The organism is Krasilnikovia sp. M28-CT-15, from assembly GCF_047159595.1.
GTDB lineage: Bacteria > Actinomycetota > Actinomycetes > Mycobacteriales > Micromonosporaceae > Actinoplanes.
On the sequence record NZ_BAAGAK010000001.1, the window covers coordinates 5,764,057 to 5,821,065 of the forward strand.

General features: G+C 70.9%; 47 protein-coding genes (2 of these 47 cut by a window edge). 20 read left to right on the top strand and 27 right to left on the bottom strand.

The features are described 5' to 3' along the window. A protein-coding gene (locus ACMCNO_RS26455) for an acyltransferase family protein (RefSeq protein WP_412752147.1) crosses the window boundary here: on the bottom strand, positions 1-921 show its 5' portion. The gene continues 285 nt to the left of window position 1, outside the view; only the first 921 of its 1,206 coding nucleotides appear in the window; it begins with the start codon at positions 919-921; the stop codon falls past the left edge of the window. A gap of 198 nt (positions 922-1,119) precedes the next feature. Here ACMCNO_RS26455 and ACMCNO_RS26460 point away from each other — a divergent pair, with 198 nt between their 5' ends. Beyond that, positions 1,120-1,680 carry a hypothetical protein gene (locus ACMCNO_RS26460; RefSeq protein WP_412752148.1) on the top strand — a complete coding sequence of 187 codons (561 nt, stop codon included), beginning with the start codon at positions 1,120-1,122 and terminating at the stop codon, positions 1,678-1,680. A gap of 28 nt (positions 1,681-1,708) precedes the next feature. Here ACMCNO_RS26460 and ACMCNO_RS26465 read toward each other — a convergent pair whose 3' ends face one another. Continuing rightward, on the bottom strand, positions 1,709-1,879 hold the full coding sequence (locus tag ACMCNO_RS26465; RefSeq protein WP_412752149.1) for a hypothetical protein: 171 nt from the start codon (positions 1,877-1,879) through the stop codon (positions 1,709-1,711). A gap of 259 nt (positions 1,880-2,138) precedes the next feature. Here ACMCNO_RS26465 and ACMCNO_RS26470 point away from each other — a divergent pair, with 259 nt between their 5' ends. Further along, positions 2,139-3,638, top strand: a complete 1,500-nt coding sequence (locus tag ACMCNO_RS26470) for a PP2C family protein-serine/threonine phosphatase (protein WP_412752150.1) — start codon at positions 2,139-2,141, stop codon at positions 3,636-3,638. Positions 3,639-3,644: 6 nt separating this feature from the next. On the opposite strand, the gene ACMCNO_RS26475 is transcribed toward ACMCNO_RS26470, so the two are convergent. After that, positions 3,645-4,031 carry an ATP-binding protein gene (locus ACMCNO_RS26475; RefSeq protein WP_412752151.1) on the bottom strand — a complete coding sequence of 129 codons (387 nt, stop codon included), beginning with the start codon at positions 4,029-4,031 and terminating at the stop codon, positions 3,645-3,647. Further along, positions 4,024-4,353, bottom strand: coding sequence for an STAS domain-containing protein (locus tag ACMCNO_RS26480; RefSeq protein WP_412752152.1), 330 nt, complete (start codon positions 4,351-4,353; stop codon positions 4,024-4,026). The genes ACMCNO_RS26475 and ACMCNO_RS26480 overlap by 8 nt, the downstream gene beginning before the upstream one ends. 354 nt (positions 4,354-4,707) lie before the next feature. Here ACMCNO_RS26480 and glnII point away from each other — a divergent pair, with 354 nt between their 5' ends. After that, complete coding sequence (gene glnII / locus ACMCNO_RS26485) at positions 4,708-5,739, top strand: glutamine synthetase (RefSeq protein WP_412752153.1); 1,032 nt, start codon at positions 4,708-4,710, stop codon at positions 5,737-5,739. Positions 5,740-5,787: 48 nt separating this feature from the next. Then, the gene (locus tag ACMCNO_RS26490) at positions 5,788-6,357 is read left to right on the top strand and encodes a pyridoxamine 5'-phosphate oxidase family protein (RefSeq protein ID WP_412752154.1); all 570 of its coding nucleotides are present in this window, start codon (positions 5,788-5,790) and stop codon (positions 6,355-6,357) included. A gap of 67 nt (positions 6,358-6,424) precedes the next feature. Here the strand turns inward: ACMCNO_RS26490 and ACMCNO_RS26495 are convergent, their stop codons facing one another. The 3 genes from ACMCNO_RS26495 to ACMCNO_RS26505 form a co-directional block, all read right to left on the bottom strand. Next, the gene (locus ACMCNO_RS26495) at positions 6,425-7,480 is read right to left on the bottom strand and encodes a hypothetical protein (RefSeq protein WP_412752155.1); all 1,056 of its coding nucleotides are present in this window, start codon (positions 7,478-7,480) and stop codon (positions 6,425-6,427) included. A gap of 89 nt (positions 7,481-7,569) precedes the next feature. After that, complete coding sequence (locus tag ACMCNO_RS26500) at positions 7,570-8,052, bottom strand: diadenosine tetraphosphate hydrolase (RefSeq protein WP_412752156.1); 483 nt, start codon at positions 8,050-8,052, stop codon at positions 7,570-7,572. Positions 8,053-8,131: 79 nt separating this feature from the next. Then, positions 8,132-9,718 carry a diguanylate cyclase gene (locus ACMCNO_RS26505; protein WP_412752157.1) on the bottom strand — a complete coding sequence of 529 codons (1,587 nt, stop codon included), beginning with the start codon at positions 9,716-9,718 and terminating at the stop codon, positions 8,132-8,134. Between the two features lie 197 nt (positions 9,719-9,915). Here ACMCNO_RS26505 and ACMCNO_RS26510 point away from each other — a divergent pair, with 197 nt between their 5' ends. Beyond that, positions 9,916-10,143 (top strand): helix-turn-helix transcriptional regulator, encoded by a 228-nt coding sequence (locus ACMCNO_RS26510; protein ID WP_412752158.1) that lies wholly within the window; start codon positions 9,916-9,918, stop codon positions 10,141-10,143. 199 nt (positions 10,144-10,342) lie between these two features. After that, complete coding sequence (locus ACMCNO_RS26515; protein WP_412752159.1) at positions 10,343-12,376, top strand: GGDEF domain-containing protein; 2,034 nt, start codon at positions 10,343-10,345, stop codon at positions 12,374-12,376. Between the two features lie 4 nt (positions 12,377-12,380). On the opposite strand, the gene ACMCNO_RS26520 is transcribed toward ACMCNO_RS26515, so the two are convergent. Together ACMCNO_RS26520 and ACMCNO_RS26525 are read right to left on the bottom strand one after the other, a co-directional pair. Beyond that, complete coding sequence (locus ACMCNO_RS26520) at positions 12,381-13,730, bottom strand: hypothetical protein (RefSeq protein ID WP_412752160.1); 1,350 nt, start codon at positions 13,728-13,730, stop codon at positions 12,381-12,383. 73 nt (positions 13,731-13,803) lie between these two features. After that, positions 13,804-14,529 carry an AfsR/SARP family transcriptional regulator gene (locus ACMCNO_RS26525; RefSeq protein WP_412752161.1) on the bottom strand — a complete coding sequence of 242 codons (726 nt, stop codon included), beginning with the start codon at positions 14,527-14,529 and terminating at the stop codon, positions 13,804-13,806. Between the two features lie 211 nt (positions 14,530-14,740). Here ACMCNO_RS26525 and ACMCNO_RS26530 point away from each other — a divergent pair, with 211 nt between their 5' ends. Together ACMCNO_RS26530 and ACMCNO_RS26535 are read left to right on the top strand one after the other, a co-directional pair. After that, positions 14,741-16,987, top strand: a complete 2,247-nt coding sequence (locus tag ACMCNO_RS26530; RefSeq protein WP_412752162.1) for an NB-ARC domain-containing protein — start codon at positions 14,741-14,743, stop codon at positions 16,985-16,987. 138 nt (positions 16,988-17,125) lie between these two features. Continuing rightward, a complete protein-coding gene (locus ACMCNO_RS26535) occupies positions 17,126-18,934 on the top strand; it encodes a hypothetical protein (protein WP_412752163.1) in 1,809 nt (602 codons plus the stop codon). Positions 18,935-18,995: 61 nt separating this feature from the next. Here the strand turns inward: ACMCNO_RS26535 and ACMCNO_RS26540 are convergent, their stop codons facing one another. Next, positions 18,996-20,597 (bottom strand): diguanylate cyclase, encoded by a 1,602-nt coding sequence (locus ACMCNO_RS26540; RefSeq protein ID WP_412752164.1) that lies wholly within the window; start codon positions 20,595-20,597, stop codon positions 18,996-18,998. A gap of 159 nt (positions 20,598-20,756) precedes the next feature. Here ACMCNO_RS26540 and ACMCNO_RS26545 point away from each other — a divergent pair, with 159 nt between their 5' ends. Next, entirely contained in the window at positions 20,757-22,211 is a 1,455-nt protein-coding gene (locus ACMCNO_RS26545; protein WP_412752165.1) for a pyridoxal phosphate-dependent decarboxylase family protein, read from the top strand. Positions 22,212-22,220: 9 nt separating this feature from the next. On the opposite strand, the gene ACMCNO_RS26550 is transcribed toward ACMCNO_RS26545, so the two are convergent. Beyond that, on the bottom strand, positions 22,221-22,592 hold the full coding sequence (locus ACMCNO_RS26550; protein WP_412752166.1) for an MmcQ/YjbR family DNA-binding protein: 372 nt from the start codon (positions 22,590-22,592) through the stop codon (positions 22,221-22,223). A gap of 66 nt (positions 22,593-22,658) precedes the next feature. Beyond that, positions 22,659-23,129, bottom strand: a complete 471-nt coding sequence (locus ACMCNO_RS26555) for a MarR family winged helix-turn-helix transcriptional regulator (RefSeq protein ID WP_412752167.1) — start codon at positions 23,127-23,129, stop codon at positions 22,659-22,661. A 57-nt stretch (positions 23,130-23,186) separates the two neighbouring features. Between ACMCNO_RS26555 and ACMCNO_RS26560 the strand changes: the two genes are divergently transcribed. After that, complete coding sequence (locus ACMCNO_RS26560) at positions 23,187-23,561, top strand: cupin domain-containing protein (protein WP_412752168.1); 375 nt, start codon at positions 23,187-23,189, stop codon at positions 23,559-23,561. Between the two features lie 138 nt (positions 23,562-23,699). On the opposite strand, the gene ACMCNO_RS26565 is transcribed toward ACMCNO_RS26560, so the two are convergent. The 5 genes from ACMCNO_RS26565 to ACMCNO_RS26585 form a co-directional block, all read right to left on the bottom strand. Then, positions 23,700-23,894: a hypothetical protein gene (locus tag ACMCNO_RS26565; RefSeq protein ID WP_412752169.1), complete on the bottom strand. Its 195-nt coding sequence runs from the start codon at positions 23,892-23,894 to the stop codon at positions 23,700-23,702. Between the two features lie 5 nt (positions 23,895-23,899). Further along, entirely contained in the window at positions 23,900-24,295 is a 396-nt protein-coding gene (locus ACMCNO_RS26570; protein WP_412752170.1) for a DUF1801 domain-containing protein, read from the bottom strand. A gap of 103 nt (positions 24,296-24,398) precedes the next feature. Next, positions 24,399-29,789, bottom strand: coding sequence for a peroxidase family protein (locus tag ACMCNO_RS26575; RefSeq protein WP_412752171.1), 5,391 nt, complete (start codon positions 29,787-29,789; stop codon positions 24,399-24,401). A gap of 157 nt (positions 29,790-29,946) precedes the next feature. Then, positions 29,947-30,723, bottom strand: a complete 777-nt coding sequence (locus ACMCNO_RS26580; RefSeq protein WP_412752172.1) for a hypothetical protein — start codon at positions 30,721-30,723, stop codon at positions 29,947-29,949. Then, entirely contained in the window at positions 30,723-32,393 is a 1,671-nt protein-coding gene (locus ACMCNO_RS26585) for a multicopper oxidase family protein (protein WP_412752173.1), read from the bottom strand. The genes ACMCNO_RS26580 and ACMCNO_RS26585 overlap by 1 nt, the downstream gene beginning before the upstream one ends. Before the next feature lie 228 nt (positions 32,394-32,621). On the opposite strand from ACMCNO_RS26585, the gene ACMCNO_RS26590 reads away from it, so the two are divergent. After that, the gene (locus ACMCNO_RS26590) at positions 32,622-34,493 is read left to right on the top strand and encodes a BTAD domain-containing putative transcriptional regulator (protein ID WP_412752174.1); all 1,872 of its coding nucleotides are present in this window, start codon (positions 32,622-32,624) and stop codon (positions 34,491-34,493) included. Between the two features lie 80 nt (positions 34,494-34,573). Here ACMCNO_RS26590 and ACMCNO_RS26595 read toward each other — a convergent pair whose 3' ends face one another. After that, positions 34,574-36,709, bottom strand: coding sequence for a PKD domain-containing protein (locus ACMCNO_RS26595; RefSeq protein ID WP_412752175.1), 2,136 nt, complete (start codon positions 36,707-36,709; stop codon positions 34,574-34,576). Between the two features lie 219 nt (positions 36,710-36,928). Between ACMCNO_RS26595 and ACMCNO_RS26600 the strand changes: the two genes are divergently transcribed. Beyond that, positions 36,929-38,935 (top strand): response regulator, encoded by a 2,007-nt coding sequence (locus ACMCNO_RS26600; RefSeq protein ID WP_412752176.1) that lies wholly within the window; start codon positions 36,929-36,931, stop codon positions 38,933-38,935. 31 nt (positions 38,936-38,966) lie between these two features. Here ACMCNO_RS26600 and ACMCNO_RS26605 read toward each other — a convergent pair whose 3' ends face one another. After that, entirely contained in the window at positions 38,967-39,644 is a 678-nt protein-coding gene (locus tag ACMCNO_RS26605; RefSeq protein WP_412752177.1) for a winged helix-turn-helix transcriptional regulator, read from the bottom strand. A gap of 119 nt (positions 39,645-39,763) precedes the next feature. Between ACMCNO_RS26605 and ACMCNO_RS26610 the strand changes: the two genes are divergently transcribed. Further along, entirely contained in the window at positions 39,764-40,600 is an 837-nt protein-coding gene (locus ACMCNO_RS26610; RefSeq protein WP_412752178.1) for a class I SAM-dependent methyltransferase, read from the top strand. 39 nt (positions 40,601-40,639) lie between these two features. Here ACMCNO_RS26610 and ACMCNO_RS26615 read toward each other — a convergent pair whose 3' ends face one another. The 4 genes from ACMCNO_RS26615 to ACMCNO_RS26630 form a co-directional block, all read right to left on the bottom strand. Then, positions 40,640-41,008, bottom strand: coding sequence for a YciI family protein (locus tag ACMCNO_RS26615; protein WP_412752179.1), 369 nt, complete (start codon positions 41,006-41,008; stop codon positions 40,640-40,642). Positions 41,009-41,132: 124 nt separating this feature from the next. Further along, positions 41,133-41,822: a peptidylprolyl isomerase gene (locus tag ACMCNO_RS26620; RefSeq protein ID WP_412753816.1), complete on the bottom strand. Its 690-nt coding sequence runs from the start codon at positions 41,820-41,822 to the stop codon at positions 41,133-41,135. Positions 41,823-41,953: 131 nt separating this feature from the next. After that, on the bottom strand, positions 41,954-42,898 hold the full coding sequence (locus tag ACMCNO_RS26625; protein WP_412752180.1) for a DUF5995 family protein: 945 nt from the start codon (positions 42,896-42,898) through the stop codon (positions 41,954-41,956). A 181-nt stretch (positions 42,899-43,079) separates the two neighbouring features. Beyond that, the gene (locus ACMCNO_RS26630; RefSeq protein ID WP_412752181.1) at positions 43,080-44,681 is read right to left on the bottom strand and encodes a CocE/NonD family hydrolase; all 1,602 of its coding nucleotides are present in this window, start codon (positions 44,679-44,681) and stop codon (positions 43,080-43,082) included. Positions 44,682-44,919: 238 nt separating this feature from the next. On the opposite strand from ACMCNO_RS26630, the gene ACMCNO_RS26635 reads away from it, so the two are divergent. Genes ACMCNO_RS26635 through ACMCNO_RS26645 form a run of 3 tightly spaced genes read left to right on the top strand, consistent with a single transcriptional unit; the run spans position 44,920 to position 47,810 of the window. After that, positions 44,920-45,252: a carboxymuconolactone decarboxylase family protein gene (locus ACMCNO_RS26635; RefSeq protein ID WP_412752182.1), complete on the top strand. Its 333-nt coding sequence runs from the start codon at positions 44,920-44,922 to the stop codon at positions 45,250-45,252. A 40-nt stretch (positions 45,253-45,292) separates the two neighbouring features. Further along, entirely contained in the window at positions 45,293-45,670 is a 378-nt protein-coding gene (locus ACMCNO_RS26640; protein WP_412752183.1) for an SCP2 sterol-binding domain-containing protein, read from the top strand. Between the two features lie 55 nt (positions 45,671-45,725). Next, the gene (locus ACMCNO_RS26645) at positions 45,726-47,810 is read left to right on the top strand and encodes a glycogen debranching N-terminal domain-containing protein (RefSeq protein ID WP_412752184.1); all 2,085 of its coding nucleotides are present in this window, start codon (positions 45,726-45,728) and stop codon (positions 47,808-47,810) included. A gap of 53 nt (positions 47,811-47,863) precedes the next feature. Here the strand turns inward: ACMCNO_RS26645 and ACMCNO_RS26650 are convergent, their stop codons facing one another. Continuing rightward, on the bottom strand, positions 47,864-49,732 hold the full coding sequence (locus tag ACMCNO_RS26650; RefSeq protein WP_412752185.1) for a glycoside hydrolase family 15 protein: 1,869 nt from the start codon (positions 49,730-49,732) through the stop codon (positions 47,864-47,866). A 161-nt stretch (positions 49,733-49,893) separates the two neighbouring features. Between ACMCNO_RS26650 and ACMCNO_RS26655 the strand changes: the two genes are divergently transcribed. Next, a complete protein-coding gene (locus ACMCNO_RS26655) occupies positions 49,894-51,420 on the top strand; it encodes an MFS transporter (RefSeq protein WP_412752186.1) in 1,527 nt (508 codons plus the stop codon). Between the two features lie 84 nt (positions 51,421-51,504). On the opposite strand, the gene ACMCNO_RS26660 is transcribed toward ACMCNO_RS26655, so the two are convergent. After that, entirely contained in the window at positions 51,505-52,671 is a 1,167-nt protein-coding gene (locus ACMCNO_RS26660; RefSeq protein ID WP_412752187.1) for a PQQ-binding-like beta-propeller repeat protein, read from the bottom strand. Between the two features lie 139 nt (positions 52,672-52,810). On the opposite strand from ACMCNO_RS26660, the gene ACMCNO_RS26665 reads away from it, so the two are divergent. Next, positions 52,811-53,200, top strand: a complete 390-nt coding sequence (locus tag ACMCNO_RS26665) for a VOC family protein (RefSeq protein WP_412752188.1) — start codon at positions 52,811-52,813, stop codon at positions 53,198-53,200. 4 nt (positions 53,201-53,204) lie between these two features. On the opposite strand, the gene ACMCNO_RS26670 is transcribed toward ACMCNO_RS26665, so the two are convergent. Further along, entirely contained in the window at positions 53,205-54,020 is an 816-nt protein-coding gene (locus tag ACMCNO_RS26670) for an aminotransferase class IV (RefSeq protein ID WP_412752189.1), read from the bottom strand. A gap of 83 nt (positions 54,021-54,103) precedes the next feature. Between ACMCNO_RS26670 and ACMCNO_RS26675 the strand changes: the two genes are divergently transcribed. Together ACMCNO_RS26675 and ACMCNO_RS26680 are read left to right on the top strand one after the other, a co-directional pair. Beyond that, complete coding sequence (locus ACMCNO_RS26675; protein WP_412752190.1) at positions 54,104-54,442, top strand: PadR family transcriptional regulator; 339 nt, start codon at positions 54,104-54,106, stop codon at positions 54,440-54,442. Between the two features lie 49 nt (positions 54,443-54,491). Beyond that, positions 54,492-56,516 carry a hypothetical protein gene (locus ACMCNO_RS26680; RefSeq protein ID WP_412752191.1) on the top strand — a complete coding sequence of 675 codons (2,025 nt, stop codon included), beginning with the start codon at positions 54,492-54,494 and terminating at the stop codon, positions 56,514-56,516. 175 nt (positions 56,517-56,691) lie between these two features. On the opposite strand, the gene ACMCNO_RS26685 is transcribed toward ACMCNO_RS26680, so the two are convergent. Then, positions 56,692-57,009, bottom strand: partial view of an AAA family ATPase gene (locus tag ACMCNO_RS26685; protein ID WP_412752192.1) — the end only. Its footprint extends 426 nt past the window's final position; 318 of the gene's 744 nt are visible here — the last part of the coding sequence; its start codon lies beyond the right edge, outside the window; it ends in the stop codon at positions 56,692-56,694.

Here is a 57,009-nt window from a genome sequence, read left to right on the forward strand (position 1 = left end):
ACGGATCACCAGGATGTGCACGAGGTAGAAGGCGAAGGACAACTCCCCTAGCCGCACCATCACCGCATGGCGCCACGGCGTCCAGTGAGTCTGCAGGTCCGACATGGCGGCCGCGACCAGGAGCAGCCCGAATCCCGGCATCGTGCAGGCGGCGACGTTGTACGGCACGGGGACGTGCGCCGACAGCAGGTAACCGCCGACGGTCAACCCAGCCGCCAGATACCAGAACCTGGTGAAATGCTGCGGTTGCGGGAATCGGGCCTGCCGGACCACACACGCGAGGGCGATGCCGCAGACGAACTCGGGCAGGCGGCCGACCGGCGTCCAGTGGAAGAACCACCCCACCGAGTCGGGCTCGAACAGCAACCGTCCCGCGGCGGGACCGATCAGGCAGACCGCCCATGCGCCGAACGCGGTCGCGACCGATCCGCCGATCCTCAGCCGGGAGAGGCCGGCCGCCAAGAGGGGAAAGATCAGATAGAAGAACGCCTCGCAGGACAGCGTCCAGCTGACCGTGTTGAGGCTCTGGTAGTAGGCGACATCGTGCACCCAGGCATGCACGAGGCCGACGTTGGCCGCCAGGGCCGGGCCGGACGGCAGGTCGTCTCGCGCACAGACGAGAAGGAAGACGAGGACGGCCAGCGCCGTCGCCACATGCAACGGATAGACGCGGGCGAACCTGCGCCACCAGAAGCGGCGATACGCGGTCCACGGAGAGGCCCACATCAGCACGAACCCGGAAAGAATGAAGAAGAACGAAACACCGACAGATCCGGAACGGAAGACTGCCGATACAAGGTCCGCTCCGAGACCGGGCGCGAAGTACTCGATAACGCGCAGGTGGTAACCGAATACCAGAAACGCGGCGACCCAGCGCAGGCCGGTAAGCGATGGCAGCGTCGTGCCGGACGTGTGCCGCACGGGGGATCCGGCTGCAGCTCGTGTCGGGGAGGTCATGAGCATTGCCGCACCCTAGGAGGCACCGTCAACACGACCGTTACGGGCTGGCGCGACGTCGAGGAATGCAGTCAGCAACAGGCGGTCAGCAAATGATTTCGGCCGGTCATGCCGGGCTCTTTCCGTAACCGGCGAGTTCCGTCGGACCTGTAGCGTGGTCCCGTGCTTGATCCGTCCACTCGTCCGGCGTTGTCTCTACTGCCGCTCGTGCATTTACTCGACGCGCACAACGTCGCATGGGTGATGACCGGTTCAACAGTGCTTGCACTCTACGGCGCTGATATCGTCCCCGCCGACCTCGACGTGACGCCATCACTGGATTCCGCCAATCTGGCGAGACTCGCCGAGGCGCTACGCGACGCTGACGCGATCCCTGCATTCACAGCGGGCTGGCGTGACGACTTCACCGTCGAGACGTGCCGCGCGTGGAGGCCCGAGCCACCGACCGAGGAACAGTTGGAGTGGCTCTATGTCACCCGACACGGGATGCTCGATGTGCCGATGCGGATGTGCGGCACCTACGACGACCTGTTGCCGACCGCGACTCAGGTCGCCATTGGCGGAGTGATGACGACGGTGTGCGACCCGCGACGGGTGCTGGAGCGCGTGATGCGGTTGACCAGTCCGAAGCATCGCGCCCGCGCCACTCTGTATCAGGCCCTCGGAAGCAGTCTCGGCCAAGCGCCAGCCGCAACGGAGCGTCTATTGAGGGCACCCCGCTGAGCGAGTTCGCCAGCGTTCTCGGCCGCCATCACTGACCCTGGTGGGAGAGCGGCGGCCACGTCACGATCAGGAACGTGGCGATCGGCCCCAGGAGCAGGGAGATGACCCACCAGTTCCACCCACTGCGTCCCTTGCCCTGAGCCAGACCGGCATTGATCAATGTCAGCGTGCCCCAGCCGACCGCGTTCCCAGCCCACATAGCCCCGGATGGTATCCGCCGGCCGAAGTGGGTGGGCGATTTATCCTGATCGTCACCCTGGCTTACGGGGGTCCCGGGGGCTTCGGAGAATCCACAGCGGCGCGGCGCCCCGAAGGTGATGCCGGATCGATTCCGGGTTGGGCGACGGCGGAAACCACCCTCGCGGGCAGCTGTCGGCGTCCAACGGCATTCCGAAGCTGCGACCCGCCCAGGTGAAGCGAGGTGACCGGCAGGGGGGATGGTCCCTTAGGCTGCGAAGGTGACCGACGAGGATGTGGTTCGGGAGCTGCTCGCTGCGATTCCCGCGGGATGCACCTGGCTTCTGCCGATCGCCGGTGACGACGGGACGGTCGCCGACTTCCGGGTCGCCGCGACCAGCGACCAGATCCATGACATCTACGGTCGCGGCACGCAACGCCTCGGCGGCCGGCTCCGCGAGCTGTACCCGTCCATGGTTGGTGGCCCGCTCTGGGTGCTGTACCTGGAGGTGATGCGGACCGGCACGCCCGCGACGATGGACGACTTCCAGTTCGCGCAGTCCCGTCCCGGCGTGGTCGCCGAGTCCCGCTTCCAGGTCAGTGTGCAGCGGGTACTGGGCGGCCTGCTGGTCTGGTGGCAGCGGGTCGACGAGCACCGTCGGCGGCTGGAGAACACCGAGCTGCTGGGCAGTCTCGGCTGGGCGGAGTACGACCTGGCCACGGGCCACTCCGAGTGGTCGCCCGGGATGTACCGGATCTTTGCGCGCGACCCCGCCGACGGCCCGCTGCCCCGCACCGGCCAGGCTGCCGCGATCCTGCCCGAGGACCGTGGCATCGCCGAGGCCGCCTGGCAGACGCTGGACGCCGGGGCCGCCTCCGACGTCACCGTCCGGTTCCGGATCGGCGATACCGTCAAGCACCTGCGGATTCTTTCCGACCTCGCCCGAGACGCCGACGGTCGGCAAGTGAAGATCTACGCCGTGGTGCAGGACGTGACCGCCCGGGTCACCTCCCGCACCGAGATCGAACGGCTCAGCGATCAGGTCCGGGTCCGCGAACTGACCGCGATCGCCGAGCACCGGCTCGCCCGGCAGCTGCAGCAGATGATCCAACCGGTGCCCGCCGGCCCGTTTGAACTCGACGGCCTGGAGGCGATGGTCAGTTACCTGCCGGCGGAGAGTGCCGTGGCGGTGGGTGGCGACTGGTACCACGCGCAGACCCTGCCGGACGGCCGGGTCGTCCTCGCGGTCGGCGACGTGGCCGGGCACGGCCTGGAGGCCGCCAACGGCATGGCCCACCTGCGATTCGCCCTGGTGGCGTGGCTGTCAGTGGGCATCCGGGATCCGGGCCTGCTGCTGCATCACCTGAACCTGCTCTGCGTGCAGCTGGGCATCACCGGCACCGCGGTGATCGGCGTCTACGACCCGGAAACCCGCCTGCTGCCGTGGGCCCGGGCCGGCCACATGGCCCCGATGCTCGGCCGCGACGGGCACAGCGCCGACCTCGAGCAGCCGCCTGGGCTGCTGCTGGGCGCCGAGACCGAGGTCGACTTCCCGGTCGCCTCGATCCGGCTGCAACCCGGCGACCTGATCCTCCTCTACACCGACGGGCTGGTGGAACGCCGCGGAGACATCGCCCGGCGCGCGGCCGAGGTGGGTACTCACCTGGGCGCGGTCTCCACCGAGCCGGGGGTGGATCCGCTGCCCCGGATCCACCGGCTGCTGCACGCGCCGAGCCCGGACGACGACACCTGCACCCTGGCCGTACTCGTCAAGACCTGACGAGGGTCAGAGCGTGAGGCAGAGCCGGACCAGGGTGCCGCCCGGCACCACCTTGGTCTGGACCGAATCGCAGATCCGCTCCACGAGGGCCAGGCCACGCCCGCGGACTGCCTCCGCCGGAGGCATCGCCCGGCCGAACGGCCTCGGGCCACCGCCGTCGACCACGTCACAGAACAAGTGGCCGTTGTCGCTCCAGACGCGAACGTGCCCACCGCCGCCCGAGTGCTGCAGGGTGTTCGTGGTCAGTTCGCTGACGGCGACGGTGAGCAGGTCGATCCGGTCCGCCGGCAGACCCAGCGCCCGGGCCTGCTCCGCGACGAAGATGCGCACCGAGCGCAGGTCGTCGGGTTCGGAGTACGTCATGCCGGCGGAGTCAACGGGCTGATCAGGCATGGCGCTGCTCCTCGGCCGGCGCCCGCAGCAGCATGTCCAACCCGGTCAACTCGAGAACCGCGGCGACCACGCCCCCTGCGTTGACCACAAAAAGCTGACCTTTCCCCCCGCGCGCCGCATGATGGGCCGTGACCAGGGCATGCACGCCGGTGGAGTCGAAGAAACTGACTCCCGCCACGTCAACGAAGACCGGCTTCCCGTGGCCGACCGCGTCCAGCAGTACCGCGGTCAGCTGATCCCGGGCGGTGAGGTCACAATCGCCGCGCAGGGCCACGGTGACCCGGCCCTCCCCAGCGACCGTACTCGCCTCGAAGCTCGCCATGGGCCCGCCGCACCTCATCTCTGCCGGGGAACGCCCCGCCCGCCCATCATGACACCCAGGGGCGCAAACCTACGGGCTGAGCCCCGCTGCCGTGGACGTCCGGGCCTGCGCGATATCGCATGCACCACGAAGGCGTGACGCCCGTACGTGCCTGCCCGTGGATGAAGCCTTCGGACGAGCTGACCGGTCTCACTCAGGCCGACGTGGATTCGCCTCCCGCGGTGATGCCAGACACACCCAGGTAACACCGGGTTAATACATGAGCAACGGCCGGGAAACCGCCCGCCGACAGGCTCCCTGTTGTCACCGCGGCGTCCCCGTGCCGCTGTCTGGAACACCCGAAGGATGTGGATCGTGAGCTTCAAGGCAGAGTACATCTGGATCGACGGCACCGAGCCGACGGCGAAGCTCCGCTCCAAGACGAAGATCCTGGAGGATCACGCCAAGGGCGCCGAACTGCCGATCTGGGGCTTCGACGGATCCTCCACGAACCAGGCCGTCGGGCACTCCTCCGACCGCGTACTCAAGCCGGTCTTCACCTGCCCCGACCCGATCCGCGGCGGCGGCGACGACATCCTCGTACTGTGCGAGGTCCTCAACATCGACATGACGCCGCACGAGTCCAACACCCGCTCAGCCCTGGCCGAGATCGCGGAAAGGTTCGCCGAGCAGGAACCGATCTTCGGTATCGAGCAGGAGTACACCTTCTTCGACGGTGTGCGTCCGCTCGGCTTCCCGGCGGGCGGTTTCCCGGCCCCGCAGGGCGGTTACTACTGCGGCGTCGGCGCCGACGAGATCTTCGGTCGCGACATCGTTGAGGCTCACCTGGACAACTGCCTCAAGGCGGGCCTGGGCATCTCCGGCATCAACGCCGAGGTCATGCCCGGCCAGTGGGAGTTCCAGGTCGGCCCGCTCGCCCCGCTGGAGGTCGCCGACCAGCTCTGGGTGGCCCGCTGGCTGCTCTACCGCACCGCGGAGGACTTCAACATCTCCGCCACCCTCAACCCCAAGCCGGTCAAGGGCGACTGGAACGGCGCCGGTGCCCACACGAACTTCTCCACCAAGGCGATGCGCGAGGGGTACGACGCGATCATCACCGCGTGCGAGGCGCTCGGTGAGGGCTCCAAGCCGCTGGACCACGTCAAGAACTACGGCGCCGGCATCGACGACCGCCTGACGGGCCTGCACGAGACCGCCCCGTGGAACGAGTACAGCTACGGCGTCTCGGACCGCGGCGCGTCGGTCCGCATCCCGTGGCAGGTGGAGAAGGACCGCAAGGGCTACATCGAGGACCGTCGCCCCAATGCCAACGTCGATCCGTACGTCGTGACGCGCCTGCTCGTCGACACCTGCTGCACCGCGCTGGAGAAGGCCGGCCAGGTCTGACCTCCGGCCCGGCTCGAGCGCCTTGCGGACATTGGGCAGGATCGGCCTATGAAGTTGCATGAACGAATCGACGGGCGGTTGCGCGCGTTCATCGAGGCGCAGCCGATGTTCTTCGTTGCCACCGCGCCGAGCGGACCGGGCGGACACGTCAACGTCTCGCCCAAGGGCATGGCCGGCACGTTCGCGGTGCTGGGTGAACACCGGGTCGCGTATCTGGATTACCACGGCAGCGGCGCCGAGACGATCGCCCACCTGAGCGAGAACGGACGGGTCACCCTGATGTTCTGCGCCTTCCAGGGGCCGCCGAACATCGTCCGGCTCCACGGTCGGGGCCGCGCGGTACCGGTGACTGCGCCGGATTACGCCGAGCTGCTGCACCTGTTCCCCTCGCCGCCCGACACGCACGGCGTACGGTCGGTGATCGACGTCGCCGTCGAGCGGATCAGCGACTCCTGCGGCTACGCGGTGCCGCTCATGTCCTACGAGGGTGACCGCGACATTCTGATCCGCGCGCACGAACGGCGCACCGACGCGGACCTCGCGGAATATCGCCGGTTGAAGAACGGCGTCAGCATCGATGGCAGGCCGATCTTCGCCGAGGTCGCGAACGAGGGCTGACACCTCCACGGGCCGGCCAGGCGACTCGATACCGCCGAGAATGGCGGGCGCACCACGCCCGGTTTCCTCAGAGACCCCGACGGGTCCGCATCAGCGCGTGCAGGACGGAGCGCATGGGCGTTCGCTGCGAGGAGGACAGGTTTTCCCGGGCCGCGATGGCGGCCTCCTTCGCGGCGAGCGCCTCGGCGTGCTCACCCTGGGCGGCGTGCAACTCGGCCTTCTCCTGATACACCCGGACCAGAACCTGCTTCAGGCCACGCTCGGTGCACTGCAGGTGCGCGGCGTCCAGGCTCGCCATGGCCCGGCCGGTCGCGCCCAGCCCACGCTGAGCCCGGGCCAGAGTCAACAGGAACTCGGCCATCTCCTCGGCGTCGTTGGCCCCTGCCCCCTTGTAACGCGCGATGCAGACCTGCATGGTCTGCTCAGCCTCGGCGTACTCGCCGTTGGTGATCTGGATCGCCCCGATCGTTTCCAGCTCATCCGCGTCCAGAGAGAAGCCGCGCGCTGCGGCGTGGCTCTGCATCCGCCGCGCGACCTCCCCGGCCCGCGGATAGTCACCGGTCTCGTACTCGGCGTAGGCCCAGTTGTTCAGCACGACGGTGAGCCGTTCCCACTCGCGGCGCTCGCGGGCCAGTTCCTCGGCCTGGTGGTAATGCGGCCGCGCCGCCTCGATCTCGCCGTTCTCGGCCAGCGCATCGGCGAGCCTGACACGATGCCAGATCTGCATATGCGCGGTGGCCGTCTCATCGAGCAGATCGACCGCGCTCTGCGCATGACCGAGGAACTTGCCGCTGTTGCCGGACAGCCTCTCAATATTCGCCCGCACCAGGTGGGCACGCGCTTGCAGGCGGCGGTCACCGCGCTTACGGGCCCAAGCCTGGAGGCCCCTGATCTGCCGGGCCGCCCCCGGGAGGTCACCGGTGCGCCTGAGCATGTCGATCAAGCACAGCTGGGCACGCATGAGCAGGACCTCGTCGCCCAGAGCTTCCGCCCGCCGTTCGAGCTGCACCGCGGCGGCGTGCCCCGCGGTTGCGTCCACGATGACCCGGTCCTCCAGCGCGAGCAGGGCAGCCGACAGCTGCTCGGCGTCAGCCGCGCCGCCGTTCGCCCCGAGACCGTTCACCGCAGCATCATCGGCCGTGAACCCGGCATGATGAGAATCCGCGCGACGAGCGGCACGCCGGAACCGCGATCTTGGCCTAGCGCCCGCCCTCAGGTGCCCTGGGTACGGAGGGCAGCGAGTTCGGCGGCCAGGTCTGACCGTAGGTCGTCGTGCTGTGGTCCGAGCGCTGTTGCATCCTGCTGCCACTGCTGCGGCGGGTAGAGCCAGACGGGATGCTGCCGGACATGATCGGGCTCCCACTCGTAGCGTGGCCATATGTGGGCATGCAGGAAGGCGTCGTGATTGCCGAGGATCTCGTAGTTGATCCTGCGGAAGGCGGGGTCGCGCCGGGAACAGACGCGTTCGACGGCGTGGCCGAGGAGGTCCATGTCGTCGAGGAAGGCGAGCCGTTTCGCCCGAGGCAGATCCGTGAGGCGGTCTGCTGCGGGCTCATCCGTGAGCAGGACGCAGTAGCCGGGGAGAAACTGAACGTCGCCGATCACGGCGAAGCCTGCGGTGAGACGGCGAAGGACCGTCGGGTTGTCGCCCCGCACGGCCGCGCCTACCCGATCGTCACGCCAGTCGTTGCCCATCGCGGCATCGTACGAGTGGCGATCCACCGGAGCCGCGTGCTCTGCCCCCGTGCCGGCGCGAATCCTGCCCTGCCGCGGCTCAGGGCATGTCGCGGTCGCGATAGGCGCGGGGCCGCCGTTCCGGTGGCAATCCCGCGACGACCCGGTTGCGCCCTTCGTGTTTCGCGGCATAGAGATTGCGGTCGGCCGTGGACAGGGCACCGGACGCACTGGGCGGCGAGGTCTCCGCGGCTGCGGCGACGCCCACGCTGACGGTGACGGTCCGGCCGCCGGTAACGCCCTGCCAGTCGTGCTCGCTGACCGCCTGCCGGATGCCGTCGAGCCACGCGGCCGCGACAGCGACCGGAGTGGCGGGCAGCACGAGCAGGAACTCCTCACCACCGAGGCGGGCGACGAACCCGTCCGGGGCGACCATCGCCAGACCGTTCTCCAGCAGCTTCGCCACCTGGACGAGCACCTGGTCGCCGGTGTCGTGGGAAAGCTCGTCGTTGATCCTCTTGAAGTGGTCGATGTCGGTGATCGCCACGGCCGTTCCCGGGTCGGTGGCGATCAGCGCAGGCAGCACCTCGTCGACGTAGCGGCGGTTGTGCAGGCCGGTCAGGGGGTCGCGCCGGGCCTCCTCGCGGAACCGCTCGGCCGCCGTACGGGCCTCGGCGGTCTCGAACTCGCCGTGCCGTGCCAGCACCTGAGCCTCCCGTGACGGCGAGCGCAGTCCGTCGCTGGCGGTCCTGAACGCCTGCTGCGCCGCGTACGCCGCGGCGAAATCACCGCGCGCGGCATGGAGTTCGGCCTGCTCCTCGTGCACCCGCACCAGAAGTCCCTGCTGATCACTCTGGGCACACAGCGCCCGGCAGGCGTCCAGGCTGGCCTGGGCCCGGTCAGGGGCACCGAGACCGCGCTGGACCCGGGCCAGGCTGAGCAGGTAGTAGGCCAGGTCGCTGGCCTCGTCGACATCCCCGGCCCGGTGCCGGGCGATGCAGGTCTGCAGGGTTCGCTCGGCCTCGGCGTACTCGCCGTTGGCCGCCTGGATGTCGCCGATCGTGTGCAGGAGCGGGGGTGCGAGTTCGATGCCGTGCGTTGCGGCGTGGTCCACCATCCGGTGGGCGACCTGCCCCGCTCGCGCGAAGTCGCCGATCTTGTATTCCGCGTAGGCCCAGTTGTTCAGCAGAAGCACCAGCCGAGTCCATTCGTACGCCCCCCGGGCGAGATTCTCTGCCTGTTGGTAACGCAGCCGGGCCGCATCCATGTCGCCGGTGAAGGCCAGCGCGTCGGCCAGCGTGACGCGGTGGCTGATCTGCAGGACCGCCGGGGCGGTGTCGTCCAGCAGCTCGACCCCGCTCAGGGAGTGCTCCAGGAACTCGGCCGCGTCACCGGAGATCCACCGGAGGGTGGCGAAGACGATGTGGGTACGGGCCTGTAGCAGGCGGTCGCCGCGCCCGGCGGCCCACTCCATGATTTCGCTGAGCTGCCGGTCGACCCCCGCGACATCGCCGAACCGCACGCGCATCGCGGCCTGCCAGAAGCGGGCACGCATGAGCAGATGCTCATCGCCCAAGGCCGCGGCCCGTTCTTCGTACTCGACCGCGGCGGCGTGCGCGGCCTCGGCTTCCAGGCTCCGGTCCACCTCGAGCGCGTGCAGGGCGGCCGACAGTTCCTCAGCGCTCATCGCGGTTTCGTCCACCGGTCCACCCCCCGCCGTCCGTTCCCATCGTGCCCGGACGCCCTCGGCGTTGGGTCGCAATCCGGCCGGATTCGTGAGGCAAGGGCCCGGGCCTCGAGTGCACGGTCCGGCAGGCCGCCGTCCATCATGGAACGTTGGTCGTCCCCTTCACCCATGCCTAGTCGACCGCTATAGTCACACGCATGGTTTACACGGGACCACCCCTCATGGGTGCGCACGAGATCCGCGTCCGGCTCGGTGGAATCAGCCGGCAGCGGACGTACCAGATCACGAGCCGCCGAGACTTTCCCTCCCCCGCGGTCAAGCTGGCCATGGGCAAGGTGTGGCTCGCCGAGGACGTCGAGCAGTGGATCAGAACATGCCGACCAGCGCAGTCCGGCCACGACACGATCCGCCCCGCATACCGGTAAGAACGGACCATCGCCGGATAAACCTCGCGTACAGGGTGCAAGCGGCCTCCCGGTCAGGTCCGCCTTACCTCAGATCCACCCCCGCACGGCCGATGTTTCCGGCACCTCGACTGGAAAGGTCTGCTCTATGTCGCCCTCGGTGTGGAGGGGTACTGCCTCCCCTCGCCAGGGCAGGATCAGGGCGAGCGCCCTGCGTACCATGCTGTCGCCCGCGGCGGCGATGGTCTACGTCCTGGGCACGCCGGGCGGGCCGCATCGCCGCGCCATGCTGGCGGTCGCCGTCGGGATGGCCGTGATGGGCCTGCTGGCGTGGGCGACCGCCCCGGCGGTGTCGCGTTCGCGGCTGCGGGTGCCGATCCAGCTGGCCGGTGCGGTCGTGACCCTGCTCGGCGCGTCCGGGCTCGCCCTGCTCGACGGCGGCGTGACCAGCCCGCTCGGCGCGCTGGAGTTGTTCTCCCTGGTCTTCTTCGCGGTCGTGCTGCCAACCCGGCTGTTCGCCCCGATGGCCCTGCTCTGCATCGCGGCCTACGCGACGGTGGCGCTGGCCGGCGGCGCCGCGCCGACGGGCTTCGCGTGGGTGTTCACCTTCACCTATGCCGGGGTGGCCTACCTTGCCATGCGGCACACGTCGGCACTGGCCTCACTGCGCCGCCGGCTGGGCGAGGTGTCCCGGATCGACGCGCTGACCGGTTGCCTCAACCGCCGTGGCTTCGACGAGCGCCTCGACGCGGAGTTCGCGGCCGCGGCCCGCCGCGGGGGGCCGGTCACCTTGATCCTGGCCGACCTCGACCGGTTCAAGGAGGTCAACGACAGCCGCGGCCACCGGGCCGGTGACGAACTGCTGGCGTGGACCGGCCGGACCTTGGCGCGCGGCATCCGGGGAATCGACACGGTCGGCCGGATCGGTGGCGACGAGTTCGCCGCGGTGCTCGTCGACGCGGACGCCGACGACGCCCGCTCCGTGGTCGACCGGCTGCGGGCCGAGCTCGACCCCGTGTCGCCCACCAGCATCGGCTACGCGTCGTATCCCGCGGACGCGGACAGCCTGGCGGCGCTACGGCAGCTCGCCGACGAGCGCGCCTACGCCGACAAGCTCGCCCGCCAGCCGGGCCCGCCGTCCGGTGAGTCCGCGGACCGGGCGCGGGTCCAGGTCGAAGCGCGCACGACCCCGGCGGTCTCCGGGCGGGAGCGGCGCCGCCGCTCGGTCGCGGACGGCGGCTGGCTGGGGGTTTCGGTCTGTGCGGTCGGGCTCGGCTATGTCGTCCTGTTCGCGCAGGGGCAGCCGCACCGCCTCGGGATGGGCATGCTGCTGGCGGCCGGCTGGCTGCTCGCGGCGATGGTCGTCGCGGGCGCCGAAAGGCTCAGCCGCTCGGCCGCCCTGCGCCTGTGGATGGCGGGCTACGGCCTGGTCGAGTTCGTGCTCTCCACCAGCATCGTCGCGCTCAACGGCGGGGCGACCAGCACGCTGGCCGTCGGGCTGCTGGCGCCGATGCCACTGATCGCGCTGAGTACCCCGCCGCGGGTCGGCGTGCCGCTGCTGGGCTTGATCTCCAGCTGCTACCTGGCCGTTGCGGTCTTCGTCGGCGCGGCCAGCCCCTGGCACGTCGCGGTGCAGCTCGGCGGCACCATCGCCGTGACGATCGCGTGCGGGTCGCAGGGCGCCGAGGCCGGGCGGCAACGCCGCCGGTTGACCGAGTTGTCACGCATCGACGCGCTGACCGGCATCCTGAATCGGCACGGTTTCGAGCAGCGGTTCGCCGCCGCGCTGGGGTGCACGCAGTCCGACCTCTCGCTGCTGATCCTGGACCTGGACCGCTTCAAACAGGTCAACGACCGGCAGGGCCACGCGGCGGGCGACGCGCTGCTCACCTGGGTCGCAGGCACCCTGCGGGCCACCGTGGAGCCGTCCGACGTGGTGGGCAGGCTCGGTGGTGACGAATTCGTCGTCCTGCTCAGCTCCGCCGACGCGGCCGAGGCGGCGGCCACCGCCGAGCGGCTGGGGGCAGCACTGGCCGCGCGCACCGCCGCCAGCATCGGTACGGCCACCCTGGGCGTGCACGGCAGCGACTTCGACGCCCTGTACGCCCACGCCGACGCCGAGCTGTACGCCCGCAAGAGCCGCCGCCGCCCCGCCACCCCGGCACCGGCACAGAACCGGCGGCGCCCCACCCTCGGCTACGGACATGCCGAGCGCCGGGAAGCCCCGGCGCCCGACGGGTTGCGTCCGGCGTAGGGACCTACGTCGGGAACGAGCCGCAGATGCTCGGCCAGTCGGCCCGCTCCCGGTTCTTCCACGGCGAGTCGACGGACAGGTTGAGTACGGGGCTGGCGCTCAGGTCCACGTACCCCAGCGGTGGGGTGCCGCCGCACACCACCGTGCCGGTCTCCGCGAGGTATTTCGCCTCGAGGGCGCTGAGCCTCGGTGCCGCGAACGAGGTGCCGAAGCTGCCCGGCACCAGCCCGGGCCCGGTGCCGTCGAGCCTGACCTCGCCGGAGTTGAGCCTGGCGGTCACCTCCCTGTTGCCGTCCGCGCCCGCGCTGACCACGAAGTCCCACAGCGCCGGGGCGAACGGGAACGGCAGGCCCCGGCGGATGAGGTGGGCCGGGTCGCGCGCCTGGCCGGGATCCGCCTTGGGGTCGGGGTACTTCACCCCGTTGCCCGCGGCCCCCACGGGAATGACCTTCAGGGTGGCGCCGGAAGCGCCGGGCTCGACCAGCTGCTTGCGGAAGCCGTGCCAGCCGGGATCGTCGTAGATCGTCGAGAGCGGGCGCTCTTTCACGCTGAAATCGTTGATGTTGATGGTCTGGTAGAACGCACCCGCGAGGTAGGGGCGCATCGGGCCGAGCCCGTCGTCGCGCAGCAGGGCCGCGGTGAAGTCTCCGGCGCGCACCAGGCCCGGGTCGAGCTCGCCCGCCGTGTCGAGGTAGCCCAGCAGGCCGGTCCGCAACGCCGGATCCTTGCTGATCATGGCGTCATAGGTCTGCAGGAGAGCGTCGAGATCCGCGTCGTTCAGCCAGCTGACGACGTCGCACGGGATGACCACGAAACTCAGGTTGAGCACGAAACGCTGGAACCCGTCGCGCCGCAACGCCGCGATCCGGTCCCGGATTCCGTCGAGGATGTCGCCGGTCCGGTACTTGTCGGTGTGCACGGCGACGAGTCGCGCGGTGTGCGAGACGCCGCCGATCGGGAACTTCCAGTCCGTCGTCGTCTCGATGGGCGGGCCGGGCACGGGCCGCGGTGTCGTCGTGGAGCCGACCGGCGGCTGGCCCAGATCGGCGGTCAGCTCGTCGGCCAGCACGCGGTACACGAGCTCACCGTGGGCGTACGTGGAGATCGGCAGGTCGTCGCCCGCGCCGTTGGATCCGACGTCGCTCGTGCCGACCGTGCAGTTCTCGTCACGGGCGCCCGGCTTGCTCTGCGGGTCCTTGCCGAACCCGAAGTCGTCGACCACGAGCACGGCGACGTCGCCGGCCCGCGACCCACCCAGCCGCGACCCACCCGGTGCGGCCGCCGCGGCGCCACCGCCGACGGCCGGTCCGATCAGCACGAGCAGGGCCAGCAGGGTTCCGTACGGGCGTTTCATGGAAACCTCCGGCTGTTGCGCGGTTACCGGCAGACTCGTCCGGCCGGCGGCGGTACGCAATGGATGTGACGGGTTAGCGATCGCAGCCCAGCCGGTCGATCAGGTCCCGCAGACCGGCGTCGTCGCTGTGCCGCGCCCGCAGCCGGTCGAACGCGGCCAGCGCGTCGCGCCCGCGGCCGAGCGCGTGGCAGGCGGCGGCGAGTTCCCGGCAGGCCCGGTCGCGCAGGTCCGTCAGCCAGGACACGCGGTCGCGGACGAAGGCGGCATCGGGCAGGCCGAGCAGCGGCGGCTCGGTCCACATCGCCAGCGCCCGCATCAGCAGGTCCACGGCGACCGCGTCCTGGACGGCGGCGGCCCGGAACACCAGGTCGGCGAAGACGTGCAGGTCCACCTCGTCGTCGTCGAGCAGCAGCCGGTAGCCGGTCCGGGCGCAGCGTTCGGTCACCAGCAGGGCCGTGCCGTCGGCGTCGGGTCCCGGCGCGAGGCAGCGGCGCAGCTCGCCGATGCGCTTGTGCACGGCGACGCGTTGCTCGCGCCGGACCGCCGCGGACGGATCGCCCCAGCAGTCGCGGTAGAGATCGTCGGCGTAGACCAGGCCGCCGCGGGCCAGCACCAGGCGGGCCAGCATCGTCCGGCTGATCGGCGGCAGCAGAGCCCGGGCCCCGCCGACCTCGGCCCGGAACACCCCGAACCCGGTGAACCGCAGCCGGATCCTGGCCGCGGGCGCGGCGGACCAGGACGGGGCCAGCGCGACGCGGTCACCCGGGTCGGCATCACGTGCAAGGGCGGCCATGGTCATCGGTTCCTCCCGGGGCATGTCGTCGCGATCACCTGCACGATCGGCAGGTACCGGTCAGCCTGCGGCACCGGTCCCGGCCCGGGACAGGGGTGCGGAGGCAATGCTGAGGGTTTGCCGACGGACTGCTGAGGATCGGCAGGCCGACAGCAGTGTGCGGGGGGCGGCGCGCATGCGGTTGGATGGACCATGGGCGCGAGCGGCGGGAGGAGCAGTGGCCGGATTCAGCAAGCACCGGTGGCCGCCCGACGGCCCGGAGCGCGAGCTCCTGGAGTATCTGGACGGGCTGCACCGCGCGCACGGCCAGCCCTCGATGGCCCGCATCGGCAAGGCGGTGGGGCTGGCCGCGGGCACGGTGTCCGCGTTCTTCACCGCGGCCCGCCCGATCGGGCCGGAACGGCTCGAAGCCGTCGTCGGGTTCCTGGGCGGCGATCCGGCGCGCGCGGAGCGGCTGCGGCGTTCGGCCGCCACGGTCCGTAATGACCGGGCCCGCATTCCGGCCCCGGCCGTGCGGTCCCGCCCCGGGCCCGGCTGGGCGGCCCCGGACACCGATGACGACGGTACGACGAGACTGGACGTCATCCTGTTCGACACCGCGGCGAACCGCCTGAACCGGCCCGAGCTGATGGTCGGCCGGCAGCGCCTCATCGAGACCGTGACCGGCTGGCTCGACGCCGACGGCCGGGTCCTGCTGTACGGGCTGGGCGGTGCGGGCAAGACCGCGATCGCGGCGACCGTCGCCGACCGGTGCGTCGACGCGCACCACGGACCGTACCTGTGGCTGCGCGTCGGTGACGCCGACGCCGATGTCGTCCTGGACGCGCTGTCCCGATGCCTGTCCACGGCGTTCGGCACCGGGGGCAGCCTGCCGCCGCCCGGCGACGCCCGGCTGCTGGCGATCGAGGGCCAGGTGTCGCAGGCCGGGATCCGCCTGTGCGTCCTCGACGATGTGTGGAACCCGGCCGCCCTGCACACCATCCTCAAGGCGATTCCGGCCGACGTCGCGGTCCTGGTCACGTCCCGGCTCCGGCTGGGCCTGGAGCACCAGGTGGAGGTGGACGGCCTGGAGGCGGCCGAGGCGGTGCGGCTGCTCGCCCATCACGCGCACGACGACGCGGTCGCCGCGCTTCCCGACGCCGAGGCGCTGTGCCGGGACCTGCGGTTCCACCCGTACCTGATCGAGATCGCGGGGCATCGCCTGCGCCAGTACGCGCTGACCCCGGCCGAACTACGCCACGACGTCGACGGCTCCCCGCACGAGCTGGAGATGCCCGCCGGATTCGCCGCCCCGGGACGGCAGAGCGGCCGGCGGCTGCTGGACACCACGATCGGCGCGCTCCCCCACGCCGACGCCCGGGACGCGCTGGCCGCGGTCGGCGCGCTGTTCAGCGGCAGCGTCACCCCGGAGTTGCTCTCCTGCTACCTGGGCATCGGCCTCGGCCGGTCCCGGTCGGCGCTCAACGCCCTGGTCGACGTGAGCTTCGCCAAGCGCTCGGGCGGCACGTACGTGGTCCATGATCTGACCGTGAGCTACGCCCGCACGGTGTTGCGGGACGACGGGGCGCGATCGGCGGTGGGTGCGGTCCGCGACTTCGTGGCGGCGTACGCGGACGACCACGAGGTGATCGCCCGCGACCTCGACAACATCGTGGCGGCCGCGGACCGGGCCCAGCAGAGCGCGGTCGAGGACTTCGTCGCGATCCTCGAGACGCTGGCCGCCCGCGGGTATCTCGACACGCACGGGCACACGCTGGCGCTGCTGCGGCTGCTCGACGCGGCCATCGACGTCAGCCGCGACCGGCCCGGCACCGAGCGGCTGCACCTGCTGCTGAGCAAGCGCGGCAACGCCAGCTTCAACGCCGGTGAGTTCGACGAGGCGGTCGGCTTCTACCGCGACGCCCTCGCGCTGGCGCCGACCGCCCAGCGTCGGGTGATCATGCTGAGCGTCATCGCCAAGGCGCTGGCCGAGGCCGGCCGGCACGAGCCGGCCGAGGCGACGTTCGACGAGGCGTACGCGCTGGCCGACGCGGAAGCGGACGACGTGGGCACGATGCGGGTGCTGGAGGCGCACAGCGTCGCGGCGTTCCGGCGGCACGACTACGCCCGGGTCCGGGAGCTGACCGAGCGGGGTGTCCAGCTCAGTCGCGCCCTGGGCGACCGGGCGGCGGAGGCGATCTTCCTCAACAACCTCGGCTCGGCCACGTTCGAGCTGGGTGTCGAGACCGCGTTGCGGTATCACCACGAGGCGAAGGCGATCGCCGTGGACACCAGCAACGAGCACATCCTCGCCATCACCCACCGGTGCCTCGGGGCCGACTTCCACGCCCAGGAGCAGTTCGACCGGGCCCGGGAGAACTTCGCCGAGGCGCTGCGGCTCTACGGGCGGCTGGGCCAGACCCAGCGCGAGGCGAAGGTGCGCCAGCTCATGCGCCAGTTCGGCTATCTGACACCAGCGGTCTGACGGCACATCGCCAGCAGCGGCGGCATTGCTTCGCCAGCGGCGATCGCCGTCTGGTTGGTCGGTCCACCCCGGGCGTTCATCAGCAGCTCCATCGGGAGAGGAACGGCCATGAGATCACGTACACGAAGGAAGCGGCCCATGGTGCTCGGCGCCATGGCGCTGACGACCATATTGGCATCCGCGCTCTGGTCACCGGCCAGCGCGGCGCAGCCCCCACGTCCGGGTCAGCGGGACTGGCAGAACAGCATCGCCGCGGCCCCCCGGCCGGGGCGGGGCTGTTACACCGCCACGTATCCGAAGCTCATGTGGCGGGCGGTCGGGTGCGTGAGCGCACCGGACATCCCGCAGCCACCGCACCGTGGGCCGCGGCCCCTGGTGATCGGCAACGGCAGTGACATCGCGGCGCGGGTGCCGAGCGGGTTCATCTCGACCGCGATCGGCTCGTTCGACAGCGTCGTCAACGTGACCAGCGAGAGCGGGCCGATCGGCAACTCCGGGCCGCCGATCGCCAACGCGTACACCCTGCAGCTCAACACGAACTTCTTCGCCAGCACGGCGTGTGCGGGCTCGCCGAACCCCGGGTGCCAGGGCTGGGAGCAGTTCGTGTACGGCAACGACGGCTCGTCCGGGGCGGCGTTCATCCAGTACTGGCTGCTGCAGTACAACGCGCCGTGCCCCGCCGGGGTCGGCTGGAACACGTTCTCGTTCGCGGGCGACACAGACATCTACTGCTGGAAGAACAACACGGGCGGCGCGGTGGGGGTGCCCAACCAGCCGATCACGAACCTGGGCGCGCTCAGCCTGTCCGGCCAGGCGAACGCGGGCAGCGACAGCGTCACCCTGTTCAACGGGGCGACGGCGTACACGCGGGTCGGTGACAACGCCGTCAACGCGGCCGTCGGCTGGGACACCGCCGAGTTCAACGTGTTCGGCTACGGGGGCAACAGCTCCGGCGGCGGCACGGCCAGCTTCAACAGCGGGGCGGCGCTGACCGTACGGACCAGGACGATCTACGGCGGGACGGCCGCGCCGCTCTGCGTGGCCACCGGGTTCACGGCGGAGAAGAACAACCTGAGCTTCGGTACGCCGGCTCCGGCGATGACATCGCCCGGCCCGGCCGTCAAGTTCGTCGAGGACACCGTCGGCGGCGCAGCCACGACCTGCGCGGCGGCCAGCACCCTCGGTGATGTCCACGCGCACACCGTCGCCGGGCTGTCGTACGACTTCCAGGCCGTCGGTGACTTCGAGCTGGCGCAGGTCGGCCCGGACTTCGAGGTGCAGGCACGGCACATCTCCGGTGCGCCGACCTGGCCGAACGCCTCGGTCAACCAGGCGGTCGCGACGCGCATGAACGGCACCGCGGTGGCCGTGTGCGGCGGGCCGAGGCTCGTCGTGGACGGGCGCGCAATCCAGCTCCGGGAGGGCAAGCCGCTGTCGTTGCCGTCCGGTGTCGACATCTGGCACACCGGCGGGGCGTACGTGGTGACCGATCAGAGCGGCAACAGCGTGCGGATCACCCCGCACAGCGCGCCCGACTACATGGACGTGTCGGTCGGCGTCGGCACCTGGCCGACGAAGGTGCGGGGCCTGCTCGGCAACCCGGACAACAACGTCGGGCTGCTCGAGGCCAGCGACGGCACCGTGTTCAGGGTCCCGCTGTCCTTCGAGGACCTGTACCAGCGCTACGGCGACAGCTGGCGGGTCACGCCCACCGACTCGCTGCTGGCTCCGTGCGGCACCAAGGTCGAGGAGAGCAACCCCGCGAAGCCGTTCTTCGCGGAGGACCTCGAGCCGAAGATCCGCGAACGGGGAATGTCGATCTGCCGCCAGGCTGAGGTCCAGGATGCCTGGATCGACGCGTGCACGCTCGACGTCGCGGTGCTCGGTGAGAAGGCGGCGGCGGTGTACGTCGGCAAGCCGCCACCGGTCCTCGACGGCAACCGGTAGCCGATCACGTGGCGCATGTCCGGCCGGCCCTTGGTGGCCGGCCGGACGTGTGCCGTGCGGGTCAGGTGGCGCCGCGGTCGCGGTAGGCGCGGGGGCGCGGTTCGTGGGGCACGCCCGCGACGACGCGGTTGCGTCCCTGGTGCTTGGCGGCGTAGAGGTTGCGGTCGGCGGTGGACAGCGCCGCCGCCTGGCTGCGCGGCGTGCTCTCGTTCACCCCGGCGACGCCGATGCTGATCGTGACGGGCAGTTCCCCGGCGATGTCGCGCCAGTCGTGGTCGCTGACGGCCTGCCGGATCGCGTCGAGGACGGCGGTCGCGACCGCGGGGGTGGTGGCGGGCAGGACCATCAGGAACTCCTCGCCGCCGAGCCGGGCGACGAACCCGTCCGGTACGACCGCCGCCAGTCCGGTCTCCAGCAGCGCTGCGACGCCCACGAGCACCTGGTCGCCGGTGTCGTGTGACAGCGTGTCGTTGATCCGCTTGAAGTGGTCGATGTCGGCGATCGCGAGGGTCAGTTCAGGGTCGGTGGCGATCAGGCCGGTGAGTTCCTCGTCCACGTACCGTCGGTTGCGCAGCCCGGTCAGCGGGTCGCGGCGGGCCTGCTCGCGGAACTGCTCGGCCTCCTGGCGGGCCTCGGCGGTCTCGAACATCGCATGCCGGGTCTGCGCCTGCGCCTCACGCTGCCGCGAGCGCAGGCTCTCCCGGGAGTCGAAGAACACCTTCTGCTCGGCGAACGCCCCGGCGAAGTCGCCGCGGGCGGCGTAGATCTCGGCCTGCTCCTGATGGACCCGGACCATGACCTCGTGCAGCTCGCGCTCCGCGCACAGGTCGCGGGAGGAGTCCAGGCTGGCCTGGGCCTGGTCCAGCTCACCCAGGCCGCGCAGGGCCCGGGCCAGCGTCAGCAGGTACTCGGCCATGTCGTCGGCGTCGTCGCTGTACCCGTCGTGGTAGCGCGCGATGCACACCCGCATGGTCTGTTCGGCCTCGGCGTACTGGCCGTTCGCGATCTGGATCCCGCCGATCGTGTCCAGGGCGGTGGGGTCCAGGTCGAAGCCGTGCGCCGCCGCGTGCGCCGTGAGCCGCCCGGCCACCTGCTCGGCGCGGGCGAACTCATCGCTGGTGTATTCGATGTACGCCCAGTTGTTCAGCACGACCGTGAGCAGCTCCCACTGCTCCAGCTCCCGGGCCAGCTGTTCGGCCTGGCGGAACCGGGGCCGGGCGGCGTCGACCGGACCGTTGAGAGCCAGCGCCTCGGCCAGCCGGAGCCGGTGCGCCACCTGCATGTACGCGCTGGCGTGCTCGTCCAGCAGCTCGACCGCGCTGAGCGCGTGCTCCAGCATCTTGGCCGCGTCACCCGCCAACCGCTGCACGTTCCCGCAGGCCATGTGGGTGCGCGCCTGGAGCCGGCGATCACCGTGCGTGACAGCCCATTGGTGCAGCGCGGAGATCTGCCGAGCTGCCGTGGCGGTCTCGCCGGTCCGCAACAGCATCCCGGCCGCGCACAGGCGCGCGCGTACCAGCAGCCCCTCGTCGCCGATGGCCGCGGCGTGCTTTTCGAGCTCGACCGCGGCGGCATGGCAGGACTCGATGTTCAGGACGATCTGGTCCTCGAGGGCCTCCAGCGCAGCCGACAGCTCCGCCGGACCCATCACGCCGTCGTCCACCGGATCACCCCCAGTCGTCCTTGTTCCGATCGGCCCCCGGGGCACCGGGTTGAAGCAAATTCCGTGACACGTGGGCATCGACACGTCCGGACGCATCTGCCGGGGATGGCGGCGCCGGAACCGGACGACCGCCCACCCGGTCGGTGGCATGCTCACCGCATGGGCGTCGATTCCGCGTTCGGTCTCACCGAGGCCACCCTCGAGGTCCTGCCGGCCCTGGAACGCTGGCTGGAGTTCACGGACGTCACCGGACCGGCGCGACGCCGGGACAGCTGGCGGGCGGAGCTGGACACGCCGTTGCCCGAACACGGCGCCGGCGCCCGGGCGACCCTCGCCGAACTGGCCGAGCGGGTGGTGGCCAACGGGCTGCCGGTCGGCGCGCCCCGGTTCACCGGCTTCATCACCACCGGCCCGTCGGCTGTCCCGGCCATCGCCCAGTTCGCGGCCGCGCTGGCCAGCCCCCAGCGGTACGCGGTGAGCGCCTTCAACCTGCTCGAAGACGTCTCGCTGCGCTGGCTGGCCCAGATCTGCGGGCTGGACGAGCCGGTCGCCGGGATATACAGCAGTGGCGGCTCGGTGGCGAACCTGCTCGCGCTCGGCGCGGCGCGGCAGGCCGCGTTCGAACGGCGCGGCGTCGACGTCGGCCGCGACGGCCTGCCGCCCGGCGCCCGGGGCCGGATCTACGCCAGCGCCGAGGCGCATCACACGATCCAGCGGGCCGCCGCCGTGCTGGGCTTGGGCCGCGACGGCGTCCGGGCCGTACCGGTCGACGGGCGCCAGCGGATCCGCCCCGATCTGCTCGCTGACATGATCGGGGCGGATGTGGCCGCTGGGACGGCGCCGGTCGCGGTCGTGGGGGTGGCCGGTACGACCAACACCGGGGCGATCGACCCCCTGAACGCGCTGGCCGACATCGCCGAACGCCACGACGTCTGGCTGCACGTCGACGGCGCGTACGGGCTGCCCGCGGCCGGTGTCGAGGAGCTGGCCGGACGGTTCGACGGGATGCGCCGCGCGCAGTCGTGGATCGTCGACCCGCACAAGTGGCTGGCGACCGGGGTCGGCTGCGCCGCCACGTACGTGCGGGACCCGCAGTTGTTGCACCGGTGCTTCACGCAGACCCCGGCGGCGTATCTGGCGATGCCCGGTCAGGGGGCGGTGGCCTCCCCGTTCGAGGAGTTCGGCGTGCACTACGACGACATGGGGGTGGAACTGTCGGCGCCGCCGCGGGGTGTACTGGTCTGGGCGGTGCTGCGCGAGCTCGGCCGCGCGGGTCTGGGCGAGCGGATCCGCCGGCACGTCGGATACGCCCGCCGCCTCACCGAGCTGGCCCGCGACCATCCGCGCCTGGAGGCGCTGACCGAGCCGGAGTTGTCGGTGGCCTGCGTGCGGTACCGGCCTCTCCGCCCGGCCGACGACGCGCACCTGGACCGGCTCAACGAGGAACTGCTGCGCCGGCTGTGGCGCACCACCGGCTACCTGCCGACCAGCACCGTCGTCGGCGGCCGCTTCGCGATCCGGCCGTGCTTCATCGGCGTGCGGCACGACGAGGCCGACGTGGACGGGCTGGCGCAGCGTCTCGTGGAACTCGGCGACGCGCTGGTGGCGCAGTGACGTGCCTGCCTAGGCGTCCGCTTCCAGGTCGGCGTGCAGCTCGTCCGGCGCGCGCATCCGCCAGGCGTCGGTGACCAGCTCGCTCAGGCGTTTGGCGCTCACCCGGGCCAGTCGCAGCATCACCAGGGGCAGGCCGTCGTATCCGGCGGTGGTGAAGAACCGGTCGGGCTCGCCGAGCAGCAGGGCCTGCTTCTCCGCCTCGTCGCCCACGTACAGCACCGCGATGTCGGTGCGGATCACCCGCGGCTTTCCCGGCCTGCGCTCGGGGTAGGACCAGACGAATCCCTTGCCCGCCACCCGGAAGTCGAAGCCGTCGCTGTCAATCTCCACCACGTGCGGCAGGGCCAGCGCGAGGCGGCGCACGTCGTCCGCGTCAGCCACCGCGATCTCCTTCCGTACCCGCCGTCGGCCGTCCCGAGGCTATCCTGCCGCAGCTGTGGCCAGCGGCTACAGGTACATGGCGCGCAGCTGCGGATCGAGTGTCTCGGGGGGTCCACCGGCCACCGCGCTGAGCACGTCGCGCAGCACACCCATCGCCGCTGCCCCGTGCTCGCGCGCCAGGCGCCGTTCATAACGCTGGTGGAAGCGGTGCGCCGCGGCGAGCGCCGCGGCGCCCCGGTCGGTGAGTTCCAGGCGGTGCGCGCGCCGGTCATGGGGATCCGGGGTACGGCGGACGTAGCCGCGCCGCTGCATGTCGTCGACGATCTGCGCCGCACCCTGCTTGGTCACTTCGAGCCTGGCGGCGAGCTCGCTGATGGACATGGGGCGGCCACCGAGCGCCCGGAACACGAACCCGTCGGAGCGGCCGAGGTCGTCGAAGCCCTGCTCCGCCAAGTGCCCGCGGAGGTCGCGGACGAAGTTCTGGTATGCGAGCCCGAGCAGGATGCCGAGATCAATGGGTTGCGCCGATGCCGTCATGCCTTCATGATAGACAAGTCAGCTTGGACAAGTTGACTTGTCTATCTGGAGGAACCGATGCACATCATCCGCGCCGCGCAGGCCCCGCACTTCGAGGTGCCCGGCGTCGAATTCACCGCGCTGGCCGCGCCCAGCCGCGGCTCGGCCGGCCTCTGCACCTGGCTGCTCACGGTCGCGCCGGGCCTCAAGTCACCGGAACCGCACACGCTCGACTCCGACGAGGTCTTCATGGTCGTCTCCGGCACCGTCCAGCTGGGCCTGGACACCGAGGCGCTCGGCCCCGGAGACGCGGCCGTCGCACCGGCGGGCGCACCGATCCAGCTGTGCAACCCCGGCGACCAACCAGCCACGGTGTACGTGGCGATCCGCGCCGGGTTCGTCGCCCAGGCCGCCGACGGCAGCCTGATCGGCACGCCACCGTGGGCCCTGTAGCGGCCGAGTCCTGACGAACGCGCGACGAGGGCCCGGGCGGATCGACCGCCCGGGCCGCGTCCGGTGGATCAGTTCGGGCCGCCCTCACCCAGGCCGCGGTGGCCCGCTCACCCTTCGGGTTGCCTGATCGCGTGGCCGCTAGCTCTCGACCGCCTGGGCTGCGGAGCGCGAGATCAGATCCTCCAGTACGCCGAGGTCGACATCGGCGACGCGTGTGAGGTAGAGGCAGCCCTGGCCGGTCCTGGGATTGCCGAGGCGGGCCAGCAGGTCGTCGAAGCCGTCGAGGAAGTCATCGACGCTGGCGTCGGTACGGGTGGTCTTCAACGTGGCCATGGCCGCTATTGTCCGCCCTTCAGCTTGCGCCAGCCGCCGGCGCGATTGTTGGCGATGATCTGCCGGAACATGGCGGTCAACGCACGCTTGTTGACGACCTCGCCCTCCCGGACGGCCACGGTGCGCGCGGTCTTGTTGTCGTGCCCACCCGTGATGATCCCCTCCGGGTCGGGCACGATCGCGCCGTCGTACAGGAAGACGTTGACGTGGTCGCGCGCGGCCAGCAGCGCGCAGACGTTGCCGTCCAACACGAAGTACGGCCGGTCGGTGCGCTTGATGGTCTCGGCCACCTCCGGATCGGCGGCATGGATCAGGTCGCGCACCTGCCGGCAGACGGCCTGCTGCCACTCGGGCAACGCCGCGATGTACGCGTCCACCCGCGGATCCTTCTCGTAGCCCATGTCTTCGCACGGTACCGGCGAAACACGCGCCACCCCGCGGCGATCGTGCACAAACGAAACCGGCGGTGCTGATCACAGCACCGCCGGTTTCCTCTGTTTCGCGTTACCGGACCGTCGTGGTGACCCCCCGGGCCCGGCCCGTACCGGCCGCGTTGACGGCCTGCACGGTGCAGCGGTAGCGGGCGCCCGACTTCACACCGGCGACGGCGAACGACATCGCGCGGCGGTTACCCGACACCACGATCAGCACGGGGGCGCCGTGCGGGCGGCCCTTGGCGTCCAGCCGCTGCCGGGTGATCCGGTACGCGGTGACCTGCGTGCCGCCGGTCGAGACGGGCGCGGTCCACCGCAGGGTGGCGGTGAGCTTGCCGCCCTTGGAGCCCCGGGTGGCGGTGAGGCGCTTCGGGGCGCCGGGCGCCGTCCGCGAGGTCACCGCGGCCGAGGTCGCCGAGAAGGCACCGGCACCCACCGAGTTCACGGCCCGGACCCGGAACCGGTAGCCCGTCCCGTTGGTCAGTCCTGTCACGGTCAGGACCGAAGCGGCGGCCGACGCGGTACGGAGCTTGCCGACCTGCGCGCCCTTCGCGGTGAGGACCTGGATCTCGAATCGGGTGATCGGCGCGCCGCCGTCCTGCGCCGGGGCGGTCCACCGGACGGTGGCGACCCCGTTTCCTGGCGACGCCTGGCGGATCGTCGGCTTGCCGGGCGCCGTGCGGGTGACCGGCGGCACCGGGCCAGCAGGCTGAGTCGGCGTGGTCGGGGTACCCGGGTCAGCCGGCGTCGTCGGAGTACCCGGGTCGACCGGCGTGGTCGGGTCGGTGGGGTCGGTCGGGGTGCCCGGACCGTCGGTGCTGATCACGACCACGTTGGAGGTTGCCGAGAACTCACTGGCACCGGCGGCGTTGACCGCGCGGACCCAGAAGACGTACGACCCGCCGGGCACCAGGCTGCTGAACGTGAGTTCGGTGGCGTCCGGCCCGGTGGCGTCCACGTCGAGCACGATGCCGGACTCGGCGTCGAGCGCCTGCACCTCGTACCCGAAGATCTCGCTGCCGCCGTCGCGCGCCGGAGCGGTCCACCGGACCACCGCGGTGCCGTTGCCGGCCGAGGCCGTGCCGATCGCCGGGGCGTCCGGCGCCACCGGGATACCCGGGGTGTCCGGGGCGGCCGTGGGGGTGACCGGCTCGGACGCGGTGCTGAACTCGCCCGGCCCGGCGTCGGTGACGGGACGGACCCGGAAGCTCACCGGTACGCCGTTGGTGAGGCCGGTGACGACCATGCTGGTGGCCGTGGCGGGCGCGTCGACCAGCCGGGGCGTGCCGCCGTCGTTGACCTCGATCTGGTAGCCCGTGACGATCGCGCCGCTGGAGTCCACGGGCACGGTCCACAGGACGGTGGCCTCGGCGTCGCCCGCGAAGGCGGTGACGGCGGTGGCCGCGGTCGCCGCGGTGACCTCGACGGTCTGGTCGGCGAAGTTCAGCTTCTCGATGTTGCGAACCGTGTCGGTGCCGTCGGGGCCGGAGACGATCAGGGCGTCGCCGACCGGGGTGACGGCGTACTGGTCGCGGGCGCCGGAGAAGACTGCGGTGTCCTGGCCGCCGGAGCCGGCGCGGATCTCCCGTACGGTGACGATGTCCTTGGGGTTGAGCTTCCCGGCGAAGACGTCCGCTTGGAGCTCGGCCATGCTGTTCGCCGTGCGGATCTCCTTGCCGTCGGCGTCGCGGACGCTGAGCCGGACCGTGAGGTAGCGGTCGCCGTCGATGATGTCGTCGCCGCCGCGGCCCTCGATGGTGTCGCTGCCGGGCCCGCCGAGCAGGATGTTGCCCTCACCCCACACGTTGCCGTGCAGGTCGCAGGGGCGTCCGGTCTGGTTGCCCACCGCGGAGGCCGCGATCGGCAGGCTCGTGACGACCTGGTCGAGGCCCTTGATCCGGGCGATGCCGGCGGCGTCGAGGGCGTCGCAGCCGAGGAAGCCGCCGCCGCCCCGGGTGGACGGGGTCACGTCGTCGCCGCGCAGGGTGTCGTCGTGCACGCCGCCGGAGAGCGCCTCGAGCTCGTTGTACCGGTCGCGGACCCCGACGGCGAGGATGCCCAGGGGCAGCAGCGGCAGATCCAGGTCGGCGTCCATCGGCTGGTCGTCGCCGCCCTGCTCGGGCCGGGCCGCGATGGACCAGTCGTAGCCGGAGCCGCCCGCGTTCTTCTCGATGCCGGGGCCCTGGACGCCGATGTCGTCGCCGCCCTCCATGTCGTAGTCGTCGTCGCCGCCCTGGCCGATCAGCACGTCGTGGCCGGGCTTGTTCGAGTCGTCCAGGAAGAACAGGTTCCCGCTGTCGCCCTGCAGCAGGTCGGGCGAGTTGCCACCCTCCTGCCAGTCGTCGCCGGCGTCGCCGAAGACGGCGTCCTCGCCGTCGCCGGCGTTGATGATGTCGTCGCCCTCGCCGCCGAACGTCTCGTTGGTGTTGGCGCCGCCGTTGGTGAAGTCGTTGCCGTCACCGCCGAGCACGATGTCCAGCCCGGGGCCGGCGTCGATGGCGTCGTTGCCGGGGCCACCCTTGCTGATGTCGTCGCCACCGAGGTCGGTGAGGACGTCGTCGCCCTCGCCACCGAGCGCGATGTCGTTGCCCGCGCCGCCCTCGACGACGTCGTCGCCCTCGCCGCCCCAGGCGGTGTCGTTGTCGTTGCCGGCGCTGACCCGGTCGCGCTCGTCGGTTCCGGAGTAGGTCGACTGGGCGTTGATGCCGGGCCTGTCGACCGCGTTGCGGGAGCGGTACTTGATCGTGCCATCCGGCATGCGGATCAGCAGCGCCTTCTCGTCGCAGGCGGTGGCGGGGTCGTCGGCGACCAGGTTGCCGAACTGCTCGTACCCGGCCGGGGTGCCGGCGAGCTGGGACAGTTCGAAGGTGCAGTCGGCGGTGGCGAACGAGTCGGCCCGCAGGCTGTGCGCGGTGGTGGTGCGCCCGATCAGCTCGGCGAACGAGTTGCCCTCCAGCTGGGTGCGCAGGTTCATGCCGGGCGTACGGGCCAGGTAGTACAGCCGGTCGCCGTTCTGCAGGCGGGTGAGCTGCTCCTCGAAGACGTAGTTGAAGGTGCTGCCGAGCAGGCCGCCGAACGGGTTGGTGACCTCGGCGAGCCCGCCGATCCACAGGTCGACGTCGTCGAGCCCGGAGGTGGCCGGGGTCCAGGCGCCGGTGGCGTTCAGGAACGCGGCGGCGTCGGCCGGGGGTGTGTCACCGGTCTGCGGGTCGACGATGGCGCGGGCGGCGGCCCGCTTCGCGGCGGCCGTGGTGGCCGCGACGATCGTGGGGTGCTTGCCGTACGCGGCGACGAAGTTCACCAGCGACTCGGGGTGCTTGAGGTGCTCACCGAAGTCGACCCAGCTGGTGTACGGGGCGAGCTGGCCGTCGTTGGTCTTCTCGTGCAGTTCGCGCCGCAGGTTGTTCAGCGACGGCACACCCTCGGAGCGGCCCCGGGCGATGTTGATCGCGGCCAGGTCCATCGGCAGGCCGAGCAGGTTGCTGCGCAGGGTGTCGGTCATGAACTCGTCGAGCTCGTTGCCGACCTGCCCGGACATGCCCATGACGATCTGGCCGGCGGCCTGCTCGGGGGTCAGCGTCCCGTTCTCGGTGTACGCCATCGGGTTGAGGAACCCGTCGAGCAGCGACAGCGAGGCGTCGGAGCCGTCCTCGCGAGTCCGCGAGATGCGCTCGGTGAGCATGGAGTGGCCGAAGCGGTAGACGGCGTGCGCGAACTCGGCGTACACGGCCGGGTTGAGTTCGGTCTGGGTGAACGCGAACGGCTGGAACGGGTTGATGCCCGGCTGGATCTTGCGAGCGAACTCCTCGAAGACCAGGTGCTGGTACTCCATCTCGTTGACGAACCGGGCGGCCTGGAAGATCCGCTCGCCGTTCCAGGCGTCGCCGATCTGCCACTCGGCCAGGGCGGTGCCGTCCTCGGTGAGGACCCGCTCGATGTCGCCGACGAGCCGGTTGTGCTCGGCGTGCCAGATGTCGTGTACCGCGGTGAGGCCGATGTTCTCGTTGGCCCGGCCGTCACCGGCGATGTAGTGGGCGTCGAGCATCTCGTCGTCGTACGTGCCCGCGGGCTGCTTGGCGAAGTCGGCGCTGGCGGTGTCGTCGTCGTCCTTGCGGGGCGCGACCGGCGCGGTGGCCGGGTTGTGGTCGGAGTCGACCGGGCTCGGGTCGGCGTTGTGCGCGATGTCGGTCAGGAACGGCGTGTCGAAGTGCAGCGTGTCGGCGGGCACCCGGACCGGGTTCGCCGTGTCGCCCTCGACCAGGCCGGAGCGGGTGACGTACTGCGGCAGGCCGCGCTCCGGGCCGGGCACGAACTTGCCGTACGCGTCGGTGAGGACCATCGGCACGTCGGTGACGTCGGCGTCGGTCAGCGCGAGGCCGAGCAGCTCGGCCGCCTGCCGCTTGGTCTCCGCCCAGGTGGGCATGCCGCCGAGGGCGCCGGACAGCAGGTTGCCGGTGGCCACCGGGCGGCCCTGCGGGTCGTTGGCGTACTCGCGCAGGAAGACCTGGTGCGCGGCGTGCGAGGTGTACGCCTGGGAGAGGTCGACGAACGGGGTGTCGGTGTTGACCGCGTCCTGCACGTCGTCGGCGGTGCCGAGCTTGCCGTCCGCCCCGGGCTGGTTGGCGGCCCGGGTGAGCACCATGAACCGCATCGACGGCGGCACGTACTTCGCGTCGCCGGGCTTGGGGTCGTCGGCGGTGCCGGGGGTGGTGTCGGGCCCGGCGATCAGCGGGTCGTCGGCCTTGAGCGGGACGATGACCGTGCCGCCGCCCTTGACGGTCTGGTCGATGCCGTGGTCGAAGAACTGCCCGAACAGCGTGAACCACGAGTTGTACGGCGCGGACAGGCCGACGTCGGTGGTGACGTTGGGGATGAACAGCGTCCCGCCGTCGGTGGCCGGCGACGTCGCGCCGCTCTGCGACCGGACCGGGTTGCCCGCGGCCGCGACGGCGGCCGGGTTCTTCGCGGTCTGGTCGGCGATCAGGTTGCTGATCAGCCGGGGCTGCGAGTCGACCACGGTGTTGTTCTTGGTCTTGTCCGCGTAGGTGGTGGACATCGCCGGGCTGCCCGGGCCGAACATGCCCGCCGGGGCGCTCTCCGCGGCCTTGAAGTTCTTGCCGGCCAGCCGGGGGAACTTCTGGTCGGCGGCGCCGTACGTCTCCTGCCCGGCGGTGAGGCTGTTGCAGCTGCCGTCGACCGTGCGCAGGCCCATGGAGAGCAGCGGGCTGGGCAGCTGGTCCGGTCCGTCGCCGAGCAGGGCGCCGCAGGGGCCGGTCTCGCTGGTGGTGTGCGCGACGTGCGCCTCAGCGATCTTGATCTGCTTGAGGATGTACGCCAGGTCGGCGCGGGTGACGGTGAAGCCCTGGCCGATCGGTGCGGCGGCGGCCGGGGTGGCGACCGCGACACCGGTGGCCAGCGTGGTGACCAGGGCACCGATGGCGGTGCGGAGGGGGAGCCTCATTGACGCATCTCCGGGTGAGTCGGGGAAAAGCGCTGAATTCGCACATCTTGGGCACCGCCGGTGTGGTCCGGCTGCCGTCCCGCTCCCGTCCGGCTGAGGGCACGCTGAAGGGCCGTCCCCGATCCCGGGGACGGCCCTTCAGCCTTCGCTACTCGATCTAGTGGTGCCCGCCCGTGTGCTTCGTCAGGTCGGGCGCCCCGTGGGACAGGTCGACGCCCGGACCGGGCTCGCTGGCCGCGACGGCCACCCGCTCGGCCGGCACCTGCGCCGCCCGCCCCATCGCCTGCCGCACGGTCTCGATCTGACCGTCGCTGAGGACGGCGCCGAAGTACCGCACGGTCAGCCCGGAGCGCTGCACCGTGGTGACGTAGCTGTTCAGCGAGTCGGACAGCACGCCCTCGGCGTCCTCGACTGCCTGGACCCGGGCCGGGGTGACCCCGGGCGCCGGGACGACCGCGAACGTCAGGTGGTGCACCAGCACCGGCTGCACGGTGTAGAACCCGACCGTCGCGGGCTGGTGGTCGCGCATGAACCGGTCCGCGTCTCCCGCCGAGGCCCCCTCGGGCAGCACCAGGGTCAGCTCCGGCACCACGGTCTCCAGCAGGCTCTTGTCGAAGACCGCGAACGTCGCGTCGGTCAGCTCGCCGTACCCGTCCTGCTTCGCCGCGGCGCGCAGTTCCCGGGCGATCTGGCGCCGGTCGGCACCCTTGACCGGGTGGATCCCGATGGCCGCCCGCTGGCGCACCATCGGACCGTCGTACGTCGTCGTGGCCAGCTCGTCCCCGGCGTCGTCGTTGATCGGCCCGGCGGCCGCCGCCGGGACCGGGGTGACGGTCCAGCCACCACCCCAGGTGCCCAGCGCGGCGACACCGCACAGGAACAGCGCGACGGCCAGGCACCAGCGCAGGCTGGTGTCCCGCTTACGGCGGTCCATCAGGTGCCCAGCGGGTAGCTGGGGGCGTACGCCGCGGGCCACTCCGCATCGGCGTCGTACTTGGCCGCGTCCGACTTGATCGGGTCGTTGACGTTGATGTCACCCACCGCGAACTGGACCATCATGTCGTCGTCCTCGTGGATGAGGTTGTGACAGTGCGTCATGTACCGGCCACCGGCGTTGCCGGCTCCCGTGGTGAACTGCATGAGCGCGCTGACCGTCTCGTTCTCACCGAGGTAGAAGACGTCCTTGCCGCCGCCCTCCCAGGCGTGCGCCTGGCGGTTGGCGGTGGTGTTCCGGGCGATGATCTTGGCGTCGATCAGGTGGATGTGCAGCGGGTGGAACCAGCCGCCCGACTCGTTGACCAGGTCCCAGATCTCGACGTCGTACGGCTTCGGGTTGGCGAAGACCCGCTGGAAGTTGGTCTTCTCGATGTCGTCCCAGGTCTCCCCGTTGACGGTCCAGATGCCGTGCTTGCGCTCCAGGCGCAGGGTGCGGCGGGCCTTGGCCATGTCCGGGGTCAGCTTGTTGACCTCGATGGCGCCGAGGTTCGCGTACGGCTGCGGGCCGAGGTCCAGCACCGTGGGGATCTGGTACGTGTCGGCCGGGCCCGAGTCCGCGACGACCTCGAACTGCATGACCTTGCCGGTGTTGGCGAAGTCGACGTTGTTCTTGTTGCTGAGGTTCTTCAGCTCGATCTTGGTGCCGGGCTTGTACTTCCGGAAGTCGATCAGCACCTCGTAGCGCTCCGCGGCGCCGTGCCGCCACGACGTCACCGCGTTGACCTTGGGGGTCATGCCGGCGTCGGTCCCGACGACGTGGAACGCGTCGCCCGTGCTCAGCGCGAACCGGTACGAGCGGGAGATGCTGGCCACCAGCACCCGGAACCGGTAGACCCGCGGCTTGACCTTCATCTTGGGCCACGGCACACCGTTGACCATGATCACGTCGCCCATGAAGCCCGCGTTGTCGCCGTGGTCGAAGGCCACCGAGCCGTCGGCCTTGAACGCCATGTCGCTGACGATCAGCGGCACGTCGAACTCGCCCTGCGGCAGCTGTTCCTGCTCGTACCTGTCATGGAGGTGGTACTGCGCGGCCAGACCGGAGAACACGTTCTGGGCCGTAGTGCGGTGGTTGTGGTCGTGGTACCAGAGCGTGCGCGCCTGCTGCCAGTTCGGGTACTGGTACGTCTTGCAGTGGCCCGGGCGGGTCTGGTCGTTGGCGTACCCGTCGTACTGCGGCAGCGAGGCCGAGCCGTGCAGGTGGGTCACCGTGCTGAACTCGCCGCCGTGCAGCGGGCTCACGCTCAGCTTGTTCGCGATCCGCACCTCGGTACGGGTGCCCTGCTGCACCTTGAGCGTGGGGCCGGGGAAGATGCCGTTGAACCCGGCGATCTTGGTGGTCAGGCCGGGCACGATGCTGGCCATGCCGACCTTCTGGGTCAGCGCATAGCGCGCGAACGGGCCCTTGGCATCGACACCCTGCGCGTAGGGCAGGAGAACCGGCGGACGCCGGAACATGTTCGTGAACGGCGTGGGCATGTTCTTCGCCGCCAGCGCGCTCGACGCGGCGATGACCTCGCCGCCGGCAGCCGCCACGATCAGGCCGCCACCGCCGATCGCCAACGCGCCCTTGAGTAGACCGCGCCGGGTCAGCTTTGAGTCAGTCATCCGCATTCTCCGTTTTCCACGTACCAGGTGGGGCGCAAGCTAGCGGCGGCCGCTGAGGTGTCCCGGTGGAAATCCTGTCGCCGACCCCGGTGGCGGCCGAACGGACAGTCAGCGAGACCTCAGCCGCGGCTGGAGAAGACCTCAAAATCCGGCTGGGGCGGCGCGAAAGGCTCAGGATTTCCGCGGAGCCACCGATCGCTGCGTCCTGCAGAGGAGGTCAGTCACACGATGCGGGTCACGGTGCTGGGGCCAATGATGGTCGCCGACGGCGACGGCGTCGTGCTGCCCGCCGGTGAGCTGCCCCGCCGCGCCCGGCAGGTGCTGGCGGTGCTGGCCGCCCGGCACGACCGCATCCAGTCGAAGGACGCCCTGGCCGACGCGGTGTGGGGCACCGAGCTGCCCGGCAACCACGTCGCCACGCTGGAGCACTACGTGTCGATGATCCGGCGGCGGCTGCAACCCGCGGGCAACTCGGCCTCGTGGTTCATCGTGACCCGCGGCAGCGGCTACCTGTTCGACACCGGCCGCGCCGAACTCGACCTCGCCGAGCTGCGTACCCGGATCCGCAGCCTGGACGACCTCCCGCCGGAGGGCCCGCAGCGGCTGGCGGCACATGCGCAGATCCTCGCGCTGGCCCGCCAGCTGCCGTTCCCCGAGGACCCGTACGCCGACTGGGCCGAACCGGCCCGCACCGAGGTGCAGTTCGCCGCGGTGAACGCGCTGCTGGCGCTGGCCGCGGCCGTGCTGCCGGAGGACCCCGCGCGTTCGCTGCGGCTGGCCCAGGAGGCGATCGGGCTCAGCCCGTTCCTGGAGTCGGGCTACCAGGCCGCCATGTCCGCGGCGGTGGCCATGGACCGGCCCGACGAGGCCCTGCGGATCTTCGACCGGTGCCGCCGGGTCCTCGACGAGGAGCTCGGGGTGCCGCCGTCGGCTGAGCTCGTCCGGCTACAGGCCGCCGCCCTGGCGCACCGGCTCCCCCGCCCCGCGTCGGCCCAGCCCACGCTTGCCCAATCCCCGGTCGACCAGCCCACACTCGCCCAGCCGGCGTTCGCCCAGCCCACACTCGCCCAGCCCGCGTTCGCTCAGCCCTCGTTCGCCCCACCCACGGCCATCCAGCCCGCCGCCGGGCGGCCGGTGGCCACCCAGGTCACCTGGCCCGGCCCGGACCAGGGCGCACCGGCGCCCGTCGCGCCGGATGGCTTCGTGGGCCGCCAGCCCCTGCTGGACGTGCTGTTCGACCCCGCGGCACCGCTGATCGTGCACGTCGTCGGGCCGGTCGGCGCGGGCAAGTCGGCGTTCGTGACCGAGCTGGCGCGGCGCGCCCCCGGCCGGGTCGGCATCGGGCACGCGGGATCGCTGGCCGGGGTGTTCCGGCTGGCCTGGCTGCGCGCCGCCCTGATCGACCTCGGCGCCGGCGCCGACGTGCTCGCCACGGTCGACGGCGCCCGGCCGGACCGGCCGCTCGGACCGGAGGACCTGGAGCTGATCGGTACGGTGTTCGACCGTCCCGAGCGCGTATTCCTGGCCGTGGACGACGCGGCCGACCTGGACGCCGCCGGGGTCGCCGAACTGGCCTGGCTCAGCCGCTACTGCCCGAAGCTGCGGGTGGTCCTGACGTACCGGTACCCGTCGCAGGTCATCGACCGTCCGCTGGCGGCGCTCGACACCGCGGTGGTGCTGCGGCTCGGCCCGCTCACGCCGGCCGAGCTGGCGCCGCTGGGTGACGATCGGGTGGCCGAGCGCAGCGGCGGGATCCCCGCCCTCGTGCCGGTCGCGACCCGGCCGCCGGAGATCGCCTGTGCGGTCGCGATGCAGATCGCCCGGCAGCGCACCCGGTGGATGCCGGAGCCCGCCTGGGACGTCCTGCGCCTGTGCGCCGTGCTCGGCCCGCTCAGCGCGGCCGACCTGGCGCCGTTGACCGGCCGGTCCGTGCCGGAGGTGCTGACCGCCATCGACGACCTCGTGCACGCCCACCTGCTCAGCGAAGGCCCCGGCGGCACGGTGCAACACCGCAGTTCGCTGGTCCGCGACGCCATCCGGGAACAGGTGTCGAGCGCGTCCAGCGCACATCTGCGGGAAAGGCTGGCGGCGGCCTCCTGAGCAGGAGACCGCCGCCGCTGGTGTTGCTGTTTCGTGCTGGTGTTGCAGTTTCGTGCTGGAGTTGCTGTTTCGCTAGCCCGTCAGTTGGTCACGTTGACCGCGAAGCCGAGCTGCCTGCCGCCCGTCGACGTGACGAAGCTGACCGTACGGATCGCGGTCGCGCCCGTGCCCGGGTTCGGGCCGGTCACCCGGATGTCGAACGCCCCGGTCGCGTCCACGGTCGCCGTGCCGATGACCCGGCCGGTGAGCGTGCTGCCCAGCACCACGGTGACCCGCTGGCCGACCAGCAGGCTGCTGGTGCCGGAGATCCGCCACTCGTTGTTACCGGTGCGGTAGCGCACCGCCAGACCGGACAGCGTCTCCGGCTGCGGCGTGACCACGACCTGGTCGGTGCTGACGCCGGCCGCGTTGCGGATGGTCAGCTCCAGCACGACGGGGTCGTTGTTGAAGGCGTACGTCGCGTTCGGACCCGGAGCCGCGGGCAGCGCCTGCGCCGGGAAGGTGAACGACGGCTTGGCGCTGGTCGCGCCGGTCAGTGTCACGGCCGGGCCGGACACCTGACGCCACGAGTACGTCTCGGCCGCCGTCGACTTCGAGCCGTCGAGCGCGACCGAGCGGCCCCGCACGATGGTCTGGTCGACACCGGCGTCGGCCTTCGGCGCGACCACATTGGTCACGGTGACCGTCACGGTCGCCTGGCTGGTGCCGCCCGGACCCTCGACCACGAGCTTGAACGAGTACTGGCCCGCCGCCTTGGGCACGAACGTCGCGAGCGAGGTCGCCGGGTTCGTCAGCGTGACGGCCGCACCGGCGGTCTGCGTCCAGGTGTACTTCGTGATCTCACCGGCCGAGCCGGTGGCGTCCAGGCGCACCGTCTGGTTGACCAGCGCCGGAGTGTCGGCGGTCGCCGCGGCCACCGGGACGGTCGCCCCGAACGTCCCACCGGTGCTGACCACCGGAACGGTCGTGGAGCCACCCGCGGCCGAGGTGACCGTGATCGTGGCCGGCGGGGCCACGACGCCGCTGAATCCCGACGGGGTGAGCGGACCGAACCCGGCGACCGTCAGGGCCGGGTTGCCCTTCTTGTCGCTGGAGGTGGCCGACACCGTCAGCTTCTGCCCGTCCGCGTTGTACGAGGCCGAGACGTCCGACACGACATCGACCAGGGTCCGCGTCTTGTGCGCGGCCGGGCGGTCGCTGACGTTGACGACCTCGATCTTCGGGTTCGCCGGCAGGGTCCCGGTGAGCGGGAACCGGCCGTAGTAGCGGCCGCTGTTGGCGGCGGCGCGCAGCTTGGTGTTGTGGAAGCCCAGCGCGGGGTCGGCCTGGATCTCGATGACCTGGCCCGGCTCGCTGCTGGCGAAGACCTCGACCACGCCGGTGCCGTTCGCGGCCCGGGTGTAGGTGGCCTGGTCGATGTCGAGGCCCGCGTTGGTCGCGTACCGGCCCTGGACGCTGAACAGGTCCGTGAAGCCGACCTGGTCGAGAACCGCTCCCGAGGTGGGGTCCAGCCGCTCGATGCGCACGAAGTTGCTGTTGTACGGGCTGCCGACGACCTTGTGGTCGATGCCCGGGTTACCGGTGTACCCGGCGGGCGCGGCGGGGCCGACGGCCGGGTCCCACTTCAGGAACGGACCGATCCGGCTGTTGAACGCCTGACCGAACGCGAGCGGGGCGGCACCGATGTCCTCGGTCATGTTCACGCCGCGGTCGGTGGCGACGATGTCGTCGATCCCGTACGGGTGGGTGATGCGGTAGCGCTCGCCCTCGGGGGCGTCGAACCGGATGCGGACCCGGCCGAAGACCATCTGGTCGCCGTCGATCGGCTCCTCGCGGGCGAAGGCGGCTTCGAGGTTCATCGCGACGAGCGCCTTCACGCCGTTGTTCAGCGTGAGCGTGGCGCCGGCGAGCTGGTAGAACGATTCGCCCGGGAAGTTGTCCGGGAAGGACACCGGCGCGTCCGGGTTCGGCATCTCGTCGGCCGGGCCCGGGCAGAGCGCGTCGCCCGGGTCGGTGCACAGCTCCAACCGGACGTTGTTGCTGTCCCGGTACCAGGCCGGGAAGCCGTGGTCGGCGATGGGGCCGACCTGCGTGAGCTTGCCGGCCCGGGGGGCGGACGGTGTCACGACGACCGCGGCCGCGGTACCGGCCATCGGTGCCAGCACCGCCGCGATCACGCCGAGCGTGACCGGCAGGCGAGCCAATGTCTTCTTCATGGAACTCCTCAGCTGTTTCCGGGGCTGCCGACCATGACCGACCGTCCCGTGGCGGCGATGTGGTCCCGCTGGGGTCGTGCTGAGGTCGTGCTGAGGTCGTGCTGAGGTCCCGCTGAGGTTGACGGTGATCACTCGGTCGGACCCGACGCCTCGGAACGCCATCCGGCGGCCAAGTGGCTGATAACGCCACCGCAGGTGATCTATCGGCGGTAACGGCGAATGGCGCTCATACCACGCAATGCTCGGAAACATCGAGTTCCCCAACTTCCCCACTTTAGGGTGGACTGGGACTCGGACCGCGCCTGGTCGATCACAGGCGCCGGGAGGGGGCTGCGCATGAAGCTGGCGGCATGGCGAAGCGACAGCGGTGCCCTCACCCGCCGGTGGTGGCGGGTGGGGATTCTGGTGCTCGCGGTGCTGATCGTGCTGTTCGCCGGGATCGCGGAGCTGGTGACCCCGCCGCACCTGATGCTGTTCGGGCTGGTCGTGGTCGGGCCCGTGCTGGCGGCCGCGACCGCGCGCCCGTGGGCGGTGGCCGCCGTCGGCGCCCTCGCCCTGCTGGTGGGCTGGGCCACATCGACCTGGAACGGGTCGGGCGGAACCCTCAACCAGTCGGTGCGCCTGTGGGTGATCGCGGGCATGATCCTGATCAGCATCATGATCGCGTACCGCCAGCAGATCCTGGAACGCGACGCCAGACGCGCCGCCGAGGACGAGTCGATGCTGGCCGGGATCGTGCACTCGTCCGAGGACGCGATCATGGCCGCGGACCTGAACGGCATCCTGACCACCTGGAACGAGGGTGCCGTGCGCCTCTACGGCTGGACCGCCGAGGAGGCGATCGGGCGCAGTGTCGCCATGCTGCTCACGCCGGACCGGATGCACACCCTGCAACCGACCCTGGATGCGCTGGCCAGAGGTGAGCGCATCGGCGCGGTGCAGACGCAGGGGATACGCAAGGACGGCACCATCGTCGACCTGTCGACCAGCCTGTCACCGGTACGCGACCGGCACGGCGCGGTCATCGGCACCGCCGGGATCGAACGCGACATCACCGACCAGCTGCGCGCGGAGCGGCGCCGTCAGCAGATCCTCGAACGCTCCGCCCGCGCCGAACGCCTCGAAAGCCTCGGCCAACTCGCCGGCGGCATCGCCCACGACTTCAACAACCTCCTCGCCATCAACCTCAACTACCTCGAATTCGCCCTCGAACAAACCACCGACCCCGACACCCACAACGACCTCACCCGCGCCAAAGCCAGCGCCGAACGCGCCCGCGACCTCACCCGCCAACTCCTCGTCTTCGCCCGCAAACAACCCACCACACCCGAAACCATCGACCTCAACACCGTCATCACCGACACCCGCACCCTGCTCGACCGCACCATCGGCACCCACATCGAACTCATCACCCACCTCCACCCCCACCCCCTACCCATCCGCGCCGACCGCAGCCGCCTCGAACAAGTCCTGCTCAACCTCGTCATCAACGCCCGCGACGCCATGCCCGACGGCGGAATGATCATCATCGAGAACGGGCCCACCACCCTCACCGAAGACACCAGCCACCAACTGGCCCCCGGCCCCTACGCCCACCTCACCATCACCGACACCGGCACCGGCATGCCCCCCGACATCGCCGCCCACGTCTTCGAACCCTTCTTCACCACCAAAACCAAGCAACACGGCACCGGACTCGGCCTCGCCACCGCCTACGGGATCCTCACCGAAGCCGGCGGCACCATCACCCTCACCACCGAACCCGGCGTCGGCACCACGTTCCGCATCCTGCTGCCGCTCACCACCGCCGGCACGCCCGCCGCCACCCGCACGACCAAGGCCCCGCCCGGGCACGGGCAGCGCATCCTCGTCGTTGACGACGATCCCGACGTCCGTCAGGCCACGACCCGGATCCTGCGGCGCCACGGCTACGAGGTCACCGCCGCCCCCGACGGCTACACCGCCCTCGAACACCTCAGCCAGAACCCGTGCGACCTGCTCCTCACCGACATCGTCATGCCTGGCATGTCCGGCTACCAGCTAGCCGAGTCGACCCTCCGCGACCACCCCAACACATTGATCATGCTCATCTCGGGCGCCTCTGAGGACACCTCCACCACGCGGCGCCTGCGGACCGATGGAGTCCCCATGATCTACAAGCCGTTCACCGCCGAGGAGCTCCTGCAGGCCGTGCACGACTGCACGGCCGCGACAGCCCCGTACTGAGCCGGGCTCACGGCTGTCCACTCGGGAGGGATCAGGCCGGGCGGGCCACCGCGGCGAACGGCGACAGCGTGAACCAGCCAGGCAGCGACCGGCGCAACGCGGCGGGCCCCTGCAGCTCCACCCCGCCCGCCCGCAACGCGGCGGACCAGCTCAGATCGCCCCGCCACACCTGCACCAGGCTGCGCAGATCGGCGATCACCAAGACGGCCACCGGGTGGCCCGGATCGCCGTCGCAGATGTCCACGTCCTCCGGCGTGATGACGAGCCACCAGTCGCGGGAGTGCTGCCGCGCCTGCGGAAACCGGAACTGGACGACCGTCCGGCCGTCCGGGACGGCGGCCCGGTCGACGTGCCGGTGCATGTCCCACAGCAGCAGCTTCGGGTCGAGGTCCTCGTCGCCCAGCTCACCGATCCAGCGAGTGCCCCAGGCGCCCAGTGCCTCCACCACCGGGCGCAACTCGCGTCCCGCCGGGGTCAGTACGTAGCGCACGTCGCCGCCGTCCGCCTGGCGCTCCACCACACCGGCCTTGACCAGTTGCTGCAGACGGCGCGACAGCAGGGTCGGCGACATCCGCGGCAGCCCGCGCCGCAACTCGTTGAAGCGCTCCGAGCCGGCCACCAGCTCCCGCACGACGAGCAGCGTCCACCGCTCGTCGAGCAACTCCATCGCCTTGGCGACCGGGCAGAACTGCCGGTACGGAGACCCCATGCCTGAAGGCTAGGGGCGCGGGCCTCCCCCGGTACAGATTTCGTACTAGTTCAGGGGACACCCGAATTCCTAATGTCGGTTCCGGTCGCAGTGACCGACGAGGGGGAGAAGGAATGAACATGCAGACGATCGCGCCGCAGCCCACCGCCGACGAGGCCGACCGCGCGCTGAAGGCCAAGCACCGCGCCATGTGGGCCCTGGGCGACTATCACCGGGTCGCCGCCGAACTGGTCGGTGACCTGGGCGAGGTGCTGGTGGACGCCTGCGCGGTCCGCCCGGACGACCGGGTGCTGGACGTGGCAGCCGGGTCTGGCAGCGCCGCCATCCGCGCGGCGTTGGCCGGGGGGCGTGTGATCGCCAGCGACCTGACGCCGGAGCTGTTCGAGCCGGGACAGGCCTGGGCCGCCCAGCTCGGCGCGGACGTCGCCTGGGCGCAGGCCGATGCGGAGGACCTGCCGTATGCCGACGGGGAGTTCGACACGGTGTTGTCGTGCCTCGGGGTCATGTTCGCCCCGCACCACCGCAGCGCCGCGGACGAGCTGATCCGGGTGTGCCGCCCCGGCGGCACCGTCGGGGTGCTGAGCTGGACGCCGGAGGGATTCATCGGCCAGATGTTCGCGACGATGAAGCCGTACGCTCCCGCTCCCCCGCCGGGCGCCCAGCCGCCGCCCCTGTGGGGCAGCGAGGAGCACGTCGGCGGGCTGCTCGGCGATGACCTGGAGGAGTTCACCGCACGCCGGGGCACGCTACGGGTCGACCGGTTCGCCGACCCGGCGGCGTTCGTCGACTACTTCAAGGCCAACTACGGGCCCACGATCGCCGTGTACCGGTCGATCTCCGGTGAGCCGGAGTCGGTGGCCGCGCTCGACCGCGCCCTGACCGAGCTGGCCTACCAGCACCTGCGCGACGGCGTCATGGAGTGGGAGTACCTGCTGGTCACCGGCCGCCGCCGCTGACGGGCGGTCAGGGCGGGGCCGGTGGCCGGGGCGCGCGGGTCAGGGCTGGGCGGGGAGGTCGTCGAACTCGACGACCTGGCGCACCTCGACCTCCACCTCGTCGAACAGCTCGGCGTAGGTCCGGGCGTATGCGACGGCCTGTGCCCGGTCGGGGAAGTTCAGCAGGGCGAAGCCGCCGATGACCTCCTTGGCCTCGGTGAACGGCCCGTCGGTCGCGGTGGTGTCCCCGCCCCTGGCCTTGCGGACCAGGGCGCCCTTCTCGGACGGGTGGACGCCCTCGGCCGTGATCAGGATGCCCTTGTCGATCGAGTCCTGGATGAATGCGCCCATCTTCTCGATGAACTCGGGGCTCGGGTTCCACGCCTCCGGGGCGCGCTCGTCGAGCCGGTGCATCATGAGGAACCGCATCGTGTCTCCCTGTCGTCTCGGGCTGGGGTCCGATCAGTGCGGACGCGACGACCAGCCGTCACCTACTTCGACGAACGAGGCAACGCCGTTTCGACAGCACCGCGGGAGGAATTTCCCACCACCGTCACCGGTGGATGCGCGCCATCTCGATCTCGGTGGGCAGTGCCGGGGCGCCGTCGACCGGCGCCGGGTCGTCCGGGGTCGGGGCCACTCCCCCGGCTGCCACCCGGTCGAGCGTGCCCAGCCCGGCCGGATCCACCGTGCCGAAGATGGTGTAATTCGGCCGCAGCGCAGAATCCGCGTAGACCAGGAAGAACTGGCTGCCGTTGGTGTCCGGGCCGGCGTTGGCCATCGCCAGGACACCGCGGGCGTAGACCTTGCGGGCGCCGGTCGGATCGGTGGGGGCCGGAGGCAGGTCGGTGGGCAGTTCGTCTTTGTAGCGGTAGCCCGGGCCACCTTCGCCCGTGCCGGTCGGGTCGCCGCACTGCAGCACCTTGAGCGTGGGGTACGCGGTGAGGCGGTGGCAGTGGGTGCGGTCGTAGAAGCGGTGCCGGGTCAGGTGCAGGAAGCTCAGCACGGTGCAGGACGCCTGGGCACGGTCGAGCACCAGCGGGATCGGCCCGAGATTCGTCCGCAGGACGACCTGGACGGTGCCCCGGCTCGGCGTACGCCGGGGGTCGGGTGGCAACGGCACCGGCCGGGCGGCCGGCTCGTCCGGCGTGGGCGTGAACGCACAGGGACCGCCGGTGGGTTCCGTCGGGTCGATGCCGTTCGCCGTCGCCGGGGACGCGCCGAGCAGCCCGGATCCGGCCATGACCAGGGCGGCGGCCACCCGGCCGAGCGTCGCGACGCTGCGACGCGGACGTGTGCGGACCAATTCGTCCTCCTTGGACTCGACTGACAAAGACCGGTCTAATCGAAGTCCATGAATCGGTCAAGCCAGGTTCACGACGCCCGGGCGGCGGCCACGTCCGCGGGTCGCTCGGCGTCGTCCCAGCCGAACAGACCGCGCACGAACCGCCAGCCGCCTTCGACCACGTCGCCTGCGTCGGTGACGACCCGGTCGGCGGCCAGCATCCATTCCCCGAGCAGCGAGGCGGCGCGGTCCATGGTGCGCCGGGCCTGCTCGAAGTCCTCCGGGTCGGCGCGCAGCTCCCACATTCGCAGGCCCTGTTCCCAGGCGTGCGCCCGGGTGACGTTGACCAGCACCCGCTGACTCCAGTCGTCCAGCGGACCGACGAGCTTGTCCAGCTCCAGCTGCCAGGCGTCGGAGAAGCCCCGCCGCAACGGCTGGATCTCGTCGTAGAAGATGTAGTTGACCAGCAGGTAGTCGGGATCGATCCGGTCGTCCTCGGGCGCGCCGAGCTGGTCCCAGGTGGAGATCAGGGCCAGCGCCAGGTCGTGGTTGATGTGCGCGTTGACCCCGAGGATCGCGGCCACGAGCTGGCTCACCTCGAGGTCGAGACTGCGCTTGAACAGCACCTCCCAGACGTCCGGGGTGTCCTCGTCGTCGCGGTTCCACAGGTCCAGCGCCCTGAAGTAGCGCTTGGCGAACTCGACGTCGAGCAGTTCCAGGAACTCCGGGGAGGTCGCATCGGTACGCAGCGCCCCGTCGACGCGGCGGGTGATGGTCAGATAGAGGTCGTTGAAGGCTGAGGCGCGGTTGCTGGTGGGGCTTGGCGGCAGGTCGTCGAGGATGCCCTGCACCGTCTCCAGTTTCGCGATCACGCCGGCGATGCCGGTCGGCGGCTCGTGCAGCGCCTCGGCCATCCGCACCCGTAACGGCTCCCAGCCGCGCCCCGCGGGGATGGGCAGGTCCGACAGCGTGCGCCGCCGTTCCCGGAACATGTCTGCGCTGCTACGGGCCAGCTCCCGATCGAAGGAAGTCACGGTTGCCAGCCTGCCGATTGCCGGGGAAACGCACCACACTGATGTCGGAAAAAAGTCGAGTGAAGCTCACGCTTCTCGGACGAAAGAGGTCGGAAGAGTCGAAACTGCTCCGGTCGAGGGCGGGCGCGCCCTGAGGCGGCGGCGACCGGACGGAGGTCGCCACCGCCTCGGGCTGTGCCGCTCAGCGCAGCGGCACCTCGAACCAGCTCGGGCCGGTCACCGTCACGCTCGCGTTCCGCGGGTTGGTGCCCTGGTAGAGCGGGTCCCTGGTGTCGACGACCAACGAGAGGTAGTGCCCGGACGGCACGTCCCACGCGGTCAGTGGCAGCCGCAGGTCCAGCGTGGTCGGCTCGCCCGGCTTGGCGCCCGCCCAGCTGATCGGGGCCTGCGTGATCAGCGCGCCCCGGCCCACGGCGTTGACGTCGTACAGGTACGCCACCACGGTGCCCTCGGCCGCGCTGGGCCGCACGGTCAGGTGCATCCGCGGCATGCCCCGGATCGGCGTGGCGCGCAGCCAGTCGGTGCTCCACACCGCGCCCCGCCGCCGGTCCACCGCGGGCAGCCAGGCGTGCGGCGTGTGGCCGGTCAGCCCCTCGACGGTGTTGGAGAGGATCACGACCCCGGAGTCCGCGACCGTGTCACCCGCGGTGGAGATCCGCTCGGACCAGTTCCCGGTGATCTCGTTGGTGCTCATCGGGCCGCTGCCGGTCCACCGCTTGTCGCCGAGGTGATAGCGGGTGGTGGAGCCGGTCACGTGGGCCCAGTCGGGGTACTGCTCCACCTTGCCGCTGGTGTTGCGCACCTGCAACACCAGGGCGTCATCGGCGTCGATGCCGTTGTCGACGCCGTTGATGTAGTGGTCGAACCAGCGGTGGGTGCTGGTCCACACGTGGTTGGGCAGCCCGGCGAGGCCGCTCAACTCGGGCATGGCGTGGTCACCCGGGGCGTACTCCAGGCGCTTGGGTCCGTTGTAGGCGTTGAAGAAGTCGACATGCTGGTTGGGGCTGAACACGCTGTCCCCGTACGCCTGGGCCATCATGATCGCGGGACGGTTCCTCTTGAGCTGGTCGAGGTAGGTCATCGCGGAGCGTTTGGCGCCGTACTCGATGAGGGCGGGGACGTTGCGCCCGGCGAAGAAGTCGTCCGCGATCGCCTTGAAGTCGTCGCTGAGGCGACCGACGATCCGGCCGACGGTCAGCAGCAGCCAGGTGGCCTGGACGTGCCGGGTCTGGTCGGCGTACAGCGACTGCACCAGGTCGGTCCAGCCGGACATCATGACCACGGCCCGGATCCGCGGGTCGTTGGCCGCCGCCAGCAGGCTGATGCCGCTGCCGTAGGAGACCCCGCCGAAGCCGATACGCGCGGGGTCGGTGGGGGTGTGGGCGATCAGCCAGTCGACGACGACGCGGGCGTCGTCGATGTCCTTCGGGCCGGCCACGTCGATCGCGCCGCCCGAGAACCAGAAACCGCGCGTGGTGTACGACAGGACGACGTACCCGTCGTTGGCGAACTTCGTCGCCTGGGCGAGGTATTCGACGTCGCTGAGACCCCAGCTGGCGGCGAACACGATCGCGGGGTGGTTGTTGCCGATCACCGGGGTCATCACGTTGGCCTTGAGGACGACGCCATCGGATGCGGTGATGTCGACGAGCCGCAGCGCGGGAAGCGCCGAGGCGAGGGTGGTGGAGGTGGCGGGGGTGGTGGCGACCGCCGCCGTTGCCGGGCCGCCGACGATGAGGAACATCGCCGCAGCTAGCGAGGTCAGGATTCTGCGCAGCGTCATGCCGGGCCTCACAGGAACGGAGCCACACCCCGGTCGGGGATGAGGCTGGGGGTGTCCGGCGGCGCCTACCGGACGGATGTTACCGTACGGTAACCGAGATGTTTCGCGTGACACAAGACATTGACAATCGTAAATTTTTGTGCCTCGGGATTCCTCCTGGACGGATGACGCGGACACCACCTCTCTGCTGCGATCCTCGCGACGTCACACCACATCCGTGGGACGATCGGAGGACCGGATGACGGCCCAGGTACAGCTGCAGGAACTCCTCAACGACCTGACCGACGGCGGCGGCCCCGTGCTCGAGACGCTGGGCCGGATGAACGCCGACGCACTCCAGCACAGCGGCCTCGACGAACGGACCGCGCTCATGGCCCGCATCAGTGCGCTCGTCGCGCTGGACGCGTCACCAACCTCCTACCTGGTCCACCTCGGGATGGCCGACCAGATCGGGATCGCCCCGGAGGACATCCGGGCGGTACTCATCGAACTGGCGCCCGTGGTGGGCAGCGCCCGGATCGTCTCCGCGGCGGCCAACATCGAGCGAGCGATCCAGCTCGCGTCCGGGTGAACGCCGCGGGGGCGGCGCGCACAGCGAGGGGAAACACACCATGGCTGATCCGATCAGCGACTTCTTCGAGGACCTGAGCCAACGCAAGCACGAACCCAGACTGAGCCACGTCACGGCGACGGTTCGTTTCGACATCGTCGACGGCCGCCAGACCAACTCGTGGCGGCTCGTCGTCCGGGATGGTCAACTCGACGTGTCGCCCGGCGACGGCCCCGCCGACAGCATCCTCACCGCCGAGCGCCCCGTCTTCGAGGGCCTCGTCGGTGGCACGGTCAACGCGATGGCGGCCCTGCTGCGCGGTGAACTCGGCCTGGACGGCAACGCGAACCTCATCGTGTCGGTCCAGCGGCTCTTCCCCGGGCCACCCGGCGGACGCGCGCCCCAGACGATTCCCGCGAAGGTGGGTGCATCGGCATGAGCGACTGCACCGAGCGCAGCGAGGGCCAGGAGCGCATGCCGAGGGAGGCGCGGGCATGACCGACGACGTGCGAATCCTGGACGGCAACCACTTCGTGGTCAGCGACGGCCGCGGCGACATCGAGGCCTCACCGACCGACCCCGACGGCTTCTTCGCCAACGACACCCGGTTCCTGTCGACGTGGGTGCTCACGGTCGACGGTCAACGGCTCTCCCCGCTGTCCGTCGACGACCTGCAGTACTTCGAGACGCGGTTCTTCCTCGTCGTCGGCACCGGCACGGTGTACGTGGACGCCAAGGTCTCGGTGATCCGGCACCGCACCATCAGCGACGGTTTCCAGGAGCGGGTGAGCGTGCTGAACCACGCCGACGAGCCCGCCAAGCTGACCCTCAAGATCGCCGCCGGCAGTGACTTCGCGGACCTGTTCGAGGTGAAGGACGCCCAGAAGAAGAAGGGCTCGTACCGGACCGAGGTGGAGTCCGACCGCCTCGTGCTGCACTACGAGCGCGGCCCCTTCCACCGGGGCACCGAGATCTCCACCAGCCAACCCGCCAAGATCGGCGAGGACGGGCTCACGTACGAGATCGAGGTGCAGCCGCACGACGAGTGGACCACGGAGCTGCGGGCCACCCCGTTGATGACCCGCAAGGACGGGCAGCCGATCGTCACGAACGGCAAACACCGGGGGCCGCGGGACCTGCACATGGACCTCCAGGAGTGGATTGCGCGGGCACCCAAGCTGGAATGCGACTGGGAACCCATGAAGGTCACGTACCGGCGCAGCATCGTCGACCTGGCCGCGCTGCGCTTCGCCCCCGCGATCGCGGGACGGCACAGCCTGCCCGCCGCGGGCCTGCCGTGGTTCATGACGATGTTCGGCCGCGACAGCATCTTCACCAGCCTGCAGGCGCTGCCGTTCGTCCCCGAGCTGGCCGAGACCACGCTGCGGGTGCTGGGCCGGTGGCAGGGCACCCGGGTCGACGACTTCCGCGACGAGGACCCGGGCCGGATCCTGCACGAGATGCGCTACGGCGAAATGAGCGCGTTCGAGGAACGGCCGCACACGCCGTACTACGGCACCGCGGACGCCACCCCGCTGTACGTGGTCCTGCTCGACGAGTACGAGCGGTGGTCCGGCGACACCAACCTCGTGCGGGACCTCGAGTACGAGGCCCGCGCCGCCCTGAACTGGATCGACGAGTACGCCGACCTGATGGACAACGGGTACATCTCGTACGAGCGGCGCAACGCCGAGACCGGCCTGGAGAACCAGTGCTGGAAGGACTCGTGGGACTCCATCGCGTACCGCGACGGGCGGATCCCCGGATTCCCGCGGGCGACCGCGGAGCTGCAGGGCTACGCGTACGACGCGAAGGTGCGCGGGGCGCGGCTGGCCCGGCTGGTCTGGCACGACAACGCGTACGCCGAAAAGCTGGAGCGGGAGGCCGCCGACCTGAAGCGCCGCTTCAACCGTGACTTCTGGGTCGCCGACGGCGCCTACTTCGCGCTGGCCCTCGATGCGGACGGCGCCCAGGTCGACTCGCTGGCCTCCAACATCGGTCACCTGCTGTGGAGCGGGATCGTCGAGCAGGAGAAGGCACAGGCGATCGCCAAGCACCTGCTCGGGCCGCGGCTGTTCTCCGGCTGGGGGGTGCGCACCATGGCCGAGGGCGAGCACCGGTACAACCCGATCGGCTACCACGTCGGCACGGTGTGGCCGTTCGACTCGTCCATCGCCGCGTGGGGTCTGCGCCGGTACGGCTTCAAGGAGGAGGCCGCCCGGATCGCCGACGGCATCCTGGAGGCGGCGGAGTTCTTCAACGGCCGGCTCCCCGAGGCGTTCGGGGGCTACGAGCGGGCGCTGACGAAGTACCCGGTGCAGTACCCGACCGCGTGCAGCCCGCAAGCCTGGTCGTCGGGCGCGCCACTGCTGTTGCTGCGTACCATGCTGGGTCTCGAACCGTTGGGTGAGCATCTGGTCGTGGACCCGGCGCTGCCCGAGGGTGTGGGCCGGGTGGAGTTGCTCGACATCCCCGGCCGGTGGGGGCGGCTGGACGCGTTCGGCCGGGGCCGGGTGGCCATGGCTCCGTCGACCGCGAAGGACATGGAGGCCGGACCCGTGGGCGCGGCACAACCCTGACGCGTGCCGGTCCGGCGGGCCTGACGGGTAGGTACCCGTCAGGCCCGCACCGGTCAGGCCCCGGCCGGGACCGTGCCGCGCCGCCCGGCCGACGGGTGCCGGTCCAGGGCGCGGTCCAGCGCGATCGCCGCGTCGATCAGCGCCAGATGCGTGAACGCCTGCGGGAAGTTGCCGATCTGCTCGCCGGTCAGCGCGATCTCCTCCGAATACAGGCCCAGGTGGTTCGCGTACGTCAGCATCTTCTCGAAGGTCACCCGCGCCTTGTCCAACCGGCCCGCACCGGCCAGCGCGGTGACGTACGAGAACGTGCACAACGAGAACGTCCCCTCCGACCCACGCAGCCCGTCGGGTGAGGCGCCGGGATCGTAGCGGTACACCAGGCTGTCGGTGACCAGTTCGGTGTCCATGGCGTCCAGAGTGGACAGCCACATCGGGTCGGCCGGGGTGACGAAACCGACCGTCGGCATCCGCAGCAGCGCCGAATCCAGCACGTCCGTGGCGTAGTGCTGGCGGAACGCCCGCCGGGCGGGGCTCCATCCCCGGTCCATGATCTGTTGGTAGACGGCGTCGCGCTCCCGCTGCCAGCGCGCCACCGGGCCGGGGCGGCCGTGCTCGCCCGCCAGCCGGATGCCGCGATCCAGCGCCACCCAGCACATCAGCCGCCCGTACGTGAAGTCCTGGCGCCCGCCGCGGGTCTCCCAGATGCCCTCCTCGGGCTGGTCCCAGTTCCCGGCCACCCAGTCGAGCAGCTCGCAGATGCGCAGCCAGCCCTGGTGGCCCGGGGCCAGCCCGTGGCGGTCCGCGACATACAGGCTGTCCAGCGCCTCGCCGTAGATGTCGAGCTGCAGTTGGTCCGCCGCACCGTTGCCGACCCGCACCGGGGCCGAGCCGCGGTAACCCTCCCAGTGCGGCAGGATCTCCTCCGACAGGTCGCTGGAGCCGTCCACCCGGTACATGATCTTCAGCGGGCCGCCGCCGTCCTTGTCCGCCTGCTCGTCGACCCGGTCGCGCAGCCACCGGCCCAGCGCCGCCGCCTCATCCGTGAAACCCATGCCGAGCAGCGAGTACACCGAGAACGAGGCGTCCCGGACCCAGGTGTAGCGGTAGTCCCAGTTGCGTTCCCCGCCGATCTGCTCCGGCAGGGCGGCGGTCGGCGCGGCGACCAGCGCCCCGGTCGGCGCGTACGTCATCAGCTTCAGCGTGATCGCCGAGCGGTTCAGGGTCTCCCGCCACCGCCCCGCGTACGTGGAGCCGCGCAGCCAGCCTTCCCAGAAGTCGACGGTCTCCTCGAACAACTGCTGCGCCTGCGCCACGCGCAGCTGGCGGATCGGGCCCGCCGTACCGGTCTGCAGCATCAGTCCGCGCATCTGCCCCGCGACGAGCCGGACCTCGCCCCGCACGTCGCCGCCCTCGACCCAGGTGCGCGCGATCCGCTCGTCGTCCGGTTCCCGGATCAGGTGGACCGTCACGGCGGTACGCGGGCCTTCGAACACCGCACCGTCCTCGCTCAGGTGGGTCTCGAAGCTCTCCCGGCCGTAGTCGAAGCGGGGCGCGAGGTCGACCGCGAACGTCATCTCGCCGCGCACGCACCGGACCATCCGCACCAGGCGGTGACTGGTGGTGGCCACCGGCCCGGCGACCGGCATGAAGTCCACGACCTCACCCACCCCCGCCTCGGTGAGGAACCGGGTGACCAGCACCGCGCTGTCCGGGAAGTACAGCTGCTTGGTGGTGAAGGCACCGGCCGCGGGATGGATCCTGAAGTGACCGCCGCGCCCCGCGTCGAGCAGGGCGCCGAAGATGCTGGGCGAGTCGAAGCGGGGCGCGCAGAACCAGTCGACGCAGCCGTCCGTGCTCACCAGCGCCGCGGTCTGCAGGTCGCCGATGAGGCCGTGGTCGGCGATGAGCGGGTAGTCAGGCATGGCAGTCACCCTTCCCGTGCTTTCGTCCGATCATTCGGCCGGCGCCGCCGGTCGGCATCATGCGCGGAGGATGATGCCCGCCCGCCCGCCAGGGTGCAGGCTGCGCGGTGAGGTCCGCCGGTCTCGGCAACGCGGCCGACTCGCACGGAAGCAGGTACACGATGGCTGAGAAGGTCACCTCGGGGCGACCGTCGAGCGCGTTGCGCCGGGTGCTGATCCCGCTCGCGCTGGCCCAGTTCATCTGCAGTTTCGCCGGCTCCAACATGAACGTCATGATCAACGAGATCGCCAAGGACCTGGGCACCACGGTCCAGGGGGTGCAACTGGCGATCACGCTGTTCCTGCTGGTCATGGCCGCGCTGATGATCCCTGGCGGCAAGCTGACCGAGCGCTACGGCCGTAAACGGTGCCTGAACCTGGGGCTGGCCGTGTTCGGCCTGGGTGCGCTGATCAGCTCGGCCTCCCAGGGCCTGCCCACGCTCATCATCGGCTACTCGATCCTGGAGGGGATCGGGACGGCGCTGCTGATCCCGCCGGTCTACATCCTGACCACGTTGCTGTTCACCGACATCACCTCGCGGGCCCGCGCGTTCGGCGCGATCAACGGGATGGGCGGCATCGGCGCGGCCACCGGGCCGCTGATCGGCGGCATCATCGCGACCGCGATCAGCTGGCGGGCCGCCTTCGGGTTCCAGGCGGCGATCATCGTGGTGATCGTGCTGCTGAGCCGCCGCGACGTGCGCGACCCGCTGCCCGCGGAACCGGACCGCCCGTTCGACATCACCGGCGCGGCGCTGTCCGCGATCGGGCTCGTGCTCATGGTGTTGGGCATCCTCGCGGCGGACAAGAACGGCTGGCTCATGCTGGGACTGATCGCCGCCGGGGCGCTCGTGCTGGTCTGGTTCTTCCACACCGTACGGGTCAAGGAGCGCACGGGTCGCGAGCCGCTGCTGACGATGGAGCTGTTCCGCAACCGCACCTCGAACCTGGGCCTGGTCACCCAGAACATCCAGTGGCTGGTGCTGCTGGGCATCTCGTTCACCGTGTCGGCGTACCTGCAGGTGGTGCACGGCTACAACCCGATCCAGACCGGCCTGATCCTCACGGCCGCCACGGTGGGCCTGCTGATCTCCTCGGCCGCCGCCGAACGCCTCGCGACGCGGCGCGCCCAGCGCACGCTGATCATGGCCGGGTTCGTGCTCACGACCACCGGCATCGTGCTGTTCCTCACCCTCAACGCGGTCTCCTCGTCGAAGGTGTGGGCGTACCTGCCCGGGCTGTTCATCATCGGGCTGGGGGTGGGCGCCATGCTCACCCCGTCCGTGAACGTCGTCCAGTCCGCGTTCCCGGACAACCTGCAGGGCGAGATCTCCGGGCTGTCGCGCAGCGTCTCCAACCTCGGCTCGTCGCTGGGCACCGCGATCGCGGGCACCATCCTGGTCGCCGGGATCACCAAGACCCCGGAACGGTCTTACGCGCTGGCCCTGGCCGTCCTGGCCGCCGTCGGCCTCGCTGGGCTGGCCGCCGCGTCCTTCCTGCCGAACACCCGCCCCGCCACCCCGGCAGCGGAACCCCTGCCCGATACTCCACACCCCGGCGCGAAACGCCGCGACGGCGGTTTGCCGGGGTACACCTCGCCGGAAGGTGCGGACAAGCGCACAGCGACGCCAGACCCGAAGGCGGATTGATCTCACCACTGAGGGTGAAGCGGCTTCGGCACCGAACACTGGTGAGTGACGGCCCTCGCAGGGCACCGCCCACCCAGTGAACGGTCAGGGCGCGTACGCCTCGAGGGTGTCGCCGTTGACCTGGAACAGCCAGCCGCTGGCGACGACGACGTGGTCGTTCTGCGCCGTACTGAACGGCCACGTGAACGCCGACACGCCCGTGGCGGCCGTGAGGATGGCGAGGCCGAGATCGGTCTTGGTGTACAGCAGTCCGCCCGCGCGCACCGGCTGACCGGCATCCGTCCCGAGGCGGGTGGTCCAGAGCCGGACCCCGGTGCGGGCGTTCAACGCCTCGATCGAGTTGGAGAAGCCGCGGTACACGCGTTTGCCGTCCGCGGCGATCGGGCCACCGGTGCCGTTCACGGCCCAGACGGTGGCGCCGTTGGCGGACTTGATGGCCGCCAGGCCGCCGTCGTCGTCACCGAGGTAGAAGTTGGACCCGGCCGGATTCGCCGCCACAGCCGTCGCCAACCACGCCTTGCGCCACAGCTTCTTTCCGGTGGTGATCGACAGCGCCGCGATCCGCTGGTCCTCGGTGCCGCTGACCAGCAGCTTGCCGCTCGCCGACACGCCGGGAGACCAGTAGTCGTAGAGGGTCCAGCGCAGCCTGCCGTCGCTGAGCCGGTAGGCGCGCACCGCCGCCTGGGAGGACGCGGACTCGCCCGCGACCGCGACGATTCCCTTGTCGATCACCAGCGACTCGACCGGGCCGGCGATGCCGACGCTCCACCGCTGCCTGCCGGTGGTGGTATTCAGCGCGACTATCCCGCCGTTGGGGTCGCTGGCCGACTGGCACTCGGTGAATCCGGCCACGAGCAGTCCCCCGGAGACGGCCATGTGGGGGGTGAACGTGTCGTCCGGGAAGTCCCAGTCGAAGTGCCACAGGAGGGCGCCCGTCGACAGGCGATAGGCCCCGATGCCGGTCTGGTCGGTGACGAACACCCGGCCGCCCACGACCAGCGGCTCCGACGGACCGGTGCACGTTTCCGTGGTGAGCGTCGGCAGGTGGGCCGTCCACCGCAGGGCGACGTCGCCGATGCTGGCACCGTTGATGACCGACTCGTTCGGGTTGTAGAACGTGTTGCCCGAGCCGTACCCGGGCTGGGCCCACCCCGGATCGGCGGCGTGGGCCGGTGCCGCGACCGCGATGCTCAACAGCCCCGCGGCAACCACGCTCGCGGCCAGCAGCCGCATCCGACGAAGACGTGCCATTGGTGATCCCCCGTTGTACGACATATCGAGCGGCCGCCGGAAGGGTACGACGCGGTGATCCTCCGGACGCCGTGATTCACCCGTCGTCCGCACGGACGGGTGACCGATCGTCCCGGATGGAGTACGGGATCATGGTGTCATGCGCCTTCGCATGGAACTCTTCGTCGACGACCTGGACGCGAGCATCGCGTTCTACACCACGCTGCTGGGCTTTCAGGTCGACCGGTCGACCAGCGGGTACGCGAGCCTGCGCCGAGGACAGGTCGTCCTCGGACTGGGGCTTGCGGCGAACCTGTCCGAACACGACGCCAGCGGACCCGGACCCGCCTGGGGACGCCTCGACCGCCCCCGAGGCACCGGCGTGGAGATCGTCCTGGAACTCGAGCACATCGACGACCTGTCCGCCCTGCACGAGCAGTGCCGCTCGCGCGTGACCGAGCCGCTCCGGCTGCAACCATGGGGCCTGCACGACTTCAGGCTCCCCGATCCGGACGGCTACTACATCCGCGTGACCCACGCCGACGCGTGACGGGTCACGAGAACCGGTCCCACGGCACTTCGCGCCAGGCTCGCCGCAGCAACGCCGTCAGCGCCGCGTGCCCGGGGAGATCGGTGTCGTCCACGCGGGCGATCGGTTGCGCCGGACAGTGTGAGTTCATCGCGGCGGCGGCACTCAGTCCGGCCAGCGAGTCGTCCGTCAGTCTTCGCCGTTCCTGGGGGACGCCGAGCTTCCGCAGACCGAGCCGCAGCAGCTGCATGGTGATGCCGTCGAGCATCGGGGCCTCCGGCCAGATGACCCGTTCGCCGTCCCAGAACGCGATGTTCCAGACGGATCCCTCTCGCAGCACGCCATCACGCCCGGTGAAGAGCACGTCGTCGAAACCCGCCCGGCGGGCCTCGAGGTAGTGGTACGTAAGGCCCATCGTCGCCACGTGCTTGAGATTCGGCAGCTCTCGTTCATAAGGGACGGTCCGGACCAGCAGCGGTGGACGTGCGGTGTCCGGCACCGGTTCGGAAACCGACACCATGACGTCGGTGCCGGACATGTCCCGCGGGGCCGGGAGCACCGTGACCCGGACTGATGCGTCCCGATCCGCCCGCAGAGCGTGCTCGGTCAGTTCGATGATCCGGTGGTCGGAGGGTGCTGCGGCGCCGGGGAACAGCACGGCGGACGCTTCTCGGAGCCGACTCAGATGGAATGCCAGACCGGCTGTCGCACGACGGCGCACCTGCATCGACGTGAAGTGCCCGTAATTCCACGTCGCGGCCCGGTGAATCGCGTCGACGGAAGCGGGGGCACCATTGATCTCCACGTGAGCCACGGGCCCATCGTGCCAGTGCGCTCCCACCGACGTAACGGCGGGCCTCGGTGAATATGACGAGCCCAGACCCTATGTAGAAAATCTGGCGAGGGTCGGCTACGGTGTCCCGCATGGCGAACCCGATCCGGGTGACCGCGGCCGTCTCCAAGGTGCTGGCCGCGTTCCTCGAAGACCCCGATGCCGACCGTTACGGCCTCGACCTGATGCGTGCCAGCGGGCATCCCAGCGGCACGCTCTACCCGATCCTGCTGCGCCTGCAGAACGCCGGCTGGGTCGAGGCGTACTGGGAGGAGATCGACCCGGTCGCCGCCGGTCGCCCGGCCCGCCGCTACTACCGGCTCACCTCGGACGGGCGGGTCGCCGCGCACACCGCGATCGCGGCCCTGCAGGCCCAGCTCAACCGGGGCCTCGGCCAGGCGAAGCCGACGACGAATCCGAGGACCGCATGACCACCCGGGCGGCACCACCCGCCGGGTCGTCGGTGGAAGTGAGGTCGGCATGAACGCCGTGGACCGGTTCGCCCGCTGGTGCCTGGCCCGCGCCGCCCGGCGCTGGCCCGCCGAGCTGCGTGCCGAGATGCACGCGGAATGGCTCGCCGAGCTGGCCGCACTCGAGGCGGACCAGGCCACCGCGAAGGACCGCCTGCGGTACGCGTTCAGCCTGTTCGCCGCACCGCCGATCCGGGACGCGAGCGGAGCGCCGCGCGGCTGGGGCGAGTCACTCGCACCGGGCGCACCGGTCGTCGGCCTGCTGGTCGCCGCGCTGATCACACTGTCCGTGTCCGCGTACTCGAACAGCCTCGCCTTCCGCCTGCTCAGCCTGGCCGGGGTGGAGCCGGTGTCGACCAGCTCCGAGTGGCTGACCTCCCTGGTCGCCACGGTCATCACGCTGGCCTGGTGCGTCCCGGCCGGACGCTGGCTGGGCCGGCGCTGGCCGCTCGCGCGCACCGGCCGGCTCGGCGACGCCGGACCGGCCGCGCTCGCACCGGTCGCGTTCGCGCCGATGGTGCTGCTCGCCGCGCTCACCCAGGGAGAACTGCCGTACCTGCTCGGTGTGCTGGCCGGGTTGCTGATCTGGGCAAGCGGTACCGCGGCGGTCGGCGTCGCCGCGGTGCGGTCCGCCACGCGGGGCCGGGCCGCGGCGCAGATGTTGCTCGGCGTGCCGCTGGTCAGCGCGCTCGCCGCCGTGGTGTCCGCCGTTCCGTTCGCGCTGAGCAGCCGAGACGCGCCCACGACGATGATGGCGTCGCTGACCGTGGGTGAGATTCCCCCCGAGTTCCAGGAGATCGTGGACGGCCTCAGCAGCCGCGGGTTCTATTACCAGGGACCGTGGGCACTGTCGCTGGCGTGCTTTGCGGCGTTCACGCTGGCGTACGGCTTCGGTGCGCTCCGTCCGCGCCGGGGACCGGTCCCGGCGCCGGTGGAGGCACGCACCGCGGCCAAGCGGCCGCTGCCGGTCGCCGTGATCGTGGCCGGCGCCGCCGCGCTCGCCGTGGCCGTGATCGGCTGGGCGTACACATTGGCCATCCTCACGCCGGGGATGCACGACGTGTCGGCGTCCGCGCCGATGCCCGGCGGCGACGGCGAGCTGTACATGTGGACCGCCGAGCTGCGCGCCGCCACGATTCTGCTGGCCACTCTCGGCACGCTGGTCGCCACCGCGGACCGCCGGTTCGGCCCCGCCGCCACCCTGCTGGTCGGCGCCGGGATGACGCTGGCGAACGCGGTGCTCAACCGGATGAGTGTCACCGGCCAGGGTGGCCTGCGGCTCGCGTTGCTGGTCGGTGCGCTGCCCGTGGTCATCGGCTGGGTGGTGGCCGGGCGCGCGCTGCACGGCCGCCAGCCCGGCGCCGCACGACGCCGCGTCACGGTCGGCGTGCTGGTGTCCGCAGGCGTGCTGCCCCTGATCACACTGCAGGGCACGCCCGGCGTGAACCATCCGTTCCTGCCGATCGGCCTCAAGGTGACGACCATCGGTCTGGCCGTGGCCGGCATGCTGCTCGCCATCGTCCCCGCCCTCGCGCTCAGCCGCCGCCCGGTGCCGGTCTGGGCCGCGGCCCTGCTCGTCGTGGCACCCGTCGTGCTGACCGTCTGGGCCGGGCTGACCCCGCCGCCGCTGTCCGAGGACGACACCGGTCCCGGCGCGTTCGCCGCATTGGCCGCGCTACCCCTCGCGGTCGTGTGTCTGGCGTTGCTGCGCAAGCACCGGGCGCGCCGACCGCACCGGACCGTCGCCGTGTGGGCCGCGCTGGCCGTGGCCGCACTGCCCGGCACGATCCTGATCGTCGCCGGTGGTGGGCTGCTGCTGACGTTCGTGCCGAATCTGGTCTTCGACATCGACGGCAGCGGATACTCGTTCGACGGGCTGTCGTTCGTGCCGGGCGCGGCGACGCTGATGCTGCCGCTGGCCGCGCTGGCCGCCGCCCGCATCGACGGCGCCTCCGGCGATGCCCGTGAGCGCGGTCCCTCGCCGGATTCCGGTCCCGTGCCAACACCGGAATCCGCAGGGACGTCCGTAACGTGACCGTGTAGGTCGGCGTCGTCAAACACTCCTGCGGAGCTTGCTTCCACCCGACATCGGCGACGAGTCCTTCGTAAGTTCCCCCTTCTACGCCCTCGGGTCCGCCCAGGGCGGGCTCGCATGATCGACAGGACAGGCCCGGGCGATCCGGCTCTCGAGGTGGGCGGCACTGACCCCGTCAGAGCACCGGAGCGAGGACCATCGGGGTCAGGGTCTCGCCAGCGCGCAGCGCGGCGCTCAACCGGCGGTTTCCGCGTACCGCGACGAAGTCCGCTCCGTCCTGGCGGACGACGATCTCGCCGTCCCCTTCCGTCGCCGCGGTCCGGTGCACGCGGCCGGGATCGAGGTGGAGCGTCGTCGGCGATAAGGCGCCGGTGGATGTCTCGAGCGCCTCGAGGATCCGCTCGACAACCTGCTCCGGTGCCGCCCGCGTGGTGTCGCAGACCACGTCATAGTTGCGAAGGCGGGTCTTGTCGACGCCGTACCGGGACAGGAA

What these genes read in the sequence shown, in the direction of transcription:
- ACMCNO_RS26465 (WP_412752149.1), bottom strand. Translation starts at nt 1,879, where the DNA reads ATGTGGGCTGGGAACGCGGTCGGCTGGGGCACGCTGACATTGATCAAT.
- ACMCNO_RS26475 (WP_412752151.1), bottom strand. Translation starts at nt 4,031, where the DNA reads ATGCCTGATCAGCCCGTTGACTCCGCCGGCATGACGTACTCCGAACCC.
- ACMCNO_RS26480 (WP_412752152.1), bottom strand. Translation starts at nt 4,353, where the DNA reads ATGGCGAGCTTCGAGGCGAGTACGGTCGCTGGGGAGGGCCGGGTCACC.
- ACMCNO_RS26490 (WP_412752154.1), top strand. Translation starts at nt 5,788, where the DNA reads ATGAAGTTGCATGAACGAATCGACGGGCGGTTGCGCGCGTTCATCGAG.
- ACMCNO_RS26500 (WP_412752156.1), bottom strand. Translation starts at nt 8,052, where the DNA reads ATGGGCAACGACTGGCGTGACGATCGGGTAGGCGCGGCCGTGCGGGGC.
- ACMCNO_RS26505 (WP_412752157.1), bottom strand. Translation starts at nt 9,718, where the DNA reads ATGAGCGCTGAGGAACTGTCGGCCGCCCTGCACGCGCTCGAGGTGGAC.
- ACMCNO_RS26510 (WP_412752158.1), top strand. Translation starts at nt 9,916, where the DNA reads ATGGTTTACACGGGACCACCCCTCATGGGTGCGCACGAGATCCGCGTC.
- ACMCNO_RS26515 (WP_412752159.1), top strand. Translation starts at nt 10,343, where the DNA reads ATGCTGTCGCCCGCGGCGGCGATGGTCTACGTCCTGGGCACGCCGGGC.
- ACMCNO_RS26520 (WP_412752160.1), bottom strand. Translation starts at nt 13,730, where the DNA reads ATGAAACGCCCGTACGGAACCCTGCTGGCCCTGCTCGTGCTGATCGGA.
- ACMCNO_RS26525 (WP_412752161.1), bottom strand. Translation starts at nt 14,529, where the DNA reads ATGACCATGGCCGCCCTTGCACGTGATGCCGACCCGGGTGACCGCGTC.
- ACMCNO_RS26535 (WP_412752163.1), top strand. Translation starts at nt 17,126, where the DNA reads ATGGTGCTCGGCGCCATGGCGCTGACGACCATATTGGCATCCGCGCTC.
- ACMCNO_RS26545 (WP_412752165.1), top strand. Translation starts at nt 20,757, where the DNA reads ATGGGCGTCGATTCCGCGTTCGGTCTCACCGAGGCCACCCTCGAGGTC.
- ACMCNO_RS26555 (WP_412752167.1), bottom strand. Translation starts at nt 23,129, where the DNA reads ATGACGGCATCGGCGCAACCCATTGATCTCGGCATCCTGCTCGGGCTC.
- ACMCNO_RS26560 (WP_412752168.1), top strand. Translation starts at nt 23,187, where the DNA reads ATGCACATCATCCGCGCCGCGCAGGCCCCGCACTTCGAGGTGCCCGGC.
- ACMCNO_RS26565 (WP_412752169.1), bottom strand. Translation starts at nt 23,894, where the DNA reads ATGGCCACGTTGAAGACCACCCGTACCGACGCCAGCGTCGATGACTTC.
- ACMCNO_RS26570 (WP_412752170.1), bottom strand. Translation starts at nt 24,295, where the DNA reads ATGGGCTACGAGAAGGATCCGCGGGTGGACGCGTACATCGCGGCGTTG.
- ACMCNO_RS26575 (WP_412752171.1), bottom strand. Translation starts at nt 29,789, where the DNA reads ATGAGGCTCCCCCTCCGCACCGCCATCGGTGCCCTGGTCACCACGCTG.
- ACMCNO_RS26580 (WP_412752172.1), bottom strand. Translation starts at nt 30,723, where the DNA reads ATGGACCGCCGTAAGCGGGACACCAGCCTGCGCTGGTGCCTGGCCGTC.
- ACMCNO_RS26585 (WP_412752173.1), bottom strand. Translation starts at nt 32,393, where the DNA reads ATGACTGACTCAAAGCTGACCCGGCGCGGTCTACTCAAGGGCGCGTTG.
- ACMCNO_RS26590 (WP_412752174.1), top strand. Translation starts at nt 32,622, where the DNA reads ATGCGGGTCACGGTGCTGGGGCCAATGATGGTCGCCGACGGCGACGGC.
- ACMCNO_RS26595 (WP_412752175.1), bottom strand. Translation starts at nt 36,709, where the DNA reads ATGAAGAAGACATTGGCTCGCCTGCCGGTCACGCTCGGCGTGATCGCG.
- ACMCNO_RS26600 (WP_412752176.1), top strand. Translation starts at nt 36,929, where the DNA reads ATGGCGCTCATACCACGCAATGCTCGGAAACATCGAGTTCCCCAACTT.
- ACMCNO_RS26605 (WP_412752177.1), bottom strand. Translation starts at nt 39,644, where the DNA reads ATGGGGTCTCCGTACCGGCAGTTCTGCCCGGTCGCCAAGGCGATGGAG.
- ACMCNO_RS26610 (WP_412752178.1), top strand. Translation starts at nt 39,764, where the DNA reads ATGCAGACGATCGCGCCGCAGCCCACCGCCGACGAGGCCGACCGCGCG.
- ACMCNO_RS26615 (WP_412752179.1), bottom strand. Translation starts at nt 41,008, where the DNA reads ATGCGGTTCCTCATGATGCACCGGCTCGACGAGCGCGCCCCGGAGGCG.
- ACMCNO_RS26620 (WP_412753816.1), bottom strand. Translation starts at nt 41,822, where the DNA reads ATGGCCGGATCCGGGCTGCTCGGCGCGTCCCCGGCGACGGCGAACGGC.
- ACMCNO_RS26630 (WP_412752181.1), bottom strand. Translation starts at nt 44,681, where the DNA reads ATGACGCTGCGCAGAATCCTGACCTCGCTAGCTGCGGCGATGTTCCTC.
- ACMCNO_RS26635 (WP_412752182.1), top strand. Translation starts at nt 44,920, where the DNA reads ATGACGGCCCAGGTACAGCTGCAGGAACTCCTCAACGACCTGACCGAC.
- ACMCNO_RS26640 (WP_412752183.1), top strand. Translation starts at nt 45,293, where the DNA reads ATGGCTGATCCGATCAGCGACTTCTTCGAGGACCTGAGCCAACGCAAG.
- ACMCNO_RS26645 (WP_412752184.1), top strand. Translation starts at nt 45,726, where the DNA reads ATGACCGACGACGTGCGAATCCTGGACGGCAACCACTTCGTGGTCAGC.
- ACMCNO_RS26650 (WP_412752185.1), bottom strand. Translation starts at nt 49,732, where the DNA reads ATGCCTGACTACCCGCTCATCGCCGACCACGGCCTCATCGGCGACCTG.
- ACMCNO_RS26655 (WP_412752186.1), top strand. Translation starts at nt 49,894, where the DNA reads ATGGCTGAGAAGGTCACCTCGGGGCGACCGTCGAGCGCGTTGCGCCGG.
- ACMCNO_RS26660 (WP_412752187.1), bottom strand. Translation starts at nt 52,671, where the DNA reads ATGGCACGTCTTCGTCGGATGCGGCTGCTGGCCGCGAGCGTGGTTGCC.
- ACMCNO_RS26665 (WP_412752188.1), top strand. Translation starts at nt 52,811, where the DNA reads ATGCGCCTTCGCATGGAACTCTTCGTCGACGACCTGGACGCGAGCATC.
- ACMCNO_RS26675 (WP_412752190.1), top strand. Translation starts at nt 54,104, where the DNA reads ATGGCGAACCCGATCCGGGTGACCGCGGCCGTCTCCAAGGTGCTGGCC.
- ACMCNO_RS26680 (WP_412752191.1), top strand. Translation starts at nt 54,492, where the DNA reads ATGAACGCCGTGGACCGGTTCGCCCGCTGGTGCCTGGCCCGCGCCGCC.